Below are 57671 nucleotides of genomic sequence, written 5' to 3'. Positions count from 1 at the left end.
TCGGACCTTCCGTTTGGGGCCAGAATGTCAGCAGTGCGAATAGCTATTTCGGTACTGGTCCGGCAGGAAATCTCAACCTTTCCAACCTGACAGCCTCCGGCGATGCGACCACTCAGGCCGTTGATCCATGGAACCAGAAAACCTCCGGAATCAATGCTGCTCTGGAGTGGACGAAAGGCAGCAACACTCTGACATTCGGCTATTGGTACTCCTACACGCAGCACGAAGAACTGGCGACGTTTTCACCCGTCGATACCAGCGGCAATCCGGTTGCAGCCTATGGCCATGATCCTATTCGTGTGGCGGACGGAAGCATTCTCACGCCCTATGACCTGAACTTCAAACAGCAGTCCAACACCCTGTACCTGGTCGATACCCTGAAACTGCTTCATGACCGCCTGAGCCTGACCGCCGGCTTCAAGACGACCATGCTGTCACGGCAGGGGACCAATCTTGTTCCTGGTGCGGATCCGTACAAAAACGCCAAGAACTATTTCGCGCCCATGCCACAGTTCTACGCGTCTTATAAGCTGAGCGACCACGATCAGGTTTACATCAACGGCACAACCGCTTTCCGCGCGCCGGGATCAGTGCAGGTCTATTCGCAGATCTTCGACCCTTCTTCGCCTGTCGCCGTACAGCAGCCTGGAAACCTGAAGCCTGAATATTCGATTGGTGAAGAAATCGGATATCGCCACCACGGTTTCTACAATTTTGCCGTCTCAGCCTTCAATTATAACCTGACCAACCATCAGGTCACATCATACGGCTACGTTGCGGGCACAAATAACCTCATCGCTCAGCCCATGAATGTCGGCGGACAGACAATCCGTGGTGTTCAGGCAGAGCTTGGTCTCGGAAACTGGCATCATTTCAGCCCTTATTTTTCCGGTCAGTACCTGCACGCTACGACGGATAACAATTTCAACGCGGGCTCCGACTATCTTCCGACCAAAGGGAAGAAGGCCGTTCAAACGCCTAAATTCAGTGGCTCCATCGGGCTACGTTATGACGATGGCCACATCTTTGGTAACTTCAGCATGGTTTATGTAGACAGCCAGTACACGACCTTCATGAACGACGAAGCGATGCATTCCTACATCACGTCCAACATGACGCTTGGCTACCGCATGGAGAAAATTGGCGCGCTGAAGCACCCGACCCTTCAGTTGAACCTGATCAATCTGGCAGACAACAACTACCTGTCCTCCCCTTCCAGTGCCACCGGCAATGCGAAGGCGACCAAGGGTATTTATGGAAACACTGTCGCAGGCAGCAGCCCTATCTATATCGTGGGCGGGGGGTTTGCAGCCATGGTCTCCGTTTCTACAGGTTTCTGAACTTTTTCCTGCTCTCTGGCGTCATATCCGTCAGAGAGCAGAACTTTCTGATACACAGGAAAACAGCAGGTCTCATGCAGGTTATTGTCACTCCGGATCCGGGTTCGGCCTTTCAGCAGGCCGCGTCCATCATTGCCGGAGAAATTCGTAGCAGCCCCTTCCCGGTTCTAGGGCTTGCCACAGGCCGGACCATGGAAGGGATCTACAGCCTTCTCGTTCAGGACCATTGTCAGAACGGGCTGGACTTTTCCGCTGTGACCTCTTTCAACCTTGACGAATATGTCGGATTGCCAGCCTCAAGTCCCCAGTCTTACCGGCACTACATGGACGAGCATCTTTTCGCCCACGTGAACATGCGCGCAGACCACGTTCATGTCCCTGATGGAGTGGCTGAAGATCTAGCTGCCGAGTGCCAAGCCTACGAACAGGCCATCCACGACGCAGGCGGAATTGGGCTCCAGCTCCTCGGAATTGGCGAGACAGGACATATCGGGTTCAACGAGCCGCCGTCCTCTTTCGACAGCAGAACTCGACAGGTCACCCTTCATTCCGTCACACGCCGCCAGAATGCAGGGATGTTCGGTGGCAACCCTGACAAAGTGCCCGAAAAAGCATTGACGATGGGGGTCGGTACCATTCTTGATGCGCGCCACCTGCTGCTGGTCGCCTGTGGAAGAGGCAAGGCAGATATTATTGCCCGCGCTTTGCTGGACCCGGTTACGCCTGATGTCAGCGCCTCCGCCATCAGGCTGCACCCACATTGCACCGTCATTCTGGATACCGCTGCGGCCAGAGTATGGCAGGAAAAATCAGCGCTGGTTTCATAATGGAGGCGTTTCCGGTCAAATATCTGCCGGAAGTGCCAACCGATAAACGCCGGCCTGCCAGGGCTTCAGATCTGGCAGGACATTTTCCACCGATGCAGACATATTATCCAGCAGCACTTCTGCAATTTTCAGCCCATGAGGCAGGATATAGTGCTCCGTTTCCCCGCACATATTGATCAGAACCAGAAACTGCTCATCCCCTAAAGTCCGTGTAAAGGCGATAACGGCAGGATGGTCTGGGTCAACGTCCTCAAACTCTCCGTAAATCAACGCCTTCTGGCTCGCGCGAAGCTGGATGAGTGTCCGATAATAATTCAGAATCGAATTAGGATCGGCGTCCTGCCGCTCGACATTAATATCCACATGATTGGGATTAACGCGGAACCACGGCAGGCCGGTCGTAAACCCCGCATTGTTTGAGCCATCCCACTGCATGGGGGTGCGGGCGTTATCCCGACTGATTCTCCGCAGGCTATGCAAGACCTCCTCAGCTGACATTTTCCCGATGCCAACCGTGTTGTTCCAGATGCCTTTTGCGTTGATGTCCTGAAAGTCCTCTATTCCGTCAAAATAAATATTGGTCATCCCGATTTCTTCACCCTGATAGATATAGGGCGTTCCCCGACGCATAATCAGCAGAGTTGCCAACGCCTTGGCAGACGGAGCATGCCCCTTAGGAGACGGGTCTCCAAACCAGGAGACGGAACGGGGGTTGTCATGATTTTCCAGAAAGGACGTCAGCCAGCCGTCTGGCCCTGACGATGTGTCTTCTCCCCGCAGGACTGCTTTCAGATCCTTGACTGTCCAGTCCTGCACCTGCCAGTCATGCCGTCCGAGACGAACAATTTCGAAATGGAATACCATCGTAAGTTCATTGCGAGCTTCCGAGACGAAAGCGGGTGTATTCTCGAAAGACACCCCAAAAGCTTCTCCAACTGTCAGCAGATCACGACCCGCCAGAACTTCGTGATACATGTCCTGAAGATAATCATGGATTTTTGGACCCGTGACATAAACATGCTCGAGACTTTCCATCTCGGCCAATGTCAGATCCCGCAAATCCGGAAGCTTCGAAATGAAGCAGATGGAATCCATTCGGAACCCTGACACACCCTTGTCAAGCCAGAAGCGCATCATGTCATACACTTCCTGTCTCACTCTGGGGTTTTCCCAGTTCAGGTCAGGCTGCTCCTTGGCAAAGTAATGCAGGTAGTACTGCCCGCTGGCTTCGTCTTTTTCCCAGGCGCCCCCACCGAAGATCGACAGGTAATTATTGGGTGGTCCATCATCACGCCCATCGCGCCAGATGTAGAAGTCACGATAAGGATTATCCGGGCCTGACCGGCTCTGGCGAAACCATTCATGCTGATCACTGGTATGATTGATGACCAGATCCACGATCAGCTTCATTCCCCGCTCGTGCAATCCTGCAACCAGACGGTCGAAATCCGCCATTGTTCCCTGAAGAGGGTCAATCGCCCTGTAGTCCCGGATGTCATAGCCATTATCGACATTTGGCGTGTCATAGTGCGGTGCCAGCCAGATGACCTGCACACCCAGGGATTTCAGATAATCCAGGCGATCTATCAAACCAGGAAGATCGCCTATGCCATCACCGTTACTGTCACTGAAAGAGCGCGTGTACACCTGATAAACGACCGCTTCTTTCCACCATCGTGCCTTCTGGGGCGTGTCAGTTTCACTCACCTTCAGGGCTGTCAGGGAGCTGATCGAAGGATTTTCGGAAGGATGCAGCGACATTGAGACCATCTCCTGACGGATAGACCTGTTCAACGTACTGCACAGAACAACTGTTCCAATCTTTAGCGTGAAAGATAAAGGCTTCGTTTGTGAGGCTTTGCTTGACAGATGCGCCCTAAAACCCTCTGTCTCTCATCCTAAGGGGGCTCGAAAAGAGCTTACACACATTCTTTTGACCAGACCTGCGGAGTTTCCATTCCTGATGTCCACATTCCAGACATCCGACCTGCTGAACAGCCTTCCAGCCTCCGAGCGGGACTATCTGCAGGATTATCTCCGCCAGTCTGCCGAAACCATGCTCGCCTTCTCCCAGCATGAAGCCTGCGCTGACATGATGGCCGGAATTGCCCTGACCATCACTTCAGCACTGGAAAAAGACGGAAAACTTCTGGTGGCTGGTAACGGTGGCAGTGCCGCAGATGCCCAGCATATTGCCGGCGAATTTACTGCCCGCCTGATGTATGACCGTCGCCCGTTGGCCGCTATCGCGCTGACCACGGATACATCCGGATTGACGGCTATAGGCAATGATTATGGGTTCGACCATGTCTTTTCCCGGCAGGTGCTTGCACTGGGACGGAAAGGAGACATTTTTCTGGGCATCACGACCTCAGGCCGCTCCCCAAATATCGTACAGGCGCTCAAGGCCGCCCGTGCCCAGAACGTCACAACAGTCGTGTTCACCGGAGAAAACTGCGGTGAACTGCCAGATGCCGATTTCGTCCTGCGTGTTCCGTCTACATGGACGCCATTGATCCAGCAGATGCATATCGCAGCGGCGCATATTGTCTGTGCCCTCGTAGAACGCGCTTTGTGCCCTCAAACACCAGACGTATGATCACTGGCGTCCCGCATTGCGTTCTGCTTTTTCCTGACCCTGAAAATGTACTGCGCACTCATGCGGGGCACTCTTTTCTCTTTCGCGTTCTCAGGGACTATCAGCGCTTTGGCATAACCAATGTGACGCTTCTCATGGCGAAGGAAACGGCAGACTTTCTGGCGCCCCTCTGTGACAAGCTTCCCCTTCAAGGCACTCTGAAAACATACACTCTTTCGGCCCTCACGGCCGGAGCACTGCAACAGCTTGCTCCCCTGCTTTCAGAGACGTTTTTTCTGGCACGAGGAGACCGTCTGTGTGACGGCGCTGTCTTTCCGCTGCTCCCACTGATGAACGGACATCTGGAGGCGCCACGAAGTGTTGCAGGCACGCACGACACGCCCGCCTTGACGCTCCTAACCAGACAGATGCTGGAGTCTATTCCTGCCTCAGAATCCCTGACGGACCTGCTCAACAAACACTGCCAGACCACATCCATAGACTCCCCGGTTCTGACACCCGACACCCTTCCCCTCTCCACCTACCCATTGCACCGGCCTGCGGTCTTTCTGGATCGGGATGGAGTCCTGAATTACGATCATGGTTACATTGGTACGCAGAACCGGTTCGAATGGATTACCGGAACCTTCTCTGCTCTACGTCGCATTGCCCGCAGCGGACGACATATCTTCATCGTGACCAACCAGTCCGGCGTGGCGCGTGGATATTACAGTGAAGAAGACGTCAAAAACCTGATGGGCTGGGCCATTGCCACCATCCGGTCAGAAGGAGCGACGGTAGATGACTGGCGCTGCTGCCCCTTTCACCCCACAGCACCGCTTGAGCAATACCGGCAAAACAGTGAATGGCGAAAACCAGCTCCGGGCATGATCCAGGATCTGCTGATTAAATGGGACCTTCGCCCTGCCGACTGCTTCCTGATTGGCGACCAGAAAACCGATCTTCAGGCCGCCGAAGCAGCCGGCATGGCGGCCTATCAGGTCACACCTGAAAAGACCCTCTTCGACTGGACGATGGATCTCCTCCCCTGATTCCGTCAGGACCGGATACGCCAGCGCCAGTCATTCAGCACTTCCTCAAGCGTATTGTTCCACGAGATCTGAGGCGCCCATCCAAGGAGGTGTTGCGCTTCCCGCGGATCACCCTGCATGTTTTGCAGACCTGAAGGCGCAAGGTGCGCCGGATCAAGCCGGATTTCCGCCTTCATATCCGCCAGAGCCATCAGGTCATTCAGAATAGAACCGGTTGTCCGTGTCTGACCGCTACAGATATTCAGAACTGTGCCATCGGCCGGAGCCTGCGGAAGCTTCAGGGCATCAATATACGCGTCACAGGCATCCCGGACATTCAGAATGTCATAACCAGCATCCGGATGACCAAGGGTAATCTCATCCTGCTGGTGCGCTTCGACCCGTGCGACCTGAGCAGCCAGGAATGGGAGAATGGCATTCGCGTCCTGCCCACTCCCTGCCTGCGTAAAGGGACGCATCCGGACAGCATGCAGCCCTTCCTTTGCCAACATTCCTACCGCCATGTCGGCCGCAGCCTTGCTGGCAGCATAGGAATTCAGAGGAGCAACAGTTGCTGTCTCATCCAGAGGTTTGTCTTCCGAAAAAGATGCTCCGTAGATTTCAGCGGAGGACACAAAAACAAAGCGGATATGCCGCGCATGGCGCTGGAATGTTTCCGCAAGGTTCATCGTACCATCCAGATTAACCTGCCAGGCGCGTCGGGTGTCCTGACTGGCCTCCAGAACAGATGAAACGGCTGCCAGATGAATGCAGGCTTCTGGCCGAGTATCCTGAACGACGCGCTCTACTGCCTCGCGATCCAGAATATCCATTTGTCCTTCAATCAGCACATGATCCGGAAGGCGCTCTTTCAGCCGTGTTTTCAGGTGTGTTCCGACAAACCCATGCCCACCCGTGAGAAGAATACGCATGACTGCTCTCATCCCCGTCCGGAGAGGAAATCAAACACGCTACAGGGAAGCAAAGAGAGAGCTTTCGGAACGGACGGCATGGGTCATTCTCCTCTGCGGGCGACCAGGAGACAGCAAAAAAGGGGCACGGCCGTTCCGCCATACCCCTGTTTTCGACCACATTCCGCAAATGGGCAAGAGACGAGCTCCTGCCCAACGAGAGGTCTTAGTTCCCCAGTGTCCGATCAACCGAACGACCCGCCCGCTCGATCGGGCCTTTCGGCGGATCCACCGTATCACGCACCTTCTCACCAAATGTCCGGTGATGCTCACAGGCCGTCAGCGTGACACAGGACACGGAAAGGGCAAGAAGAAGCAGAATTGATTTACGCACGTAGACAGTCCTCCGAAGAGCGGATTGAAGCCCCAGAAACGGACCGAACGGCTCTCGGTTCCCTTCCCGTAACAGATTCAGAAGATCTCGATGTGGCTTTTGAAACCCATCATGACCGCATCGCGCAGATTCACCTGACCGTTAGGATTATGATAATACTGGATATCTGGCTCGAACGTCACAGCCCGGCCTAATGCGAAGGTATAGTTCAGTTCCGCGACTTCCTGATGCGTCTGCAAACCTGTTGCCCGATATGGAAGTTTCTTTCCGGCTGCCAGCAAAATCCTCTCGGTCCTCTGAACACCCTTCGCGATGTGAACGTAAGACACGGCCAGCCCGATCGTATCCGCCGGGCGGCCTGCCCAGAATCCTTTCCAGGTCGCACCCAGATAAATCTGACGGTCCCTTAACGCGGTCCGGGGTTCATTGAGAACGACGCCTCCCATCAGCGTCACGCCGCCCTGCGGGTTGATCCTTGAGTCTTTGATGCGTTGATCCATCATCAACCATGTGGACCACGACCCGCTATGGCGCGCTGCGGAATACCCACTATCCGCATATGGATTTCCGAGCGTATCGAGAAAGTTCTCGGATCGCGCCATTGTCTCGACGGCCACACCTAATTTGTAGTGTCCCGGGTAAGCCAGTTCTCCCGAAGGACGTCGGAATGTAGGCTGCCAGCCAATTTCTACCGGAAAGATCTGGCCGACTATATTCGCGCCATTCAGCCGAAACCCCGTTCTATGCTGCGCAGTTGCATAGATGCCCTCTTCGGCAAAATAGACGCCTGTTTCTACATACACATCCCGGCGCCATGGTCTCCCACGCACCCGCAATGCCCAAACGGAAGCCGGATAGGAGCTGTAATAAGCGCTATCGGAAGCTCCTTTCGGACGACCACAGAAACTGTTGTTCACAAAGGTGCAGAAGACGGAACCTGATGCGAAATCCGAGAGCTGGGACATGCGTCCTGCAGCGATGGCCAGTCGGTTCTGAAACAGATGCTGCTCGCCATACGCCATGACGAGATGGACGACCACGTTTCCACCGCCGCCGTAGGTCTCCTGACTATGGGCCAACCAGTCTCCGAACATCCGATTGGCGGTCGTGCCATAACGTCCGATGAAAATGACGTGGGTCGCAAAGCCTTGCAGATGTGCCAGGCGATTCCAGTCCGTTACGACATTGAGGGCATACTGACCCGCATTGGATGCGCCCTGTTTGTAACCATAACCTGGGGTAGGCGATGTTACAGCACCCATCATCTCGTTCATGTTGTCGAACTGCATGAGGGTGCCATGCCGTCTCAGCCAACCATGAGAATCGTTCAGGAAAGGGAAAAGAGAGGGAGGAGCAGACAGATTTCCTGCCAGATCTTCGTAGGCCGAAGCTTTGGGTAAAAGTTCGGCCGCCCCAGCAGAAAGCGGGGCCGGATCAGTTTCCCCGGTTGTTTGATCCGAGGCCGTCCGGCCTTCGGGGCCAGGAGGATCCGAAGGCGTTTCAGCGAAAGCAGAGTGAGCCAGCAATGAGAGAGCAGCGGCAGAAAATAAGCCCCGCATTAACCCACCAGCCATGAGCAGGCCGATTTTTTCAACATGGTTCTTTACGCGCCCACATACCAATATCTCACCGCTCAAAAACAGATGTCCTCCAATTAGAACCTTCTGCAGTCCTGTTTTATGCATGCCAGAAAGCCCCTTGCCATCCCGGAAAGGGTATCCTTTTTCTCAGAGATGGTCCGTAAGGCACCAAATACGGATATTTTCATTTCTGTAAACTGGAGAAACCCGCGCCTAACAGGCTGAAACCTTCCCGAAGTTAACCCGTTTTTTACGAAGCATGTGTTTGGGTCTTCCTACCAAGAACAGACGGAATCACCCCATACATGTTGCTTTCATTTCGTCATGCTGTGCGCTGTCTGGGACTTCTGGGGCTCATGCCAGCCCTCTCCGCCTGTAACTCTCTGGCTCAGCTTTCAGAAGCGGGCCGCCCGCCCCGCATGACATCCATCAGTGACCCTACTCTGGCCGCAAGCTATCGTCCTGTAACGATGCCCATGCCTCCATTGCGTGCCCCCCCACCAGAAGCCTCCAGCCTCTGGCGGAGCGGGAGCCGGGCTTTCTTCAAGGACCAGAGAGCCTCTCAGGTCGGGGATCTGGTGACAATTATTGTAGACATCACGGACAATGCTGCTTTCAACAATGGCACCACGGCCAACAGAGCAGCTGACGAAAAATTCGGAATTCCCAATCTGTTCGGTATCAAAGGGAAGATCATAAGTGCTGTGACGGGAGCAGACAGCCTGAGCACAGCCAGCAGCAGCGATAGCAGTGCCACGGGAAAGATCATCCGGAATGAGACTGTTACCTTGCGCCTTGCAGGGACCATCACACAGGTTCTGCCAAATGGAAACTTCGTGGTGATGGGCAAGCAGGAAGTACGGGTGAATAGTGAACTGCGTGAGCTTGGCGTCAGTGGCATTGTAAGGCCACAGGACATTACTGCCGATAATACCGTGACCCATGACCGCATGGCGGAAGCGCGGATCTCCTATGGAGGACGTGGCACCATTACCCAGATCCAGACACCCCGCTATGGGCAACAGGTTATGGATTCAATTCTGCCCTTCTGAACAAAAAAAGCGCCGGGATTACTCCCAGCGCTTTTCTTGAAACGGCAATACCGATTCCTGTCAGTGTGCAGCAGGGCGAGACAGGAGAAGCGCCCAGAGTTCAGCAACATCCTTGGCCGGACCATTGCCGGAAACAGCCTCAAACGTTTTGATAGCTTCGGCCTTCTGTCCAGCATCCATCTGCGCCATGCCGTACTCAACCTGTGCAAGATCCGGATAACGCGGGTTCTTGCCTAGGCCGGTCTTCATCAGGGCAAGACCCTGATCCGCCTGACCGTTGAGAACGAGATTGTAACCGGTCGTCAGCGCCGGCCCAGCGGTCGAGGCCGTCGGTGCAGCAGCAGCAGCCTGTGCAAGCTGTGCACGATCAGCCGCAGCACGCTGCGCAACGAAAGCATGGAACTTGGCGTCGGCAGCAGCCGTCGGACCATTTCCAAGAGACTTGTTGGCGTAGCCCTGATTCAGGAGGTTCAGCGCCAGCTGGGACAGGCCCATCTGCACAGCGCGTTCACCCATATCCTGATAATCAGACGGATCTTTCAGGACGCCCGTCGCAAGACGAAGACGCTCAACATAGAACACCAGCGGAGGCGAAAGATTCGGATTGGCAACCAGGTCGTGGATCAGAACCGCCCAGTAGTCCGGCTTGGAATAATACTTCGCCAGAAGAACATACGCATGCGTCTTGGCATCCGCATCCTTCAGGTTCGTATAGGCTGTGGCGAGCATCTGGAGCTGGTTCTCGGCCGGTACCTTACCTGCCTTGATGGTGGCATCCACCTGCTCCTGAGCAGCCTTGGCTGTCCCCTTCCAGTCACCCTGAAGATAGTAGCACTGGATCAGCATGGTCTGCATGCGAGGATCAGGACCATGCTCACGCAGGTAGCGCTCGGTTGGCGGGATGGCATCAGCGTATTTCTTGGCGCTGTATGCCATCGTCGCCTGTGCCATCAGCATCTGGCCTTTGGCAGCCTTCGGCGTACGTGAGCTATTGATGAGAACATCATATGCTTTTGTTGCCGCGTCCACATTACCGGACTGGGCGGCAACCGCTGCACGCATCTGGGCAATCGTATAGGACTCGTAATCCGTCTTGCCCTTGACCGCATCTGCAGCGTCCACCGCAGCCATGGCCTTATCGTAGCTCTTCGAAGCAAGAGCACTCTGCGCCTGCTGAAGATCCTTGCCGACAGCTTGACCCAGCACATCATCTGCGTGGGCAGCAGGCCCGGCAATGAGAGCGGTACCAATAGCGCCAGCCAGCAGAAGGGAGCGGGCGCTCAGACGGCGGTTAAGGGACAAAAACACGAATTACTGTCCTTCCATGAACTGATCCAGACCAACGATACCCAGCTTGGTCACACCGAGACGCTGCGCGTCAGCCATGACATGGGCAACCGTTTTGTAATCTGAAAGACGGTCAGGATGAATGTGGACTTCAGGCTGGTCCCCTTCTGCAGCTGCGGCTTCAAAATGGGCCTGCAGAGCTGCTTCCGATGTAACCGGCTCGCTGTTCCAGGAAATGCTGTTGTCATAGCCAATACTGACTGTAACCAGCTTAGGCTGCTCGGTCGATGGCGGAGGATTGCCCTGAGGCAAATCGATTGCCACCGAATGAGTCTGCAGCGGAATGGTGATGATCAGCATGATCAGCAGCACCAGCATCACGTCGATCAACGGCGTGGTGTTGATATCGACGATACCTTCGTCTTCGTGCGTGCTGTCAGATCCGACGCTCATGCCCATGACGGCGGTTCTCCAAAAGGGTGACGTGAAAGAGAGTGCCGGTCCGTTTCCAACAAACGGACCGGCTGCCCCTCAGTTCGAGTGGGGCTGCTCTGTGATGAAGTCCACATGAGCAATGCCAGCTTCCTGAGCCGTAGCGACCACCTGGCCGACTGCCAGATACTTGGCCGCTCCGTCACCGCGGATCTGAACCTGCGGCTGGGGCTTCTGCTTCGCCACCTCAACGAGGCGGTTCAGCAGTTCGTCATGTGTCTTGACCGGCGTCGTGTTCCAGAAAACCTGGCCATTTGCGGTCACAGCCAGAACAACGTTTCCTGGCTTGGTCTGTGTCGGTTGATTGGCATCAACCGGCAGCTTGACCTTAACGGTATGTGTGGCAACCGGGATGGTGATCAAAAAGATGATCAGCAGCACCAGCATGACGTCGACGAGGGGAGTGGTGTTGATTGCCGACACCACTTCGTCGTCACCGCCGCCTCCTCCGACGTTCATTCCCATAGTATCAGACCCGCTGGCTGGTTGTGATGGTGGTCGGCGTGTGATCTTCCGGAGCAACACCGTGACGGAAGCCACCGATCAGGACGGACTGGACGTCAGCAGCAAAGTTGCGGACACGGTCCATGGCACCCTTGTTGCGGCGAACGAGCAGGTTGTAGCCCAGCACGGCCGGAACAGCGGTTGCAAGACCGATAGCCGTCATGATGAGGGACTCACCAACCGGGCCGGCAACCTTGTCGATGGAAGCCTGACCGGCAATGCCGATGGCTGTCAGAGCGTGGTAAATACCCCAGACCGTACCGAACAGACCAACGAACGGGGACGTGGAGCCAACCGTACCAAGGAAGGCCAGGCCACCCTGAAGGCGCGTGTTAATGGTGTCGACAGAGCGCCCGATGGACATTTCGGTCCAGGAGTGCAGGTCAATCGCATCGCGCATGGAGCCTTCATGGTGCTCGGCAGCAACGATACCGGTCTCGGCAATATAGCGGAACGGAGAAGACGCCTTCAGGGACGCAGCGCCCTGCTGAACGGACGGCTTGGTCCAGAATTCCTTGGCAGCTTCCTTGGAGGCGGCAAAGACGCGGCCCTGTTCCAGGAACTTCATGACCATGATGATCCAGGTACCAGCGGACATGATCACCATGATGATGAGAACGCCACGTGCGATCACGTCACCATTGGCCCAGAGGGCGCCAAGGCCATAAGGGTTGCCCTGCGGAGCAGGAGCTTCCGGAGCAGCAGAGGCGCTTTCACCCGGCGTAGCTGCAGCAGCAGGCGTCTGGTCAGCAGGAGCAGCAGGTGCCGGAGCAGCCTGATCGCCTGGAGCAGCAGCCGGAGCGCCAGCATCGTTCGGTGCGGAAGCAGCCGGAGCAGCAGACGGGTCGGAGGACGGAGCCGGCGGCGTAGCCGACGGGTCAGCCGGGGCGCTCTGATCAGCCGGTGCAGGCTGAGCGAAAGCAATAGCCGGAGCGATCGCACCCGAGGCCAGGGCCAGCGTCAGGGCCATGGCGCTGGCCCGGACGGCGCGCGCCTTCGTCGGAACGGCAAGAGCAGGAAGGCGGAACAGTCTGGTCATGAACTCCATATCCTCGTTAGAGATGCCCGTTTTCGGAGCTGTCTGGGGTGCCGGCCATATGGGGACCGGCCCTTTCCTGAGCCTGTCCGGACCATCTGGTCTGGACAGGCAATCTTATTGGACTACTGGCTGACGGATCACTCGTCGCCCATCGTAAAGTCAACGTGCAGAATGTGGTGATGCTCGGTTACCGGAGCGCCGTTAACGACGGCGGGCTGGTACCGGGCCCGACGAAGGAAGTCGAGCGCACTTTCCACAAACTCGTGACCACCCGTTGAACTGACGATCGAACAGTTTGCCGTGTGACCGTTTGGAAGAATATCGCAGGACGCCGTAACTCTACCTTCACGGTTTTCTTCCTGTGCTTCTTCCGGATACTCCGGCTTTGCACCGTTGATCGGCGACGCACCGGCCGTGTGATCTGGAACTGCCGGAGCTGGCGGACCCTGCGGAGGAGCCGGTACTGGCTCAGGTGCAGGCGTCGGGCTCGGCGGAACCGGATGCGGCGGCTTCGTATGTGTCACGCGTTGCACTGCCTTTGGTGGCGGCGGAACGCTGATCTTCGGCGGCGGAATATACGGCGGCGGCGGCTGCTCCATCTGCGGCGGTGGCGGCGGCGGAGGTGGCGGAGGCGGCTTGGGCTGCTCCTTGATCACTTCCGTCTTGATGGGCGGCTTTTCGTGGACGAGTTTGCCCACAGCACCGCTCATGAGCGCATAGATTACCGCGCCCATAGCCAGCACGGCCACGACGATCGCGACAATATAGTCCGTCGGCTTGCGCTGCTGTGCGGCGTAGCTCTTCATGTCGTAACCTTCTTACCCCTCACTGACACCGACAATCGATCCACACCTTGAGGGTGCGAAATCCCGATCTTGTGTTTTGCATCGAGTTCCCTCACCTCACGGACGTGTGATTCGTCGCATGTCGTGAGAACATACCCGATATGCTGATTATCGGCAGCCTTCGGGCCATGGTGTCAAGCTGATTATTGCCTGTCCCGAAACGAAAAATTCTCATCTTTCGATCGTTTGGCGTCAATAAATACGCGGGAGGGTGCAGAAAAGTACACTTTTCCGCTTCTTTTCTGCCCTGAAAAAATCAAATTCCCCAGGGGATGTAACAGAATTATAACAAAAAGGCTGGAGCAGCGTATTAATTACGCCACGCCAGCCTTTCGGTTTCGTTTTAATGCGTCTGAGCGCCCTTACTGGGCTGACGCACTTGCTTCGGAGCGTGTCGCACCCACTCTCTGAGCCAGAGAAGCCGACATGAAGTCGTCCAGGGCACCATCGAGAACGGCGTCCGGATTGCCCTTCTCCACCCCTGTCCGCAGATCCTTGACCAGCTGATACGGTGCAAGGACGTAGGAGCGAATCTGATGCCCCCAGCCGATGTCCGTCTTGGCGGCTTCGGTCTGGGCAGCAGCCGCTTCCCGCTTCTGAAGCTCGGCCTCGTACATCCGGGCTTTCAGCATCTCCATCGCCTTGGCACGGTTACGGTGCTGGGAACGATCAGTCTGACAGGCCACCACAATCCCGGTGGGAATATGGGTAATACGGATAGCCGAGTCGGTCTTGTTCACGTGCTGACCACCCGCGCCAGAGGCACGGAAGGTATCGACACGCAGATCCGAATCGTTGATCTCTACCTCGATGGAGTCATCCACTACCGGGTAAACCCAGACAGACGCGAATGACGTCTGACGACGGGCTGCAGCATCGAACGGTGAGATCCGCACGAGGCGATGCACGCCGGCTTCCGTCTTCATCCAGCCATAAGCGTTATGGCCGCTGATCTGGATGGTTGCGGACTTGATGCCTGCCTGTTCGCCTTCACTGCTTTCAATGAAAGTGACCTTGTAGCCGTGCTGTTCAGCCCAGCGGGTGTACATGCGCAGGATCATTTCTGCCCAGTCCTGGGCTTCCGTTCCACCTGCGCCAGCGTTTACTTCGACGTAGCAGTCATTGGAATCTGCTTCGCCGGAGAGCAGGCTTTCAATTTCGCGCTTCTGCACTTCTGCCGCCAACCCGCGAAGGGTTGTGAGGGCTTCCTGCACCAGATCCGTGTCGTTCTCCATTTCGGCGAGTTCGACAAGTTCCAGAGTGCCTTCGACATCCTGTTCAATCTGCTGGACACCCTCGATCTGATTGGCAAGCGTTGTCCGCTCGCGCATCAGCTTCTGGGCAGCATCAGCATCATTCCACAGGTCTGGGTCTTCCGCGCGGTGGTTCAGTTCCGCGAGGCGTGTTGTGGCGACATCCCAGTTAAAGATGCCTCCTCAGCAGTGCCACCGACTGCTTGATCTGTTCGGAGAGCGCTTCGGTCTCGGCCGACATAATAATTCCTCCATTCTATCGAGGTGATTTGGCTGCACTCAGTACAGCCCACCTACACCAATGTCACCATCAGATGGCGCAGGTTTCTGAGCCTGCGCCTTGGGATTAGACGTTGGGCCAGTGGTCTGCGGACCAGCATCGCCCATATCGCTTTCAGAATCGGAAATCGCAGCATCGGCGCCTGTATCGGCAGCCGTAAGGGCTTCCGTACCGGCACCGAAGCCATGAAGAGCCACCGAAGCGCCCGGAACCTGATCTGCCTTGAACCCGTCCGTCGCATTGATACGGCCAGTGTTATAGGACGCCAGAGTAATGTCCGCCGGCACCCGGAAGTCGAGCCTGGGTCGATTGGCCAGGGCGACTTTCATGATCTTGTTCCAGATCGGGCCAGCAATACGGCCACCATCCGCGTTTTTGCCGAGCGTCTGCGGCGTATCGAAGCCAATCCAGACGACAGTCACGATATCCGGCGAGAAACCAGCAAACCACGCATCATGGAAGTCCTGGCTGGTGCCGGTCTTGCCGGCAATCGGCCGATCTATGCCTACGCCCGCCATACGGCCTGTACCGTGGGCAATCACGTCCTGAAGCATGGCCGTGATCTGATAGGCGCTGGCTTCGCTCGCCAGCACAGGACGCGTATCGGTCAGCGCGGGAACAGTGATGCTTCCCGGAACGGGCTGTGCAGGCTGAGTGGGAGCAGGCTGGGCTGGCGCAGGCTGTGCATTCGTCGCAGCTGGCACAATCGTAGGAGTTGCAGGATCAACCGGCGGAGCGGGAGGTGCCTGCAGGGTTGTTGCCAATGTCAGGCCCGGAGCGCGCCAGACAACATTTCCGAGACGGTCCTGAATATCGTCAACCAGCGTGGGGGTAACGACATGACCACCATCGGCGATGCTGGCATAGGCGGCCGCTTCCTTGAGCACCGTCGTTTCGACCGCGCCCAGAGCAGCGGGGAGCACATGCGGCATCTGATCCACGAGACCAGCTTTGATGGCCGTATCCGCAACAGCCTTCATACCCAGATGGGCGGCGACGCGGATTGTCACGAGGTTGCGGCTCTCACGTAGCGCGTCATGAAGGGTCGTGGGGCCCCAGTTATCGTGCTCGTAGTTCTTTGGATGCCAGTCTCCATAGGAAACCGGGGAGTCATCGAACTTTTCGGATGGGGAAATTCCCTGCTCCATGGCCGTCAGATAGACGAATGGCTTGAAAGACGACCCCGGCTGACGCAGCGCCTGCGTTGCACGGTTGAACTGGCTTTCATGGAAGGACCAGCCTCCTACCAGCGCCAGAACGCGCCCTGTCCGGACGTCCATCGTCACGACGGCGCCTTCAACCTGCGGAATCTGGCACAAGGCAGCGGAGCCGCTTTCCTGCGGTTCGATCATGATGACATCACCCGCACGCAACGGATGCATCCGTCTGGCCCATGACAGGTCCGTGGCCAGAAGCGGGCCGGTCTTTGAAACACCCTCCTCAATCCAGCCGACTTTGGACCCACCCGGCAAGACAACGCCCAGACGCCACTCACGAAGCATTCCGGCCGGCGGGGAAAGCCTGTTCAGGCTGTCTTCCCACCCTTCCGCGTCAATTCCATCCAGATGACGCACCGGGCCGCGCCAGCCGCCGCGGCTCCTGTCGTAATTCATCAGCCCTTCATGCAGCAGCTTCGTTGCCGACACCTGAAGCGGCTGGTCCAGACTTGTATGAACTTCAAGGCCGCCCTGAAGGGCCTTGTCCTCACCATACTGACCGATCAGCTGGCGGCGGACTTCCGCCCCAAACCATTCGGAGTCCTGGAGCGGACCGAAACGCTGCTTCTGCTGCGGAACCAGGGGCTCTTTCTTGTCCTGCTCCGCCTGTTCGCGGCTGATGACGCCATTGTCGGCCATCAGGTCCAGAACGATGTTCCGACGCATCAGAGCCGTCTGCGGGTGCAGGAACGGATTGTAATTCGTCGGGGACTTTGGAAGAGCCGCCAGAGACGCGGCTTCCGCATCATCAAGCTGGTCGAGCGGTTTGTTGAAATAGGTCTGGGCGGCTGCGGCAACACCGAAGGCGCCGTTCCCCAGATAAATGCCGTTCAGGTAGATTTCGAGAATCTTATCCTTGGACAGGACCTGCTCTATCTTCATCGCCAGCAGGGCTTCCTTGATCTTGCGATCAATGGTCAGGACGTTGCTGTTGAGCAGCATGACCTTGGCGACCTGCTGTGTAATGGTGGAGGCACCAAGCGGGCGACGTCCGTGACGGGCGAACACGTCCGTCATGCCGGCGCGGGCAATCGCCATCACGTCCACGCCACCATGGGTGTAGAAGTTATGGTCTTCCGTGGACAGGAAAGCGCGCTTTACCTTGTCAGGAATGGCGTCAATCGGGACAAAAATCCGTCGCTCGTTGGCAAGCTGGGCCATGAGCCGTTCGTCGGACGCATAGATCCGGCTGACGGTTGGGGGCTGGTAGGCCCGCAGGCTGTCCACGCTCGGCAGATCAGCCACGAGTTTGGCGTATGTGGTCCAGCCGAGCACACCCACACCCGCAATGCCAACCAGGCTAACGCCGGCAACAATCGCAAGAGACTGGCGGAAACGACGGAAACGTGGCCCACGGGGCATACTGGCCCTGGGGTCCTGCGGATTACGGGAACGAATGGAACGGCGCGTCATGAAAACTGCATAGCACTGAAACGAGCCGTTCGTCGCCCCCGCTGAAAAGGGTCATTTTGTGACAGTTTTCAGCGGCTCTTGATCGTTATGGTCAGGCTGCGGATTTCTGCCAGACGTCCTGCCCTTGCCGATCAAGCACGGCAAACTCTTCGTCATTGAGTTTCAGTGAAGCCGCACGAACGTTCGAGGCCAGATGCGCCCTGCTTCCTGTGCCCGGGATAGGCAGAATGACGGGCGAACGCTTCAGAAGCCATGCAAGGGCGATCTGTCCGGCGTCTGCACGATGTCGATGGGCGATCTTGTCCATATCCGTACCGGGTTTGGCGAGTTCCCCGGCGGCCAGAGGTGCCCACGGGATGAACCCGATGTTTTCCTTGGTGCAGAAATCCAGCACGTCTTCGGACTTGCGATCCACAAGATTGAAACGATTCTGGACGGTGGAGACCGGGAAGTATTTCTGCGCGAGCTTGATGTCCTTCACGCTCACTTCCGACAGGCCTACATGTCGGATCAGACCCTCTTCGCGAAATTTGGCAATCGCCTCGAACTGCTTTTCTGCCGGACAATCCGGGCCGATACGATGAAGCTGCCAGAGATCTATGCGCTCCACGCCCAGTCGTCGCATGGACATGAGAATGCACTGCCGCAGATAGTCCGGGTTGCCGACAGGTTTCCATATATCCGGGCCATGTCGGGTCAGACCACCTTTCGTGGCAATGACCATCTTCTTGTAGGGATACAGCACTTCGCGAATCAGATTTTCCGAAACGGACGGACCATAGGAATCTGCCGTGTCGATGAAATCGACACCGAATTTTGGAAGACTTTCGAGGGTCTGAATCACTTCCTCGTGGTCTGGTGGTTCGTCCCAGATGCCCTTGCCGGTGATGCGCATGGCACCAAATCCGAGGCGATGCACCTTGAGGTCACCACCAATGAGGAACGTACCGGACTTCTTTGCGTCAATCGTAGCCATGGACTCTTTCCTTTCCGACGGACGCGGGATTCAACAGCGAAAATGCGGAAGGGTTGCAGTCACTATCCCAGCAGGCGTCCGACCATCCGGGCCGTGTAATCCACGACAGGCACGATCCGTCCGTAATTGAGGCGTGTCGGCCCGATGACGCCGATGGCACCTACGATCTTCTGGGCTTCGTTCCGCGCGGGAGCCACGATCATGGAAACGCCGGACATGCCGAACATCCCGCTCTCGCTGCCGATATAGATCCGCACACCTTCCGAGGCGTCTGCGAGTTGCAGGAGCTGAAGCATGGTTTCCTGCGTTTCCAGATGATCGAACAACATCCGGATGGTTGTCAGGCGCTCGATTTCGGTAATGTCTGCCAGAAGCTTGCCCTGTCCGCGCACGAACAGAGTGCCACCATCCGCATCCCATGTAGCAAGGCCGCTCTCAATCACGCTGGCGGTCAGAGCATCCAGTTCGTGGCGGTTGGCCTCCATTTCCCTGCTGACCCTCTCTTTAAGCGTTCCGAGTGTCAGGTCTCCGAGATGGGCGTTCAGATAGTTTCCCGCTTCAACGAGGGCGGAATGAGGAAGGCCGGGCGGTGTTTCGATGATCCGGTTTTCCACCTGACCGTCAGAACTCACGAGCACGACCAGAACGCGACCCGGACCGAGAGCAACGAACTCGATATGCTTGAGTGTGGCATCAGACTTGGGTGCCAATACCAGACCAGCGGCTGAAGACAGGCCAGACAGCATGGAGGACGCTTCCGCCAGCGTCTCCTGATAGGAGCGCCCGTGGATTTCCAGTCGGCTATCGATGCTGGCGCGGTCTTCTTCGGTCAGGGCACCGAACTGAAGAAGACCCTCCACGAAGAGTTTGACGCCCTTCTCCGTCGGCAGACGGCCCGCGGATACGTGGGGACTGAAGAGCAGTCCAGCCCGGGCAAGATCTGCCATGACGTTACGGATCGTCGCGGGAGACAGAGCCAGATTGAGGCGCTGTGCCAGCGTTCGGCTGCCGATCGGTTCGCCTGTTTCGACATATTCCTCGACGATTTCCCGCAGGATCGCAGCTTCCCTGTCTCCAAGCCCGGAAGGAAAGGAGTTCGACATGCGGAAGAAGGAAGGGTCAGATCTCATCATGGTAAAACTGTATGTCGGGGCTGGAAGCGTTCTCGTCAAACGCGGTAGAGGCAGGACTCGCTTCTAAGAGAGGATTTTTTCGCATGACAAAGCGTCCGTCTGGCCGCGCCAGCGACGAAGGTCGCCCCGTATCCATCGAGCCAGGCTTCGCCCGCCATGCGGAAGGGTCTGCGCTGATCCGGGTTGGTGGAACGGAAGTGCTTTGCACGGCGTCGATCGAGAACAAGGTGCCGCCTTTCCTGCGCAACAAGGGACAGGGCTGGATCAATGCCGAATATGGCATGCTGCCCCGCGCTACGCATCAGCGCGGACACCGGGAAGCGTCCAAGGGCAAGCAGTCAGGCCGCACGCAGGAAATCCAGCGGCTGATCGCCCGTTCCCTGCGCCCCTGCGTCAATCTGAAGAAACTGGGCGAACGGACTATCACGCTGGATTGCGATGTCCTGAATGCTGATGGCGGCACGCGATGTGCATCCATTACCGGCGCGTGGGTGGCGCTTTCCCTGGCGCTGCGAAAAGCCAAGCTGTCTTCGGTTGTGACAGCGCAGGTCGCTGCTGTGTCCTGTGGTCTGACGACAGCGGGAGCCGTGCTGGATCTGGATTACATTGAAGACAGCGCCGCACAAGCCGACACGAATTTTGTTCTGACGGCAGAGGGTGGCATCGTGGAAATTCAGGGAACGGCAGAGACCTCTCCCTTTCAGGACCATGATTTCCTTGAACTGCTCCGCCTGGCCCGACTTGGCACAGCCAAGCTGTTCGAAGCTCAGAATGCTGCACTGGAGACCCTGTGATGCGTCGTCTGTCCCGTGGATCAAAAATCGTTCTTGCCAGCCACAATGCCGGGAAGCTGCGTGAATTCTCTACCCTGCTGGCAGAAAGCGGCATCACGGTCGTTTCTGCAGGGGAACTGAACCTTCCTGAACCGGAAGAAACAGCCGATACATTCGTCGGCAACTCCGAGATCAAGGCTCTGGCTGCAGCCCGCGCATCCGGACTACCGGCCCTGGCCGATGATTCCGGCTTCTGCGTTTCAGCGTTGGGTGGCCAGCCCGGCGTCTACTCAGCACGCTGGGGCGGCCCGACGAAAGACATGACCATCGCCATGGAGCGCGTACATCGGGAGAGGGGTGATACGACCGACCATGCGGCATCCTTTGTCGCTGCACTGTGTCTCGCCTGGCCTGATGGAGAAACACATTCCATCGTGGGCGAATGCCATGGTCAAACGGTCTGGCCGCCTCGCGGGGAACATGGCCATGGTTATGATCCCATGTTCGTACCGGAAGGCGAGACACGGACTTTTGCCGAGATGGGTGAGAGCGAGAAGAACGCGCTCAGCCATCGCGGCCGTGCTTTCGCACTCTTCCTGAAGGACTGTGTGGAAAGCTGAAACGTCTCCTACACCGCAGGAGGTTGTTGTGGCTCTTCATGGGGCCACAGACGATATGGGCCCGTTGAACATACTTCCATGGACAGTATGCCCGCCGTACTGTTGGGGGAACAGTCGAACTCCAGCAGGGCGCGCCCACTGGTCCATCGCGACAGAGACCCTTCCCGAGGGCCCCACCCTTTTCCGGGGACCGATGTCAGATGAGAGGTGAGACGGTGGGCACCAAATTGATCATAAAAGGTGATGTCCCCTATCAGCACCCCACGCTCTCCAAACGGGCTGAAGTGGCTGTTTTGTCGGGACACGATCCAGAGGTGGTGTGGAATCTCGGGAAGCATGAACAGGGCGTGATGCCCCTGCCAGCGTGCGGCACGGATCAGAGCTCCATCTTCCAGAAGAAGGTGAAGATCAGGGTCAGATATGAGGTAGTCGAGAGAAGGCATGCGCTTTTTTCCAGCCAGATGAGACATGGCTTTTTCCTGCGGTCGAGTGCGCAATTCTCAGACCGGTGACAGTTCTGTTGCAGGCGAGAGGCAAGACTTTCCAAAGAAAAGGCCATAAATTTCAGCCAGTTTTCGCCTCTTGCCTATTCCGCCAGAAATACGCTGCTCCCACAGCGGAAGCAGCCGCAACAGATATAGGCAGAACAGCGCTATCGGGAAAGACGACTTTATAACGATACTTATCGAAAATTCATGATTTTTTCTGCCTGATCGTGATTTCTGATAATACGCAGAACATCCGATGCTTCGCAGATTAATGACATCATGGAACGACCCGATTAGTTATCAGAGTGCAGCACGGGTCCGTGACTTACCAAAACACCACGTTGCCAGACCTGATCCACCTGATCAATGTCAGCGATGGTCTGATCCGGCGCTCCCCGGACGACCAGCATATCCGCACGACGACCAGGCTGTATGACGCCGCGATCATCCAGTTCCAGAAGGTCTGCTGCATTCCCCGTGGCCAGATGAATGGCCTCAAGAGGGGTCAGACCGGCTTCGACGGTCAGGGCCAGTTCACGGTGCTCGGCAAACCCGGGAAGGCGCGTGGGAGCAGCCCCGGAATCCGTACCGAAACCGATTTTCACGCCAGCCCGGTAAAGAGCAAGCAGGTTCTTCTGGTTCATGGCAACAGCCTTGTGGGACGCTGCCGTCAAAGGGTTGGCCACCGTTTTCTGACGCCACTCGACATTGGAGAGTTGAGCCCTGAGAACCGGATCAATCGCAGCGGCAACAAAGGGGACATTGAGCAGATCGGGGTGCTCGGCGAAAAGATAGTTCGCTTCATCCAGATCCAGTGTCGCGATGTACCAGACACCCCGCGCTTTCATGGCCGTTATAAGCGCCTGATCGACCGACTGGTCCCGTACGCCATGCGCCAGGATATTAGCCCCAGCATCAACAACGGCTTTGGCGATATCGAGATCATGGATATGCACAGCCACACGGGTGTTGTGCTCATGGGCCTCATCAATGACCGCGCGATAGATATCTGGCGACATTTTGGGAAGGGTCTTGCCATTCGGGACGCCGTTCCGGAAATCATCCACCCACAGCTTCACCAGATCCGTATGTTCCGCGATCATACGGTCCACGTCCTGACGGGCCTCCTGCGGGGTCGAAGGGCGATAGACCTGATCGGGCCCGAGACCTTTGACCATGGCGGCGGGAGGCGCGCCATCCGGAACGCCAATTCCCTGATCCACGCCGAACAGGTCAGCGCCAGGATTTTTTCCTGCGTGCTGCTCCTTCCGTAGATCGTCAAAGAGAGGGGAACGGTTCAGGCCCAGGGACGTCACGGTCAGGACACCATAATCGCTGTACTGTTTCAGGGCTGCGAGAATGTTATCACGGGTATAGTTATCACTACCCCCGGATGTTCCTTTGATGATTCCGACATGACTGTGATCGCTGATGAGGGCGGGCAGAAGCGTTTTGCCACTCAGATCGACATGCTCTGCTTCAGCCGGAGCCGGAATGCCGACGGACACGATCCGCCCGTCATTAATGACGACCGTGACGTTCTCCCGGACTGGATCGCCCGTTCCGTCAATCAGACGGGCATGATCGAAGGCCACGGGTTCGGCCTGTGCCGGGAGCGCCAGAAATGTGGCGGGCGTGGCCAGAAGCAGTCCGGCAAAGACGGAACGAAGTGTCATGACGTATTTCCCTCAGCAGCAGTCAGGCTGAGGGGAAACGTTCTGTCATGCAAGAAAGACGCTGACACTCTCGGAGATGTGAGGGCGTAGACGGGAGCGGAACTTCAGCCTTCGAGCGACTGAAGCTCGAACAGGCGGCGATAAATGCCCCCGTCTTTTGCCACGAGTTCGGCATGGGTGCCGTCTTCCTTCAGTTCGCCACGGCTGAACACCAGGATCCGGTCCAGTTCCATGACGGTTGAAAGACGATGCGCCACGACGATGACGGTCCGGTTCTTCATGAGGCGGCGCATGGCCTCCTGCACGAGAGATTCCGATTCCGAATCAAGGCTGGAGGTCGCTTCATCGAAAATCAGGATCGGCGCATCAGCGAGGAACGCACGGGCGATGGCGACGCGCTGACGTTCACCGCCAGATAGCTTCACGCCGCGCTCACCGACCATCGTATTGTAGCCTTCCGGCAAACGTTCAATGAAAGCCGCCGCATTGGCCTGACGGGCTGCTTCCTTGATCTCCTCCAGAGACGCGCCGGGCCGGGCATAGGCAATATTTTCTGCGAGCGTTCGGTGAAACAGGACCGGCTCCTGCGGCACGATGGCGATGTGAGACCGCAGGGAAGACTGCGTGACCTGTGCAATATCCTGCCCATCCACCGTGATGCGCCCGCTGTTCACGTCATACAGGCGCTGAAGGAGTTTGGTCAGAGTGGTCTTGCCTGATCCGCTGGGCCCGACAAGGGCCACGCGTGAGCCAGGTGCAATATCAATGTTGAGATCCTGATAAAGCGGCTTTTCCTGCCCCGGATACTGGAAGGTGACGTGTTCGAAGTGGATCTCACCCTGTGTGAACCGGGCCTTTTCCGCATCGGGCGCGTCCTGAATGGCGGAATCACGCCGGAAAATGGCAATCAGTTCTTCCATCTCGTTGACGGAACGCTGCACCTGACTGACCTGCTGCCCCAGATCACGCAGATAGCCCTGCACGAGGAACATCATGGTCAGCACATAGGCCACATCACCCGGACCGGCCTTGCCCTGCCACCAGAGCATGACGGCCAGACCGATCATGAGCATCCGCATCACGAGAGACGCCAGCGCCTGAATGTTCGCGCTGTTGGTTCCTCTCAGCCATGTGCGGAGCGTGCGCTCCCGCCAGCCCTGAACGATGGTATCCAGCCGCTTCTCTTCGCGCAGTTCCGCACCGAAGGCTTTGACGACCGGATTACAGGTTACGGAATCCGCAATGGAAGCCCCCATCTTGGTGTCCCATTCGTTCGAAGCCCGGGCACTGGGCGCAACGTAACGGAGCGTCAGGGTAATAGAGAGCCATGCGAACAGAACGACGGACACCGCCAGAACGGAGCCCATGAGAGGCGAGCGGAACATGAGAACGGCCGTTGTACCGCCGAGAACCATGACTTCCGGGCCGATCATCAGCAGAAGCGTGTCGTCCAGCGTATCAATCGCCCACATGCCACGGGTCAGCCGACGCACTGTTGAACCGGCAAAGGTGTTGGCGTGCCAGTCTGTGGAGAACCGCTGCACCCGCTCGAAGGCCTGATTGAGCACCTTGTGCATGATCGCAAGCGTGAGGTGCGAAATACCGACGAAAGAGGAGCGACGCCCATATAGGCCGATCAGGCCCAAAGCGATTAAGCCACCCACCATCAGGAAGGCATCGTTGCGCAGGCTCAGAAGCTCATCGGTTTTGGGAATGGTCGGCCCGGCAGCGTGTTTGGAAATATCCGAGACGAGGCGACCCGCCAGAATCGGTGTGACAACATCGGCCAGTGTAGCGAGCGCCACACCGGACAGTGTCCAGGCCAGCAAGGCCGGATGCGCCAGCCAGCGGCGGCAGACAAAGGACAGGACTTCTGTAAAGGAAACGTCAATTTTCCGGCCTTCCTGTTTCTGGCCGGTAAGGTGCGTAGAAGTATCGGACACGAAGAGCTCCGCCGTCTCGTCCCTCAAGGACAACGGCCTGATGGCATGAAATTTTCAGATGTTTGGCGTATCTTGCCGGACAGTCCGGATCAGACGCAACAGCCCGCGCGGAGTTTCAGCCATGACAGACGCCCCCAGACCCATGAGCAAGGCCGCGGCCAAGGCTTTCATCACCGCTCTGGCCGAAGCCAACCCGGGTGCGGAAAGTGAGCTGATCTTCCGCAATACGTTCGAGCTTCTGGTGAGCGTGGTGCTGTCTGCTCAGGCAACGGACAAGTCCGTCAATAAGGCAACCAAGGGGCTGTTTGAACATGCGCCCGATCCGAAAAGCATGGCGGAGCTCGGGGAAGCCGGGATCGCGCAATACATCAAGACGATCGGCTTATGGCGCGCGAAGGCGCATAATGTGGCCCTGCTGTGCGAGCAGCTTCTGGAGCGACATGACGGGGAAGTTCCTGCCGATCGCAAGTCTCTTGAGGCATTGGCGGGTGTGGGGCGAAAGACGGCCAATGTAGTGATGAATGTTGCGTTCGGGGCCGATACCATGGCCGTTGATACGCATATTTTTCGCATCGGGAACCGGACCGGGCTGGCTCCGGGAAAAACGACCCGGCAGGTGGAGGATGGTCTGGTCGCGCGTATTCCCAAGGATATGCTGCGACCGGCTCATCACTGGCTGATTCTGCATGGGCGTTATGTCTGCAAGGCCCGTGCGCCTGAATGCTGGCGCTGTCCGGCAACGCAATGGTGCCTGTATCCAGACAAACGCCTCACACCACCACGGACCAAAGAAGCCGCCTGATCCGAACTTATTCCGCCTGAGCCAGTGGCAGGTTGGGCATTCCATGCGAGCCAATGGCCGGAACCCAGGGACGATCTCCCCGCCAGCTTCGATCCGAGAGCAGGACAGGCGCGCCATGGCGGAGATACACGGCATACGCGCCATTCCTCCAGACCGAGAAACGGTCAACAAACGGTACGCCCGGGCAGGCATTTCGGGCGGGCGATGCACTGATGAACAGACTCACACCCTGACAGTCCTGCGCCGAAGGTGGAATGGTTCCGTCGGACGTATCCTTGGCCCGCAGAAGAACCGTCTGTCCTTTGACGGTCACACGGCACAGGCCCTTCAGACAGTCTGGCGGCAAAATCCCGACAGGAAGCGCCAATGCCTGCTGCCAGTCCTGAAGGGTCAGACGCTCCAGACTACTGTAGGGACCGACTTGCAGGACGCCTTCTGCCCGAACAGCGATCAGGCCAGCATCAGGTGACACCAGAATATCAGGGCGTGGAACCAACCAGATCGAAAGTAGCCCCACCAAGATTGGCATAAGCCCGGCAAGGCGCGCGCGTCCTTTCCACAGGCAGAGCAGGCACAGCCCCAAAAGAACGATGATTAGCCCCCATCCTGGCATGTGCGGTACAGGCTCATGAGCCAACGGAAACGCAGCGACAGTTCTGGCGATGATCTGAACGATCCGGATGCCCCACCCCATGATCATCAGTGGGACAGCAGACGCATGAATCGGCATGAGCAGCAGGGACATCAGCCCGGCAGGCATGATCCAGACGGCCGCCAGCGGGACGGCGAGCAGGTTGGCCAGAACAAACCACGGCTGGAATGCCCCAAAATGGGCCATGCTGACTGGTAAGGTTGCCAGCCCTGCGAGCAGACTTGTCAGGGACAGAGCAGTCAGGTGCGACAGGATGACACGCCCCGTTCCCCCCTCGCCCCTTAGTTTCGTGAGGGGTTCACGCAGGGCTTCATATCCCGCGATCAGACCCATCACGGCAGCGAAGGACATCTGAAACGACACATCCAGAACGGCAACCGGCGAAACAAGCAGGATAGCCAATGCAATGATGGCCAGAGACCGCATGGAGAGAACGCGCCGTCCCGTCAGCAGAGCCAGTGTCACCAGAACCGCCATACCCAGCGCCCGAACGCTGGGAAGATGTGCTCCTGTCAGCAGGACGTAACCACTTCCCACTGACAGCCCCACCAAGGCTGCAATCTCACGACAGGGCCAGTAAAGAGCGAAACGCTCGGATGCCGTCAGAAGGGCACGGACGGAGACTGCAACGGCCGCCATGACCAGTCCCAGATGCAACCCCGCCACAGCAAGAAGATGAGCCAGCCCCGAGGCGGAGAAATCCTGCCGGGTCGTAGCATCAATGCGGCCGGTTTCTCCGGCGAGCAGGGTGGCGGCAATGGCTCCCGTCTGGCCGGGAAGTGTGGCTTCAATGCGGGCTGCAATGTTTTCCCGCAGAGCCTCCAGGCGGGACGAAGACTGGCTGTTCAGGGGGGTCAGCATCCCGACCGCGTAACCACTTCCTGCGGCCCCGGAAAACCATGCTTCCCGCTGAAGGTCTCGTCCTCCGGGAAAGGAGGGTGGCGACGGAGCACGAAGCATGGCCCTGATCTGAACGAGACTGCCCGGTTTAGGAGACGCAGGATCATCGTCGCGCAGTTTCAGCCGAAGTGTTCGCCTCAACGGCGCCATTCCAGCATCGACTGGTGTTTCAAATGTCGCCTGCGCCAGTACGATCCGGCGTCCGCTTTCGTCTTCACCAAAACGAGGCGGAAGTGTTTCAACAGCAAGAACGCGTCCGGTCACGACTGTGGCACGCGTTGGAAGAGCGGGCATCGGGGGCTGTCGGGCTGTTTGCCAGGCGGCATCCAGATAGCCGCCGGCGAGCGCGATCATGAGGAACGCCTGAAAGCGTAAAGGAGGTCGGTTTCGGAAAATCCATGCGGCCGCTCCCGCCCCTGGCAGGCAGATCAATGCAGGCCCAATCGGCAGATTGAAGCGTGGCGTAAGAAACACAAGTGCGCCCAGCGCCATAACGACCGGCAGCCAGCCAAACAGCCGACGTCCCTGTTCCGCCATGATCCGCTCTAGCCTGGATACAGACGGATGACTCCCCTCCGGCACGGGAAAAAACGTGTCTTCCTCAGGCAACAAGGGATCGTCAGGGTGAACAGGACTGGGCACGGCGCGACCGTAACGGATTTTCGTCCATCAGGCGCGCGTGTTTTAGCGTCTTTTAATGATGAAGGTGCAGAGCGCTCCGCAGGCCTGCGGCATCGCGTTCCAGTTCAAAGCCTGTGCTGCCCGGCTGGAACAGCTTCGCTGTGGCCAGACCGCCCGTTACAACAGGATCAAGCCCGGCAGCATAAACAAGGTCTTTGACCTCCAACACCGCCGCCGTGTCATCCCCTGCGAGGGGGACGGCCAGTTTCGGGTCCGGCCGGTGTGCTTCGGCACGCAGCGAGACCATGTCGATGGAGTTGAAAGCACGAACAATATGCGCTGACGGAAAGTAGCGTTGCGTTGTAACGCCTGCCCCGTCCCGCAAAGCCACATCCGCAATCCATCCATCACGCGCGATGTAAGGATTGGCCACGTCGATCACGACCTTGTCCGTCAGTGTTCTGTTCAGATCGCGCCCCAGAGCAGGAATAACTCCATACGGGACGGCCAGAACGACGATTGAGCCGAAAGCCGCCGCCTGCGCGGGTGTTCCTGCGGAGGCCAATGGCCCGAGTGATGCGGCGAGTGTCGTGGCATCCGCCAGCGTCCGGGCAGAAACCATGACCTGATAGCCCGCCTGCACCCAGAGCGTTGCCAGTGTACGACCGACCTGACCGGCGCCAATAATCCCGATTTTCGGTAATGGACGAGGCGAATCGGCCATCGCCGTTCCGCTAACGGCAGCCAGCCCTGCAACGGCGGCAAGGAAGGGTCGTCTTCGGAGAGGAAAGCTTCTCATGAAGGGTGCCACTCACGTGAGAGTGCGCCATCTTTACCCTGTACGGGATCTGTCATCGGGAATGGCAGGGACTGGATACGTGCAAGCTGTTCCGGCGTGGGTGCAGCACGCAGAATGTCGAAATCCTGTTCAGGAGGATACGCACCGATCACGGTGAAATCGGCATCGGAACCAAGATTGCAATGACCTGTCCCGGCCGGAAGAAGCGCGATGTCCCCTCCCCGCACGTCCACAGTCCTGCCTGAGGGGCCGCCCAGCATGAGTCGGGCTGACCCATTGGAAAAACCGAGAACTTCATGACCACGGCTGTGATAATGATGGAAGGCGTAGACGCCGTTGCGCCAACGGGATGGCCAGCCATTCTGGTTGAACAGATCCTCGTACACGCTCTCACGCCCCGCTCCGGCTTCCAGGGCGTTACGATACACGATAACGGGCAGACGGGGATTATTGGGCACCCAGTCATTGCTGTGAAGCGTGAAGGCTTCAACACGCGCTGTGCTGGCGGAGGCTTTGCGGATGCGGCCATGTCCCATCGTCAGGCCCATACCGGCCAGCATCACATTGAAATCACGCCTGTCCATGCTCGTTCCCCGTGGCAAATCCTGCTCTTAGGATAGGGACCCCACAAGCGGTGCAGGAAATCACACCCGCTTGAAAAACAGGCTCGCCCTGTATGTAACAGCCTTGTGACACTCACTTGCACGCCCCAGAAAAAGAACGACACAAATCATGCCTGGATGATGCGGATAGCCCCTCCCGCACGAGCATGATATGAGAGCCGCATGACGATCCGTACGCGCTTTGCACCCTCGCCCACGGGCCTGCTGCATGTCGGCAACGCCCGCGCTGCCCTGTTCAATTTCCTCTTTGCCCGCCACCATGGCGGCGAGTTCCTCCTGCGGATCGAGGACACCGACAAGGAGCGCTCCACGCAACGCGCAGTGGACGTAATCTTTGATGGTCTCGCCTGGATGGGGATCACGGCGGATGAGGAGCCTGTCTTCCAGTCCGCCCGACAGGATCGCCATACGGAAGTGGCGCTGGAACTGCTGGCCAAGGGTCAGGCGTACAAGTGCTACTGCACGCCGGAAGAGCTGACCGCCATGCGCGAGAAGGCCATGGCCGAGAAGCGCCCGCCCCGTTACGACGGCACCTGGCGTGATCGCGATCCGTCCGAAGCGCCGGAAGGTGCGCCTTACGTTGTGCGCCTGAAAGCGCCACGTGAGGGCGAGACGGTCATCAAGGATCTGGTGCAGGGCGAAGTTCGTGTCGCCAACGTGGAAATGGATGATCTGATCATCCTGCGGTCCGATGGTACGCCGACCTATCTGCACGCTGTGGTCTGTGACGACCATGACATGAACATCACCCACGTCATGCGCGGTGACGACCATCTGACGAACACGTTCCGTCAGGCCATGATCTATCGCGCGATGGGCTGGGATCTGCCGCAGTTTGCTCATCTGCCGCTGATTCACGGCCCGGATGGCGCCAAGCTGTCCAAGCGTCATGGCGCACAGTCCGTTGTGGATTTCCGCGAGGAAGGGTATCTGCCGGAAGCCCTGTGCAACTACCTGCTGCGTCTGGGCTGGGGTCATGGAGACGCCGAGGTTCTGTCCCGTGAAGAGCAGATCAAGCTGTTCGATCTGGATGGCGTCGGTCGCTCCCCGTCCCGTATGGATTATGTGAAGCTGGCGCATCTCAATGGTGTCTGGATGCGTCAGGCGGACGATGATCGCCTGACCAATGACGTCATGGAACGTCTGCAGGGTCGTGAAGGCGTTGTTGCCGACGACCGCACGCGTGCCCGTGTTTTGGCCATGATGTCCGGCCTCAAGGAACGCGCCAAGACGTTGGTCGAGCTAACGGATAATGCCGCTTTCGCAGGCTTTACCCTGCCCCTGACCTTCACGCCCAAAGCCGAGAAGCTGCTGGACGAGAACGGCCGCAAGGTTCTTGAAGGTGTTGGGCATGACTTGGCCGCACTGCCAGACTTCACGGCGGAAGCCATCGACGGTGCTCTTCGCGCCTATGCCGAGAAGAACGAGCTGAAACTTGGTTCCGTGGCCCAGCCGCTACGTGCCGCCATGACGGGTTCCACGACCTCTCCAGGCATTGACCTGACGCTGGCCGCTCTTGGCCGTGACGAGGTTCTGGCCCGTATTGCGAGTGTGCTCAGTGCCTGAGCGGCCGTCCGTCCCCCGGCATCTGCTGGGAATCGAGGGGCTGACGGCGGGGCAGATCACCCCGTTCCTCGATCTGGCGGAGAGCTATGCGCTCCTGAGCCGTTCCCGTTCCGCACCGCGTGAAGCGCTGCGGGGCCGAACGGTCATCAATCTGTTCTTTGAGGACAGCACCCGAACCCGCACCAGTTTCGAGCTGGCAGGCAAACGCCTTGGGGCGGACGTCATCAACATGACGGTCGCCACCAGTTCGGTGAACAAGGGCGAGACGCTGCTGGACACGGCCTCCACGCTGAATGCCATGCGCTGCGATCTTCTGGTCGTGCGTCATGCGCAGTCGGGCGCGCCGGCCCTGTTGTCCCAGAAAGTCGAAGCCAGCGTCGTGAACGCCGGAGACGGCACACATGAACATCCTACGCAGGCCCTGCTGGACGCTTTGACCATCCGGCGCCATTTCGGGCGTCTGGAGGGTCTGACCATCGCAATCTGCGGGGACGTTGGTCACAGCCGCGTGGCACGTTCCAACATCCACCTTCTGACCGCACTGGGAAACTCGGTGCGTCTGGTTGGCCCACCGACGCTGCTGCCATCTGCTATGGCAGAGCTTGGCAATGTCACGCTGTATTCAGGCATGGATGAAGCCCTGAAAGGCGCGGATGTCGTGATGTCCCTGCGCCTTCAGAAAGAGCGCATGGGAGCCGGTCTGGTGCCGAGTTCCCGAGAGTATTTCCGGTTCTTCGGTCTGGACCGCCGTCGTCTGGCGCTGGCAAACCCCGGTGCGCTGGTCATGCATCCCGGCCCCATGAACCGGGGCGTCGAGATTGCGTCTGATGTTGCCGATTCGGATCAGAGCGTAATCGCCGAACAGGTGGAAATGGGCGTGGCTGTGCGTATGGCCGTTCTGGATCGCCTGTCCCGGGCACGGATGCCACTATGACAATAACTGTTTTTGAGAATGTCCGCCTGATTGACCCCGCCTCTGGTCGGGATGGCGTAGGACGCCTGACGGTTGAAGATGGTCGTATTGCCGCTATCGACAGCCCTGAGACGCCCGAAGGGGCGTGCGTGATTGATGGTCAGGGTGCAGTTCTATGCCCTGGACTTGTGGATATGCGTGTGGCTCTGGGCGAGCCGGGCTTCGAATACCGTGAGAGTGTCAAGTCAGGCGCACGGGCTGCCGTGGCGGGTGGAATTACCACCATAGCTGTCCTGCCCAACACCTCCCCAGCGATCGACAATCCGGCTCTGGTGCATCTTCTGAAAGTGCGCGGCGAAGAGACGGGCATGGTCTCCATTCACCCCTATGGCGCGCTGACACGTGGCTGCGAGGGCGGAGACATGGCGGAGCTGGGTCTGTTGCAGGACGCCGGTGCCGTAGCATTCACGGACGGCACGCGCGCCATCGCGGATGCCAAGCAGATGCGTAATCTGCTGTCCTATTCCCGCTTTCTCGACGCGCTTGTTGTGCAGCATCCGGAAGAGCCTTCGCTCGCCAAGGGAGCCTGCGCGACTGCAAGTGCGCTGGCAGTTCGTCTGGGGCTGCCACAGGTTCCTGCCGCCGCTGAAGCGATCATGATTGGCCGTGATCTGCGTCTGGCGGAAATGACGGGGGCCCGTCTGCATTTCGCCCATGTCTCCACGGCTGAGGGGCTGGACCTGATCCGGGCCGCCAAGGCACGAGGCATCAAGGTGACGTGCGATACGGCACCGCCCTATTTCGCCATGACGGAAGAGGACATTGGGGATTTTCGTACCTATGCGAAGTTTTCTCCGCCTCTTCGCTCCGAATCGGATCGGGCTGCCGTCTGTGCGGCGCTGGCTGATGGAACGATTGATGCCGTGGCATCCGATCATGCCCCCGCCGATGCGGACGACAAGCGCCTCCCCTTTGCACAGGCTCGCGCAGGCGGAACAGGGCTGGTCACGCTTCTTGGCGTCACCCTTGGTGCCGGCCTGCCTTTGATGGAGGCTCTGCGGCTTGTGACCTGTGCTCCGGCCTCCCTGCTGCGGATTTCAGCGGGCACGCTGGCCGTTGGTCAGGATGCGGATCTCTGTCTGTTTGATCCGGAAGCAGTTTGGGAAGTTCGTGCTGGCGAACTACCGGGACGTGCCCAGAATACGCCTTTTGATGGCCAAAAGCTGAAGGGCCGCGTGCTACGCACGTTCCGTCGCGGCACGGAGGTTTTCACGGCTGAGGGGCTGGCATGACGCTGTCTCATCCAAGCCTGTTCCTGATTGCTGCGATGGCCTATGGCCTAGGCAGTATTCCCTTCGGGCTGATCCTCACGGCGGCTACGGGTGGCGGAGACATTCGCCAGATTGGGTCCGGCAATATCGGCGCGACGAACGTTCTGCGCACCGGGCGCAAGGGGTTGGCTGCTGCAACGCTGCTGCTGGATGCTCTCAAAGGTGCACTAGCCGTGTTCCTGGCTCTGCGACTCGGTGGTGACCAACCCTCGCTGGCGATGGCCGTGGCAGCAGTCGCTGTTGTGGTTGGGCACTGCTTCCCGGTCTGGCTTGGGTTCCGGGGCGGCAAAGGCGTGGCGACTGGTCTTGGAACGATCTGGGTCTTGAGTTGGCCTGTCGGGATCGCCTGCTGCGTGGTCTGGCTGGTTGTGGCACGTCTGAGCCGGATTTCCTCAGCCGGAGCCCTGTCCGCCTTCCTTGTGGCACCCATCCTGATGGTGGTCATGAAGGGTCAGGGCGTGAATGCTCCTATTCCGACTGCAACAGCTTTCATCGCTTTACTGATCTGGATTCGGCATTACAGCAATATCGTTCGTCTGCTGACAGGCAATGAACCACGCGTAAACGCAAAAACGAAATCTTCCTGACCTTAAGCGGTCGTTAAGATTTTTTGGATAGGAGCGAAAACATGACGACGTTTTCCGCTCCTCCATTCCGGCTGTCTGATCAAGACCGACTCGACGCAATGCGGCTTGCCCGGACGCCGGGTGTCGGTCCGATCAATTTTTCCCGGCTGCTTTGTCAGTATGGCGGCCCGACGGCAGCCGTGGAGGCTCTTCCGGACCGGATGCGTCAGGCGGGACGTCTTGATCTTCCATCCATTCCGTCCGCCGCTCAGATGGCTTCTGAAATCGAAGCCCTGCACAGAATGGGCGGAGACGTTCTGATTCGGGGCGATGCGGCGTACCCCTTGATGCTGTCCTTCATCAAGGATGCCCCGCCCGTTCTGTTCGTTCAGGGTGACCCCACGAAGCTATCCCTTCGTTCGGTTGGAATCGTGGGCGCAAGAAATGCCTCTGCGGCGGGGATTCGTATGGCGGAAAGCCTGTCTGCTGAACTGGCGGACTCGGGCATCTGCGTTATCTCCGGTCTGGCACGCGGCATCGATTCGGCGGCACATGAGGCGGCCCTTTATCCCAGCCTGACGACGGCGGCCGTCGCCGGAGGGTTGGATCACGTCTATCCGCCAGAAAATGCAAAACTACAGGCCAGCATTGCGGAACGCGGGTGTGTCGTGACGGAAGCGCCACTGGGAACGATTCCTCAGGCCAGACATTTTCCGCGCCGAAACCGGCTGATTGCGGGGATCTCGCTGGGATGTGTGGTCGTAGAAGCGGCTATGCACTCTGGCACGCTGATTACGGCCAGTCTGGCCCTATCCTATGATCGGGAGGTGTATGCCGTACCCGGCTCTCCGCTGGATCCGCGGTCCCGGGGCGGAAATGACCTTTTGCGACACGGAGCGACGCTCACGGAAAATGTGCAGGATATTCTTTCCTGTCTGCCCTCGGAGCTTCCGGACCCCCTCTTGCCACCATGGATGAAGAACCAGCAGAATACGGCTCTTTTCCAAGGCTTTTCAGAACCTTGCATGCCATGGGGTATGGAGGCGTCCGAGCCATGGGAAGACCCTGATCTGGTTCTCGAAAAAGTCCTCCCGCTGCTTTCCGTGATACCGGTAACGGTTGACGAGGTGATGCGCCGCTGCCAGTTCTCCGTTTCGGCAGTACTGTCGGTGCTTACCGAGCTTGAGCTTGGAGGCGTCGTTGAGTTCGTGCCCGGCGGACGCGTGGCGTTACAGCCGAACAGGAAGTGACGCGGAAAACCGGAGTGGCAATGACAGACGTTGTGGTAGTCGAGAGCCCGGCAAAGGCCAAGACGATCAACAAGTATCTGGGAAGCGGGTTTACCGTTCTTGCTTCCTTCGGTCACGTGCGGGATCTGCCGCCCAAGGATGGCAGTGTCCGCCCGGACGAGAACTTTGCCATGAGCTGGCAGACGGACGACCGTGGCTCCAAACAGATCGCGGCGATCGCCAAGGCCCTCAAGGGGGCCAAGAACCTCTATCTGGCCACTGACCCGGATCGCGAAGGTGAAGCCATTTCCTGGCATGTCCGCAGCGTTCTGGAAGAAAAGAAGCTTCTGAAGGGAATCGACGTTCATCGCGTCACCTTCAACGAAATCACGAAAGCTGCCGTTACGGCCGCCATGGCTGGCCCGCGTGAACTGGACCAGCCGCTGATTGACGCTTATTTGGCCCGGCGTGCGCTGGACTATCTGGTGGGCTTCACGCTGTCGCCGGTTCTTTGGCGCAAGCTGCCGGGCAGCAAGAGCGCTGGCCGGGTGCAGTCCGTGGCACTGCGCCTGATCTGTGAGCGTGAAGCGGAGATCGAGGTCTTCCGTCCCAAGGAATACTGGACCGTCACAGGCGGCTTCAACACACCCGCCAAGGCTGCATTTCAGGCGCGCCTGACGCATCTCAAGGGTAACAAGCTCGACCAGTTCGACCTCAATAACGAGACATTGGCGTTTGAAGCCCGTGACATCGTACAAGCCGGTCAGTTCACGGTCCGGTCCGTTGAGCGCAAGCGGACGAAGCGGAACCCGCCCCCGCCATTCACGACGTCCACATTGCAGCAGGAAGCCTCCCGCAAGTTGGGCATGAGCGCCCAGACGACGATGCGTACGGCCCAGCAACTCTATGAAGGTGTAGATCTGGGTGGTGAGACGATCGGTCTTATCACCTATATGCGAACCGATGGTGTCACGATGGCCAAGGAAGCTATCGGGGCAATCCGTGGGCATATCGGCAAGGCTTTCGGGGACGAATACGTTCCTGACTATCCCCGCGCCTACTCCACCAAAGCCAAGAACGCTCAGGAAGCGCATGAAGCCGTACGTCCGACAGATGTCTTCCGGACGCCCGCCCAGGTTGCTCATGCCCTGTCCCCTGAGCAGAAACGGCTTTATGAACTGGTCTGGAAGCGTGCTGTGGCCTCCCAGATGCAGTCTGCGGAGCTGGATCAGGTCGCAGTGACGCTGGCAGACGCGAGTGGCCAGACGCTGTTGCGTGCTACCGGCTCGACAATCGCCTTTGATGGCTTTCTGAAGCTCTACATCGAAGGCCGGGACGATACGAAGTCCGAAGATGAGGACGGCAAGCTTCTTCCTGCGATGAAGGAAGGTGATCGCGTTTCCACCACAGGTGTGGATGCCGAACAGCACTTCACGCAGCCACCGCCACGTTATTCCGAAGCGTCCCTCGTCAAGAAGATGGAAGAGATCGGGATTGGTCGTCCGTCTACCTATGCGTCCGTGCTCAGTGTTCTGCGGGATCGCAATTATGTCCGGATGGAAGCCAAGCGCTTCATGCCGGAAGATCGCGGGCGGCTGGTTACGGCATTCCTGACGTCCTTCTTTGAGCGCTATGTCGATACGGGCTTCACGGCCTCTCTTGAAGAGCAGCTGGATGACATTTCCGGCGGTCGGGCAGACTGGCACGATGTCATGGCAGCGTTCTGGCATGACTTCTCCGCGGCAGTTGCCCAGACCAAGGATCTGAAGATTTCAGACGTCATTGACGCTCTGGATGAAGATCTGGGCGCCCATTTCTTCCCACCAAAGGAAGACGGGTCCGATCCCCGCGTCTGCACGTCCTGCGGGACGGGCCGTCTGGGGCTGCGTCTTGGCAAGTTTGGTGCCTTCATCGGCTGCTCCAACTACCCGACCTGCCAGTTCACACGCCGTCTGGTCGCTGACGAAGGTGCGGATGAAGGCCTGAAGGATGGGATCAAGGTTCTGGGACAAGACCCAGAGACAGATGAAGACATCACCATCCGGCGCGGCCCATACGGGCTCTATATCCAGAAGGGCGAGCCCAATCCGGAAGACAAGAAGGCCAAGCCCAAACGTACGACCATTCCCAAGGGTCTGGACGGCAACACCATGACGATGGAACAGGCGCTGGGCCTCCTGTCCCTGCCGCGTCTGGTGGGTCTGCATCCGGAGACCGGCGAGAAGATCGAAGCAGGTCTTGGTCGCTTCGGCCCCTATGTGAAGATGGGCGCGATCTACGGCACTCTGGACAAGGACGATGACGTCCTGACCGTTGGGCTGAACCGCGCTGTCGACAGTCTGGCAAAGAAGCTGGCATCCATTCGCAACCTGGGTGCACATCCAAAGGATGGTGAGCCTGTCATGATCCGGAAGGGACGGTTTGGCCCCTATGCCCAGCACGGGCAGCTGATTGCCAACCTGCCCAAGGATCAGGGTATGGACGATATCAGCCTGGATGACGCTGTGGCTCTGCTCGCGGAGAAGGGGAAACCGCTGAAGGGTGGTGCCAAGAAAAGCACTGCAAAGAAAGCTGCGACCAAAACGGTCAAAAGCAAAAAAACTGCATCCACGGATGCAACTTCTAGCGAGGACGCTCCCAAGAAGACAACCAAGCGCGCCACAACAAAAACTTCCAAGGCGAGCAAATCACCCGCTTCTGCAACGAAGAAGCGGAAAACGGCAGCAGACCCTTCCTCAAAGGCCTGAGGGAGGGTCAAAAGGGGGTGTGACCCGGTTGCACTCCTCTCAACAATGTCTTCTGTGTGTCTTTACCGGGGCTGAAGTTTGTGGCGTGGTCACAATATGGAAGGGCTGAAAAGCGCTTTTGCTGACCCGCCTTCGAGGACCCCGTTCTTGCGCCACGCCGCACGCCCTATGTCTCTGTTTCTGTCGCAGTTCTGCACAACGGCGTGCCGTCCAGTCTTTGTTCTAGGTCTGGCAGTACTGGCGGTGGGAGTGCCACTTCACCATGTCTGGGCGCAGGACAATGCGGCCCAGCCACAGACCGTCGTGCCTGCTGCTCCAGCGTTTTCCGCAGGCATGACACGGGATGTTCTTTTTGCCGCCCTGGGCTTTCTCGGGCCCCGGACTCTTGAAGCCCATTCTCCACGTGAATTCTGTATCTGGGGTCTGGATGGTTTGACGGCTATCGATCCGACCATCGCCGTGACGGACAATCCGGCGGAAGATCATGACAAGCAGCACATTCCCGAAACACTGAGCATGACCCAAGGCCAGACGCTGCTTTTCAAGCGCGTTTTTCCCGCTGACGGAAACCGCGCGGCCTGGGCGGATCTTGTGACCGCTGCCATGCAGGCGGCGTGGGAGCATTCATCGACAATTCGTGAGGCAGGCGCCGATGCGCTTCTTCAGGGGTTTTTCGATGAGTTGTTCAACCACATGGATCCGTACTCGCGGTATCTTGGCCCAACCCCGTCCATTGCCGACCGCACCAAACGGACGGGCCAGAGCGGAACCGTGGGCCTGACGCTAGGCGCAAAGGGCCATGCGATCATCGTAACGGCTGTCAACGCGAACGGACCGGCATGGGAAGCAGGCGTGGACACGGGACAGCGACTGATCGCTGTCAACGGACGTTCTACCCGAGGTCAGTCTCCGGAGATTGTCCAAAGCTGGCTCGATGGCGAAGACCATACTTCGATTTCTCTGGCACTGGCCTCTCGTGGGCAGCGCCCGTCTACGCTGAAACTACGCCGCGCACAGGTTCCGCCTGAGACAGTTTTTGCGTCGGCAGATGGTCCCTATACCCTTTTGAGGATCATCTCCTTTTCGGTCCAGACCGCTGAGGAAATCAGCCAGTATCTCGATCAGGTCGTTGAGGATGAAACCCCCGATGGACAGCCTTCTGCCGGGGCGAAAGCTTCACCAAAGCGGCCAGCAGGAATCATCATTGACCTCCGTGGAGACCGGGGCGGCGTGCTTCAGCAGGCCGTGACGGCTGCTGCCCTGTTCCTTGATCACGGCGTTGCTGTGACCACGCATGGGCGCGACCCTCAGGCCAACCATATCTGGGCCGTTCAGGGCGGCGATATGACAAACGGGGCCCCGATTGTCATTCTGGTCGATGGACGAACGGCCAGTGCAGCTGAAATCCTTGCAGCAGCGCTTTCGGATCACCGAAGGGCAGTCGTGGTCGGAAGTGAAACCCTGGGTAAGGGATTGGTACAGGTCATTGGCCAGATGCCGAATGGTGGAGAGCTGTTCGTGACCTGGAGCCGCAATCAGGCCCCTCTTGGATGGCCCATTCAGGGGCTGGGCATCATGCCTCAGGTGTGTACCTCACGGGGGGCAGAGGACCTGCAGGTGCAACTCAATGCACTCAAAGTCGGAACCGTACCCCAGGCCAATGCGGTTCAAATGGCGAGAGCGGCCCGCTATCCGGTTCCGGTTTCCCGAATCCTTGACATAAGACGTCATTGTCCAGCCGCGATCGGGACGGATGCAGACATGGACACGGCGAGATTCCTGCTGTCTTCTGTCACTGCATACAAAGCAGCCCTCGAGGCTGTTCCTGACGAGAACACCGCACCTCTGCACTAAATTTTCAGGAATGGACGAGATATTTTCATGGGTGCACGTTTGAAAACAGGGCTCTGGGTCCGCGCCGTCATCCGTCGTATTTCTTCGGATGGGACGTCTGCCATGGTCCTGAAAAAAGGCGACGAAGACGCCGGAGCCGTTCTGATTGTTTTGCGGGACCGGGAAGACAACATTGCTATCCTGCGAGAAAATGGCTCCGACTGGGTTCGTGCAGACGTGCAGAAGGCAGGATTGGATGAATATCTGGAACGCCAGCGCCGGTATGATCCGGATCTCTGGCTGATCGAACTTGAAGTCCGGAACGTAGAGACTCCGCTGGAGCGCACTCTGGGATCACGCCGTGCAGATCTGGACGTCATGCACTGAACTGTGGGACGGAAGACACAGTGAGCAATCAACCTGCCCACTGTGAAACTTCCGTGTCAGCCATTAAGGAATGGTGCGCGTTGCCATTGCCGGCACTTTCAGCAAGAAGACTTTCAATTGGGTTGGTTGGAGAGAAATGACATGATGCAGCGATCCGTTGTCAGAACCTGGCTTGCCCGGGCCGGGCTCACTGCTGGCGTATCGATGCTGGTCATGGGGGCCGCACAGGCCCAGCCAGTCAAAGGTCTGTACGTTTCAGGCGAAGGTGGCGCAAGCTTCAACCAGGATCAGACCGTGCGTCTTTCTCCTGTCTTTCCGAGCGGCCGTGATCACTATCAGGCTGGCGTCACGGGAATCGGCAGCGTTGGCTGGGGGCTTGGAAATGGCTTCCGTGTCGAAGTTGAAGGCAACTACCGCAACAATCGCCTCCAGCAGTTCAGAAGCAGCCTGTTTCCGTCTTCCGTTGGGGGACGTCAGCAGCAATACGGCGTGATGGCCAATGCGCTGTTCGATATGGATATCGGGCAATCCTGGGTCTTCCCGTATTTCGGCGCTGGCGTTGGTTATGGCTGGCAGGCCATGAACACCTATGTTCGGGCACCGAACGGCGCTTTCGATCAGCACACGGGCGGCACGGCGGGCAACTTTGCCTATCAGGGCATTTTTGGTCTGTCCTTCCCGGTTCCCTGGGTTGTTGGCCTGTCCGCCACGACGGAATACCGTTTCTATTCCCTGCTGGGACCGAACGGACACCATGCCACGGCAACCGGCGTCTATGGTGGCTGGGATCAGAAGCAGGCCTATGGTTATTCTGAAGGCAACCGGAATACCCGGACGGACTTCAACCACTCCCTGATGCTGGGGCTACGTTACGAGTTCAATCCGGCTCCGCCGCCAGCGCCTCCGGCACCTGCCCCTATTGCCGCTCCTGCACCGGCGCCAACACGCACCTATCTTGTGTTCTTTGACTGGGACTCGGCCGTTTTGAGTGATCGTGCGAAATCTGTTGTGGCAGAGGCGGCAAAGAATTCCACGGCCACGCAGATCACGCATATCGAGGTCAATGGCTATACGGACAGCTCTGCTGCCCAGCCGGGCGCACGCGGACAGGCTTACAATCTTGGCCTGTCCAAGCATCGCGCCGAGAGCGTAAAGGCGGAACTGATCCGCGATGGTGTGGCTGCTGGACTGATCGTAACGCAGGGATATGGCGAAGCGCATCCTCTGGTCGCGACTGGCCCCAATGCTCGTGAGCCGCAGAACCGGCGCGTGGAAATCGACTTCAAGTAAGTTTTCCGACCCGTTGCAGCCATAAAAAAACCGGCCCTTCCTTGCGAAGGAGCCGGTTTTTTCATGGCGTGACCCAGAGTACGGCACAAAAAAGCGGAGGCAGAGCCTCCGCTTCTGTTTTAGGGCGCCAGTCTTCTTACTTCTTGCGGTGCGTCGTGGTGTGACGGGCTACGGTCTTTTTCTTCGTTGTCGTCGTAGCAGCCTTCGGCGTCGGCGCTGCAACCGCAGGCTTGGCAACAACCACACCCGTTGCATCGACTGTTGCATGCACCACAAGATGCTCGCGCTTCTTACCACCACCCGGGATCAGTTCGGCTGTAAACGTATCCGTACCAGCGTAAGCCGTGGCCGGGGTGTAGTTCACATAGGTGTGGCCATCATAGTTGTAGAGGAAGGCCTTGCCGTGTTCCGGTGCAGGGCTCACGCCGAAGGAGGCATAGCTGCCGGTACCGGGCTTCTGCACGGAAATAGCGCACAGGCCGTCGTCGCTACGGACGGTCATGTTCACGTTCAGCGTACCGTCTGCGGCGGTGGTCACTGGCGAGACGTGGCAGACTGCGGAGACTTTCTGGTACCCGAAAGGATTCGGAGCCACAGAGCGCTGGACGATCGGCTGCTGGGCGCAACCGGAAAGAAGCATGGAAATGGCAAAAGCCGATCCCAGGGTAACGACGGAACCTCGCAGGCGCACAGTCAACTCCAACGCTCGTGACAGAATATGCCGCGCTTCCCGCGGCAAGAAGATAGACGTTCGGATGTAGAACAGGACGAAGCGGGGTGAAAGCCTGTCAATGATCAGGAAAAGCACTTTGGAGAGTTTTTCTGCCCCTGGAGCAATAAATTACAGTTGAGTACGATCACGCCCATTTTCCGCCACGAAATTATGTTGCAGGTAAATGGTTTGCTGCATGTTTCTCACATTGAGATTCATCTTCCGCGGGCCGCAAGCCCGGATTATGCTGTCTGTCTGTTTCCGGCCAATTGTCCCGGCCTTGTGGAGTCTGTCGATGCCTTCGTTCTTCCGTCGTTCCTTCGTCCGTCTGGCTGGTGCCGGTCTGGCCTGCACCACACTTCTTGCTGCTCATCCGTCTTCAGCCCTTGCTGCGGAATGCGGCAATTCACCGGCTCATGAAGCTTTTGATGTCGCCGGTCTGAAATCCGAACTGATGGTCACGGCCCTCTCCTGCAAGGCACAGGACCGTTACAATGCGTTCGTCGCCAAGTTCCGCCCTGCCCTGATGGATGCCGAAACGCGTCTCGACGGTTATTTCCGTACGACCTATGGCCGTCGCGCCCAGGCTGAACATGATGACTACATCACGCAGCTGGCCGACGTTCAGTCCCTTGGTGGCCTGAAGTCCGGCACCGTTTTCTGCGAGCAGCGTGAAGCCATGTTCGATGAAATCGATGCGCTTGAGACGGGCTCTGATCTCGCACATTATGCTGAAGCCAAGGACGTGGCACAGCCTGCTTCCTACGAAAGCTGTGCTGCTCCTGCCACGGTCGATCGTCGTTCCCGCCACGGTACGACGAAGAGCACCACGACGCGTCGTACGCATCGCGCCTGATCTGCGAAAAGTCCATCGTTCTGTCCCATCCGGAAGCGTTCGCTTGACGTTCCGGACCGGGACGGCGACAACGCAGACATGAGCGATCTGTTCGAGTCAGGCAAAGCAGGAAACACCAAGGCGTCCAGAAGCCGTAAGGACGTCGGTGGCACAGAGTATGGCGCACAGGACATTGAGGTCCTGGAAGGGCTTGAGCCCGTACGCCGTCGCCCCGGAATGTATATCGGCGGCACGGATGATAACGCCTATCATCATCTGGCCTCCGAAATTCTCGATAACGCCATGGATGAGGCGGTCGCCGGTCACGCCAGCAGCATTGAAATGCGGCTGGAGGGGCCACGCACTCTCATGGTGCGCGATAATGGCCGAGGCATCCCAACGGATCCTCACCCGAAATTTCCCAAAAAGTCTGCCCTTGAAGTCATTTTCACCACGCTTCACGCGGGCGGCAAGTTCTCTGGCAAGGCCTACGACACGTCTGGCGGCCTGCACGGCGTCGGCAGTTCAGTCGTTAACGCGCTATCCGAAAAGCTTGAAGTTGAAGTGGCACGGGATCGTCTGCTCTACAGGCAGGATTTTTCCCGCGGTGTGCCTCTTGGTCCACTGGCTGAGGTCGGCAATGCCCCGAACCGCCGCGGCACCACGGTCCGTTTCACGCCTGATCCGGAAATTTTCGGGAATATCCACTTTTCTGCCGCACGCCTGTATCGGCTCTGCTGCTCCAAGGCCGCGCTGTTCCGGGGCGTGGCCATTCAATGGAAATGTGAGCCAGATCTGATCAAGGCCGGGGATGAAACCCCGACGGAAGCCCTGATCCAGTTTCCCAACGGTCTGGAAGATGCGCTGACATCAGAACTTGGTTCTGATCCTGCGCTCCTGACGCCGCTCTGGGCTGGTGAGGCAGAACTACCACTCGCTGCTGATGGCCGGACGGGTGGCAAGGTGGAGTGGGCGGTCGCCTTTCTGGAGAGCGGAAACGCTTCGCTCGTATCCTATTGTAATACCATTCCCACCCCTCAGGGTGGCACGCATGAAGCGGGCTTCCGTGCGGCGCTCGTGAAGGGTTTCCGGGCCTGGGGCGACCAGCGCAAGGTCAAGCGGGCGGCCGCCATTACCGCTGAGGACGTTCTCGGAACCGTCGCGGCCAAGCTGTCCGTATTCATTCGCGATCCGCAGTTCCAGGGACAGACCAAGGACAAGCTGACCAATCAGGAAGCGTCGCGCCTTGTGGAAGGTGCACTGCGGGATCGAATCGACCATTGGCTGGGCGGGAACCCACAGCAGGCTGATAATCTTCTGGCGTTCATGGTGGAACGGGCGGAAGAGCGTCTGCGTCGCCGTGAGGTCAAGGAAACAGCCCGTAAAAGTGCGACTCGCAAGCTCCGTCTTCCGGGCAAGCTCACGGATTGCACGCGAGAGAATGCCTCCGAGACGGAGCTATTTCTTGTTGAGGGCGAATCCGCCGGTGGTTCGGCACGACAGGCGCGTGACCGTGAGACACAGGCGGTTCTTCCCCTCCGTGGCAAGATTCTCAACGTGGCGTCCGCTACCGCTGACAAGCTGCGGGCGAATCAGGAACTACGCGATCTGACGGAAGCTCTGGGCTGTGGCCTAGGATCGTCGTTCGATATCAGCCGTCTGCGCTATGGACGCGTCATCATCATGACTGATGCTGACGTGGACGGCGCGCACATTGCCTCCCTGCTTATGACGTTCTTCTATCGCGAAATGCCGGAACTGATCCGTCATGGGCACCTGCATCTGGCACAGCCACCGCTCTATCGCCTCACGCATGGCGCGAAGACGATCTACGCCATGAACGATCTGGACCGGGACCGCCGGATCAAGGCTGATTTCAAGGCGAACGCCAAGGTTGAAGTCTCCCGATTCAAAGGTCTGGGTGAGATGCCTGTGAAGGATCTCAAGCAGACGACCATGGATCCTGCACGCCGTACACTTCTGCGCGTTGTGGCTCCGCCGGAAGACCGGGCGCTGACGAGCGAGCGTGTGGAGAGTCTCATGGGTCGCAAGCCGGAGCTTCGCTTCCGCTTCATTCAGGAGCATGCCCGTTCTGTTGAAGACCTTGACGTCTGAACGTGAACACTGGTGCGCAATCTGTTGAAAAATACGGACAACTGAAGGCCGTAGGGCTGCTGATCGGCGGGATTTCATCCTTCCAGATCGGCGCCACGCTGGCCAAGGGACTTTTCCCGCTTTTCGGCCCGACGGGCATGGTCGGCCTGCGTGTCTGTATGGCGGCGCTGATCCTTCTGGCGATCTGGCGACCCACCCGCATGACACTGACGCCTGCGGCCTGGAAGCTGTTGCTGCCCTACGGCGCTTCCGTCGCGGTCATGAATTTCTGCTTTTACGTCGCGCTGGTTCGACTTCCTTTGGGAATCGTGGTTGCGCTGGAATTCACGGGTCCGCTGACCTTGGCCCTGACGGGTTCACGGCGCTGGCTGGATCTCTGCTGGGCACTCTTCGTGATTGCTGGTCTATACCTGCTGTTAAGGCCAGAAACAGCGGCTGTGGCGGGCACGCTGCATCATCTGGACCTGTTTGGCATCTGTGCGGCGTTGCTGAGTGGATGTGGGTGGATCGTTTACATTCTGACGGGCACCCGGATGGGTAAGATTCTGGATGCGGGGCAGGCCACGACGCTTGGCATGACAACAGCCGGAATCCTGTTGCTTCCCTGCCTCATCCCGACGATTCCGACCGTTATCACACATCCATGGCAGGGAGGCGCTGCGCTGAGCGTGGCTGTGCTGTCTTCGGCTGTTCCCTATATTCTGGATATGATGGCGATGCGCCGTCTGAAACCCAGAGACCTCGGTATTCTCCTGAGTATGGAGCCTATGCTCGGAGCCATCTCAGGATGGATTTTCCTTGGGGAAGGTCTATCCGTGGCACGCTGGATGGGCGTTCTGTGTATTGTCGTGGCATCCTTGGGGAATGTTCTGACAGCCAAAAAAGTCACTGCCCACTAACGTCCGGGGGCAGTGACACTGGTCCGTTCAGGCGTCGAAGTTATGTGGCAGAACCACCAGATCCCGCACCATCACGCCCTTTGAACGTGTCAGGATGAAGATCAGGGCTTCGGCAACTTCCTTGGCTTCCATCAGGGCACCCGCTTTGATGTTGGCTTCAAGGCGCGCCTGATCCCAGTCTTTCAGCAAAGGCGTAACCACCGGGCCTGGCTGGATGGCTCCCACACGAATTCCGTACTTCGCGACCTGACGGCGCACTGTATGCACAAAGGCCTGCACGGCATGTTTCGAGGCCGTGTAGATCGGCTCGGCCATGATGGGGATCATGCCAGCAATCGAACTGGTCATGACGATATCGCCACTTTCCTGTTTCATCATCTGCGGTAGCACGGCACGGACCGAGCGGAAAGCTGCATTGATGTTCAGGTGCAGCATTGCATCCCAGCTATCGGGATCCCCTTCCCAGACATTGCCGCCCACATACGCGCCGGCGTTGGCGTGGAAAACATCGATCCGGCCCTGCTCCTCAACGATCTGGGCGATAGCAGCATCTACGGTTTTGTAGTTGAAGAGGTCGACGATGATCGCGTGCGCCTGACTGCCGAGTTCTGCCGTTTTGTCTTCGAGCGTTTGGGCGTCACGGTCCAGAAGATAGACCACCGCGCCAGCTTCGATGAGATAGCGGGCGCATTCGAGGCCGATACCCGAAGCCGCACCCGTAATGGCGGCGATCTTACCCTGAAGAGAATGTGTCATATGCACTATCCTGTGATGCTGTCTCAGTGTGCGGACGCTGTGCCGCGCTGACGACTGATGAAAATTGCGAGGAGGATGATCGCGCCCTTGATGACGTTCTGAACATAAGGGGAGACCTCAAGCAGGTTCAGCCCGTTGTTCAGGACACCCAGCAGCATGGCGCCGATCAGGGTGCCGATGATGGAGCCACGGCCGCCGGAAATTGAGGTGCCACCCAGAACCACGGCTGCGATGGCATCGAGTTCGAAGCCGACACCTGCGTTGGGCTGGCCGCTCATGAGGCGGGATGACAGAACAACGCCTGCCAGTGCGGCGGTGAATCCGCCGATCAGGTAGACGATGATCTTGTATTTACGGGAATCGATGCCAGAGAGACGGACGGCCTCTTCATTGCCACCGATAGCGTAAATGTAACGGCCAATCGGCATGCGCTGGAGCAGCAGATAGGCCAGCGCATAGACCACGAGCATGATGAGAATTGGTGTCTGGATTCCCAGAACCTTTCCGCGGCCGATAAATGCGAACCAGTCCGGAAGGCCCGAGATGGGATAGCCGTTCGTGTAGATCAGCCCCAGCCCACGGGCGATGCTCATGGACGCCAGCGTGACAATGATCGGCGGCATTCCGAGACGCGCGATGCACAGCCCGTTTCCGGCCCCGAAGAGCGCCCCGACACCCAGCCCGGCGAGAATGGCCAGCCCGGCGTTCAAGCCAGAAACCAGCAGACCCGCTGTAATGGTTCCGGCCAGAGCCATGACAGCCCCTACGGAGAGATCAATGCCACCTGTGAGGATGGCAAAGGTCATGCCTACGGAGATGATGGCGTTGATCGAGACCTGTCTGGCGACGTTTTCAAGGTTGCCGAAGGACAGGAAGCGACTGTTGAGCGCGATCATGCAGGCTACGACCACGAACAGTCCGACCGCCGGGAGAAACGCCGTTGACCGCGCGAATTTGGAAGATCTGTAGCGCTCAAGCAGAGAGTGCATCGATTGCGGACTTTTTAACGCTTGCTGTTGCATGACGCATTACCTCTTCCGAACTGATGGCATCCCCTTCCAGCACCGCCGTGATGACGCCATGGCTGAATACAGCCACGCGGTCACACATTCCGACGACCTCCGGAAGTTCGGATGAGATCATGATGATGGCGTATCCCTCTGCCGTGAGGTTCCGCATGAGTGTGTAGATTTCCGCCTTTGCCCCGACGTCAATGCCGCGGGTGGGTTCATCGAAGATCAGGATCCTGCTTCGGCGGTTCAGCCAGCGTGCAATCACGACCTTCTGCTGGTTTCCACCACTGAGACTCACCACGGCTGTCTCGCCCGAAGGGGCTTTGATGCGAATGGCGGACATCAGCTCCTGGGTCTTCCGCTTCTCTCTCGCGGTGTCGATCGTACCAATCGGGCGGGTATATTGCGGCAGGTTGTTGATGGAAATGTTGTCCCGGATACTGAAGCCAAGGATCAATCCTTCGGTTTTTCGGCTTTCCGGCAAAATTCCGATACCGTGACGCAAAGCCTGTGCCGGATTCCCCATAGACACTTCCCTGCCCTCAATCCGCACCGTTTTTCCGGGACATGGCAGTGCACCGATCAACGCCAGAGCCGTTTCCGTTCGGCCAGAACCGACGAGTCCGGCAAAACCGAGGATTTCACCTTTCCGCAGGTAGAAACTGTTGGGGTGCCCGTTGCTGGCAAAGCGAATGTTTTCGGCTTCCAGAATGCGCTCGGCAGTCTGGAGAGCGGGTTTAGGCGGAAACGTATTTTCAATTTTCCGGCCGACCATCCGCTCAACCAGATGATCCATCGTGCACTCAGCCGTTCTCAGGACGCCTACATGAGCACCATCGCGAAGCACCGTAATCCGGTCGCAAATTTCGAAAATCTCTTCGAGATGATGGGACACAAAGAAAATTCCGATGCCCTGGTCCCGGAGCTGTCGCATGACGTTGAAAAGCAGTTTGGCTTCGGTCGGGGTCAGGGTCGCGGTTGGTTCGTCAAGGATCAGAACCTGCACATCCAGTGACAGAGCCTTGGCGATTTCCACAAACTGTTGTTCCGCGACACTGAGACGCACGACAGGAACGTCAAACCGCGTTTTCACTCCCAAACGCTCGAAAATTCCCTGCGCAATCCGCGTCATTTCGCTTTTGCGGGAAAAGCCAAGAGCGTTCCGCATCTCACGACCGAGGAAAATATTATCCACGGCATCGAGTTCAGGAATCAGGCTGAATTCCTGAAAAACAATCCCGATACCTGCGCTGATGGCATCCTTGTAGCTGGAGAAGTGGCGCTCCTTTCCGTTGAGAAAGATCTGCCCTTCATCCTGAGACTGGATACCGCCCATGATCTTGATGATCGTGGATTTTCCAGCGCCGTTTTCCCCCAGCAGAGCATGGATTTCTCCACGCTCCAGGCTGAGGCTGACATTCCGCAACGCCCGGACTCCCGGAAAACTCTTGGAGATTCCCTCAAGCGCCAGAAGAAGTTCTGGAGATGTCTGACTGGATTCTGTCATAATGTTCCCTCCGGAATTCGGGGCCGCCTTCGGAATTTACCAGCTGAACGTCTTGGCTTTCGTCGCGTCGATCAGCTCGACATCAACAGGCAGGACCTTCGGCACGCCTGCGCCCCATTTCCTGGCAAGGGCGAGCGCCAGTGCCAGACGGATTTCCTGCCGGGGGAACTGCGCAGCCGTAGCGATGAAATGAGAGCCTGGCTTGCTGATGGCCTTCACGGCTTCCGGGTTGCCATCAACGCTGACCAGCTTCACGTCTGAACCACTGGATTCGATAGCGGACAGCACACCGAGCGATCCGTTGTCATTGACGCTGAAGATACCTTTCAGATCCGGGTTGGCCTGGAGCATGTTCTCAGCCACCGTCAGAGCCTGATCGCGCTCCTGCTTGCCGTTCTGAACGCTGACAATCTTGATATCTGAATGCTTGGCGATAGCGTCTTTGCAGCCTTTGACACGCTCAAGAATGGGAACGACCGGGATACCGTCGATGATTCCGATATTGCCGCTCTTGATCGTCGTGGCGAGATACTCGCAGGCCTTGAAGCCGGCATCATAGTTCTTGGACCCCACAAACGCATCGAGCGGACCGCCAGCCTGAGCATCCACCGAGACGATCGGGATGTTCTTGTCATGAACGCTCTTTACGACGGACGTGACGCCTACTGTATCGGTCGGGTTGATGATGATGATCTGCGCGCCCTGCTGGATCATGTCCTCAATGTCACTCACCTGCTTGGAAACATCATGATGCGCATCACTGATGATGACATTCGCACCGATCGTGCCAGCGGCTTCCTGCAATGCGTCCTTCATGGTGACGAAGTACGGATTGTTCATTTCCTGAAAGGAAACGCCAATTTTCAGCGGGGTTCCAGCTGCGGCAGCCGGGTCTGACAGGGCCGTCCCGCCAAGAGCGAGAGACAGAAGGGCCAGCGGAAGCGTCTTGGTCTTCATGTTACACCTGTTGATCTGCATGAAATGCGCAGGCCATTCCCTGCACATGGCCTTGTTAAAACCGTAAAATCACATGTCTTTATTTGAAGATGTGGCGGCCTAAAGGGCTGTGTATCCGCCATCGACAAATATTTCCTGCCCGTTGACCATGCTCGACGCGTCGGAGGCGAGATACAGAACTGTATCCGCGACATCTTCCGGTGTTGCGACACGGCCAGCGGGGATCTTTTCCAGTAGCTTTTCCAGCTTGTTCCCAACGCTCCAGACGCGTTCACCCATGGGCGTCCAGACGACTGTGGGGCAGATGGCATTGGCCTGGATGTTATGAGCCGCCCATTCCGCCGTCATGACCTTGGTGAGACCGTTCAGACCAGCTTTGGAGGCAACGTAAGCACCATGGTCAATCAGCGCGACAGAGCTGGCCTGGGAACTGATGTTGATGATTTTCCCACGCTTGCGTTCAATCATGCCCGGCGCAAAGGCACGGGCGAGAAGCCATGGCGCACGCAGGTTAATGGCCTGCACAGTGTCCCACTCTTCGACGGTCTGTTCCACCAGAGGGCGAGGGAAACTGACGCCAGCATTGTTGACGACAATATCCACCCCACCCCACGCTGCGTTCACTGTCTGCGCGACAGCGTCCGGAGCCATCGGATCACTGAGATCGGCAACAACCGTGAGGCATTGACGACCATGGCCTTCCACGATCCGGCATGTTTCGGCCATGTCGGTTTCAGAACGCGCAACAGCGACAATATCGGCCCCCGCAGCACTCAGAACGTCGCAGATCGTAACACCAAGCCCGCGGGATGCACCCGTGACAAGAGCTTTGCGACCATCGAGGGAAAAACGTTGTGGAAGTGTTGGCATGATCTGTTTTCCCTTGTCGGTCAGTTCAGGAAATCTGCGGCATCTGCCTGCGGAAGGGCCGTCATTTCACGGGCATGGCGGCGGTATTCCCGTGGCGTGCAACCACGCAGGCGCAGGAAGATGCGGTTAAAATTGGACAGGTTGTTGAAGCCGGAAGCAGCCCCGATTTCCGTGATTGAGAGTGTGGAACTGGCCAGCAGATGGCACGCGTGACACACCCGCAGCCGATGCAGGAAAGACATGAAGGTGTCGCCCGTCGCAGACCGGAACTGGCGAGAGAAGGTTGAGGCGCAAAGGCCCAGATCCTGCGCCAGATGGTCGTGCCGGATTTCGGATGGGTCCATGGCCATCAGGGATGTGATGACACCGCTCATCCGCTGCATTTCCGGGCTGTTGAGAGCCTTGGTCTCCCCTTTGAGGGACAGCGTCCTGAACGGAGCAGATGTCAGTGTGGCAAGAAGATCCAGACAGGCGGCCAGCTTCCTGGCTCCCTGAAAAGTCCCGATTGCTTCGAGTTTCTCCCCGAGGGCAAGTGCTTCAGGGCCGGTGAATTCAACACCAAGAGTAGACCCCTGAAGCAGGTTTCTCAGTCCGCCCAACTCAGGACAGAGCGCCATCAGGCCTTCAATCCATTTAGCGCTAAACTGAAGAACAACATCTCGTCCTGTGAGCACTTCACCCGGCTTGAGCGGGCTGAACCAGCCATGTGGTAGGTCAGGTCCAACCAGAACAAGCTGGCGTGGCCCGAAACTCCCGATATAGTCCCCGATGATCGCACGACCTTCGCTCTGTGTGATCAGGTGCAGTTCGTATTCCGGATGATGGTTCCAGCGTGCCAGAGGGTCGGGATAGTCATGCTGATGCCAGCGGAAACTGGTGTTCGGCTCCGCATGGATCGTCTCGTAAACAGGACGCGTGTTTCCTTCACTGACAGGCGCTTTTGCTTTCAGGGAACTGACCATTCCAAGAGCTGAAGCCCGACTGGCAATCGGGGAGAACGGACCCTGCTTGGGCGATTTCTGCGTTACGGACATGATGGCACCGCCTCTCAGAGAACGATCTGGAGTTTGACGTCGCTCGGCTGAGCCTCGGCAGCCCGTTCAAAAGCGGCAATACCCTGATCAAAAGGGAATGTTTCCGACACAAGCGGCTTGAGATCGATTTTCCCTGCACTGATACAGCCGTGGATTGGCGGGGTCGCCCAGAAGCGAACAGCAGGATCAACGGTGTACCGAACCATCAGCGTTGCACGGGATTGTGGGTCTGGGATACCCGGCTCCCTGCACACCCAGTCCCCGACCTTCAGAGACCGGACATGGCTTCCGACTTCAGTGATTGTTCCAGAGGCTTCGTGTCCCAGCACCATGGGCTCACAAACAACGAAGGGCCCAATGGCACCATGCGTGTAGTAATGCACGTCGCTGCCGCAGATACCCACCATATGGATGGCGATACGGACATCATCCGGTCCAAGCTCCGACGGAAGGGCGATCTCCCGTAGAGAGAGTTCACCTCTCCTTTCAAACACCAGTGCCTGAGCCATACCCAACCGTCTCCTGTCGCACGTTTTATCATCAGATGTGATCAGAAGTACGGATTATATGTTATATATAACATTGAATAGTTTATTTTTTCCTCGTGATTGATACTATTTTCTGTTCTATAATTCCGGATTGGAAATTATTCCCATCAAGAATATCAATTAAATATCTGTTTTATATCATGTAATTTTATAAAATCCGTCTATGACATGGGGAATTTTGCCCGTCTCAGATCGAAATTTTTCATGTTAAAAATCACATAAATATGAGGAAGCGGGGCATGAGCAGTGCATGCCTCGACGGACACGCCGTCTTTAGACTCGTGCAATTACAGGTCCAGACAATATTCAGGAAAATGAGAGGGCTGATCTGTCTGATCCCCTATCAGCCCATTTCAGGATCAGCGCTGCGGGCCTGACGCAAAGACCCGCAGCGGAACACGATCCATCACACGCTTTCGGCAACCCAGTTCCGCTTTTTGGTCGCTTTGCCAATCCCCGGATTGAAGCAGTTGCACGGGTCAAGGCTGCGATAATGCTCAAGCATGTTCTCGGGTGCATCGTAGAGATGACCAACGTTGTGCTCAGCCGGATACCGGGCGCCACGCGCTTCCAACCCTGGCAGCATGGAGTGCTCCACGGCCATGGCGTTGCAGCCCTTTTTCACCACGTAATCCTGATGCATCACATGGCAGAAAAAGTGACCGTAATAGAGTTTGACGATCAGCTTATCTTCAATGTCTTTGGGAAGGGTTTCGAACCACTCGCGGTCATTCCGACGAAGGGCAACGTCAAGCGCCACAATGTCTTCTGCCGTTTTGGAATGCACGGCCCGGTAGCGGATGGCTGCCCCCGCTGCGGCAAAACGGTGCAGGAAGGCAAGCTTCCCCTCTTCCGGAGTACAGGCGAAGAAATCCCCTGCCGTCTTTGAACGCCAGTCTTCCAGATAGGCTTTCACCGGGCCGGCCAGTTCTGCAGAGACCTTGAGCATGAGATGGTGCTCGAAACGGTCCCTGAAATCGCACATGCGCGCGGGGAGCTGCTTGGGAATGATCTTGCTGAACGCCTGAAGGAGCAGATCGCTCAGATGGCTGGAAATTCCGGGAATGCGCTGCATGGCAATGTCGAACCGGGATTTCAGACCAAAGAACGTCGGCAGGAACCGCGTGCCCATATAGCGGATAATGGCCGTCGTATCCTTGCCGTACACCTCGGCGATATTGAACGCATCACGATGGATATATTCCCCGGCGATCGGCAATTCGTCGAAGCTGGTCAGGATATAGCGCCGCAGGTCTTCCAGATCATGCGTGCTGCTGGTCCCGATGTAGAACACAGCCGGGTTCTTGTTCGCCTTGAACGTGTCGAGACGCACCGCAAACACAACCAGCTTGCCCGCACAGCCTGCTGCTTCGTGCCAGCGGTTCGGGTCCGCATTGAAGCGCGCGGGAGTTTCGGCATCTACGTCCCGGACGTGTTGGGCATAACCCGCGTCATGGCCACGGCCTGCGTTCCAGTCGATGGCATTTTCCTGAAACTGCCCATTCTGCACGGCGGACAGGATCTGCTCCGGATCACCTTCTAACCGGATACCAAGATGATTGACGAGATGCAGCGTTCCATCCGTGCCCATCTGGCCGAACAGAGCCATTTCCGTGAAGGCTGGTCCGCGCTGAACGAGCGCACCGCCGGAATTGTTGCTGACGCCCCCCAGAACAGAGGCGCCAATGCAGGACGAACCAATAACGGAATGCGGCTCGCGACCAATTTTAGCGAGTTTTTCTTCCAGATCATGCAGGGTAGAACCAGGCAGACAGACGACCTGCTTGCCCTCACCGATCAGATGAATGCCATCCAGCCGGTTTGTGCTAATGATGACGATCTCACGGTCATAATCATTACCATCTGGCGTTGAGCCGCCCGTCAGGCCTGTATTGGCAGCCTGCATGATGATGATCTTGCCGCTTTCCGCACAGAGCTTCGTGGCTTTCCAGAGTTCGACAAGACTTCCGGGTTGCAGAACGGCCAGAACATCTCCGAGACCGAACCGGTATCCCTTGCGAAATCGATAGGTCGCGTTGGGCTTGGTCAGAACATGTCGTCGGCCGACGATGGAGCGAAGCGTATCGAGGAAAGCCGCGTTACCGCTGGTGGTGGCCGACATGTCTGTAGTCTTCCTTTCCCGCATACGGGTCCGCAGGAATGGCCACGGGTCCGTCAGGGTGTGTTGAGTTCAGAAATAAACGTCTGTCAAAAGACAGGGTTACGAAAAAAGACCCTGAAACGCGCATCGTCCATGCCTCAGGTCAAAGACGGATGTCACGATTGGGAGAGGATGTGGCAGCTATTTAATCCGTCCAAAGAGCCGCTCGATTTCACTTCGGGTCAGTTTCAGCCAGGTCGGGCGACCATGCGAGCAGGTATTGGCGCGCGGTGTGCGCTCCATATCTCTCAAGAGGGCATCCATTTCTTCGGGTTTCAGGCGACGCCCTGCACGGATACTGCCATGGCAGGCCATCCGAGCCAGAATGGCATCCAGTCTGTGCGAAAAACTGTCCGTATTGCCAGCGTCCAGGTCCGGATCATTCGCCAGTTCATCGGCCACATCCCGCAGTAGGCCCTGAACGTCCTTTGTCCCCAGAAGGGCTGGCACCGAGCGAAGCAGAACGCTCCCCGACCCGAAAGACTCAATATCCATCCCCAGCCGGGATAGATCTTCAGAGCGGGCCAGCAAAGCCTCGGCCTCACGACGGGGAAGGTCAATGACTTCGGGCAAAAGAAGAGCCTGAGACCGAAGCGCACCGCTGGCGTATTGCTCCCGCAGGCGCTCATGGGTCAGGCGTTCATGCGCGGCATGCTGGTCTACGAGAACAAGATCCCCATCAGGGGCGACTGCGATGATGTAGGTATCGAAGACCTGCGCGACGGATGCCCCCAGAGGAAACGAGGGGTCCATCTGTTCCGGGACAGGCTGGGGAGGACGCGCAGCAGGCGTGAAGCCAACGTCCTGCTCCGCGAAGCCCGAGTGTTCGATGGCCGTGAGCGGCTGAACCGCTACACGGGACGCAACAGGCGGAGCAGCGAAAGGCAATGTGGCCGGGGTACCGACATGCACAGGCGCGTCGACCGGCACATCCGGTCGTGGCGGGTAGGAAATGGAGGGGCGCGAAGGGCGAATGCCAAAGCTGGCATGGATGCCGCCTCCCCCGCTTGAGCCATGCCCGAGCGCACGCCCCAGTCCGCCAATGACCAGCGCCCGCACTTCGGCCTCATCCGCAAAACGCAGTTCCGTCTTGGCAGGATGGACGTTCACGTCCAGCCGTTCCAGCGGGACCTTGAGATGCAAGGCCATCACGGGGAAACGTCCGCGCTCGATAACCGGACGATAGGCGACACGAATGGCCGTCCGGAGCATCGGGTCCGTCACCGGACGGTGATTGACGAGAATGAACTGCCCGGAACCGGTCGCGCGGGTCTTTGCCGGGCCGCAGGCGAACCCGGACAGGCGGATGTGCCCGCGCTCTTCATCCAGCGGGATCAAAGTGTCAGGCGTTGTATCCAGAACCGTTGCGGCACGGGCAATCGGGCTTTGTTCTGGAAGGTCAAACAGGAGCTTATCATCCAGCGTGACCCGTATTGCACAATGGGGAGCGCTCAGGGCCAGGCGCCGCATGACTGATTCAGCGTGGCTGTTCTCAACACGCGGGCTTTTCAGGAATTTGCGACGCGCGGGGGTCGCAAAAAAGAGATCCGTCACGACAATGCGTGTGCCTACGGGGCCAGATGAGGGCTGTGGTGGCGTAATGACACCGCCGTCCACACGGATACACCAGGCCGTGTCCGAATCGGGGGTGCGAGACGTGATGGAGAGACGCGCACTGGCCCCGATGGAAGGAAGCGCCTCTCCGCGGAACCCGAGTGTGCGGATCTGGACGAGGCGTTCGTCCTGCAATTTGGAGGTACAGTGACGCTGAACAGCCATGTCCAGCTCTTCGGGCGTCATGCCGCAGCCATTATCCGTCACGTCGATGCGGTCTGTGCCACCTGCGCGCAACGCGACGACAAGACGTGTGGCCCCGGCATCAATCGCGTTTTCGACAAGCTCCTTAAGGGCTGCCGCAGGCCGTTCGATAACTTCACCGGCCGCTATCAGATCAACGACATGACCTGAGAGGCGGCGGATAACTGGACGAAAAGGAGGTGTCAGTTCAGACAGGACAGTGTCTCACGATCCTGAGGGAGTGGAACGTGCTGTTTTACAGCACGCCCAGAAAGTGAGTGGCCTTTTTCTTGACCGTCGGCGTCGCGCCTGTAGCCGGATTACGACCCAGAGCCGAGTTCTCACGGATACGGCGGTTTTCGGCATCTCCATCCACGACAGAGCCTGCCTGGCCGCCCTTCCAGAACATCAGATTGTCGACAAAGCCAGCATCGGCGGTTCCGAGCTCGGCGTTGTTGGGAGCATTCGCAGCCTTGTCTACCTCACCCACCAGTGTGGACTGGCCGCTGCTGTTCTCACCCGTGATCGGGTGCAGCGCCGTGTCTGGTGACAGGGT

The 57671-nt window shown here is 58.0% G+C and carries 49 protein-coding genes and 1 pseudogene (2 of these 50 cut by a window edge); 20 read left to right on the top strand and 30 right to left on the bottom strand.

The window, feature by feature from the left end; genetic code table 11:
* Positions 1-1340, top strand: partial view of a TonB-dependent receptor gene (locus B7444_RS05045; protein ID WP_007283170.1) — the 3' portion only. Its footprint begins 1072 nt before the window's first position; 1340 of the gene's 2412 nt are visible here — the last part of the coding sequence; the start codon falls outside the window, past its left edge; it ends in the stop codon at positions 1338-1340.
* Between the two features lie 74 nt (positions 1341-1414).
* Entirely contained in the window at positions 1415-2167 is a 753-nt protein-coding gene (gene nagB, locus B7444_RS05040; protein ID WP_007283169.1) for a glucosamine-6-phosphate deaminase, read from the top strand.
* Positions 2168-2182: 15 nt separating this feature from the next.
* Here nagB and B7444_RS05035 read toward each other — a convergent pair whose 3' ends face one another.
* Positions 2183-3928: a glycoside hydrolase family 13 protein gene (locus B7444_RS05035; protein WP_007283168.1), complete on the bottom strand. Its 1746-nt coding sequence runs from the start codon at positions 3926-3928 to the stop codon at positions 2183-2185.
* A gap of 202 nt (positions 3929-4130) precedes the next feature.
* On the opposite strand from B7444_RS05035, the gene B7444_RS05030 reads away from it, so the two are divergent.
* Together B7444_RS05030 and B7444_RS05025 are read left to right on the top strand one after the other, a co-directional pair.
* Positions 4131-4766 (top strand): D-sedoheptulose 7-phosphate isomerase, encoded by a 636-nt coding sequence (locus tag B7444_RS05030; protein ID WP_007283167.1) that lies wholly within the window; start codon positions 4131-4133, stop codon positions 4764-4766.
* 134 nt (positions 4767-4900) lie between these two features.
* Positions 4901-5797 carry a D-glycero-alpha-D-manno-heptose-1,7-bisphosphate 7-phosphatase gene (locus B7444_RS05025; protein ID WP_231502857.1) on the top strand — a complete coding sequence of 299 codons (897 nt, stop codon included), beginning with the start codon at positions 4901-4903 and terminating at the stop codon, positions 5795-5797.
* Between the two features lie 5 nt (positions 5798-5802).
* On the opposite strand, the gene B7444_RS05020 is transcribed toward B7444_RS05025, so the two are convergent.
* The 3 genes from B7444_RS05020 to B7444_RS05015 form a co-directional block, all read right to left on the bottom strand.
* Entirely contained in the window at positions 5803-6708 is a 906-nt protein-coding gene (locus B7444_RS05020; RefSeq protein ID WP_035729722.1) for an NAD-dependent epimerase/dehydratase family protein, read from the bottom strand.
* A gap of 205 nt (positions 6709-6913) precedes the next feature.
* Positions 6914-7081, bottom strand: a complete 168-nt coding sequence (locus B7444_RS16735) for a hypothetical protein (protein ID WP_007283164.1) — start codon at positions 7079-7081, stop codon at positions 6914-6916.
* Positions 7082-7158: 77 nt separating this feature from the next.
* Positions 7159-8718 (bottom strand): carbohydrate porin, encoded by a 1560-nt coding sequence (locus B7444_RS05015; RefSeq protein ID WP_231502856.1) that lies wholly within the window; start codon positions 8716-8718, stop codon positions 7159-7161.
* Between the two features lie 248 nt (positions 8719-8966).
* Here B7444_RS05015 and flgH point away from each other — a divergent pair, with 248 nt between their 5' ends.
* On the top strand, positions 8967-9713 hold the full coding sequence (gene flgH, locus B7444_RS05010) for a flagellar basal body L-ring protein FlgH (RefSeq protein ID WP_007283161.1): 747 nt from the start codon (positions 8967-8969) through the stop codon (positions 9711-9713).
* 60 nt (positions 9714-9773) lie between these two features.
* On the opposite strand, the gene B7444_RS05005 is transcribed toward flgH, so the two are convergent.
* From B7444_RS05005 to hrcA, 9 genes are all read right to left on the bottom strand, one after another.
* On the bottom strand, positions 9774-11021 hold the full coding sequence (locus B7444_RS05005; protein WP_007283160.1) for a hypothetical protein: 1248 nt from the start codon (positions 11019-11021) through the stop codon (positions 9774-9776).
* Between the two features lie 3 nt (positions 11022-11024).
* Complete coding sequence (locus B7444_RS05000) at positions 11025-11459, bottom strand: ExbD/TolR family protein (RefSeq protein WP_007283159.1); 435 nt, start codon at positions 11457-11459, stop codon at positions 11025-11027.
* Between the two features lie 72 nt (positions 11460-11531).
* A complete protein-coding gene (locus B7444_RS04995) occupies positions 11532-11957 on the bottom strand; it encodes an ExbD/TolR family protein (RefSeq protein WP_007283157.1) in 426 nt (141 codons plus the stop codon).
* 4 nt (positions 11958-11961) lie between these two features.
* On the bottom strand, positions 11962-13035 hold the full coding sequence (locus B7444_RS04990) for a MotA/TolQ/ExbB proton channel family protein (protein ID WP_080600654.1): 1074 nt from the start codon (positions 13033-13035) through the stop codon (positions 11962-11964).
* Between the two features lie 137 nt (positions 13036-13172).
* On the bottom strand, positions 13173-13841 hold the full coding sequence (locus B7444_RS04985; protein WP_007283155.1) for an energy transducer TonB: 669 nt from the start codon (positions 13839-13841) through the stop codon (positions 13173-13175).
* A 401-nt stretch (positions 13842-14242) separates the two neighbouring features.
* Positions 14243-15374, bottom strand: a protein-coding gene (gene prfB / locus B7444_RS04980; RefSeq protein WP_146911274.1) for a peptide chain release factor 2 whose coding sequence is annotated in 2 segments (ribosomal slippage) — positions 14243-15304 and positions 15306-15374 — 1131 coding nt in all. Because the reading frame shifts where the segments join, the coding sequence is not laid out codon by codon here.
* Between the two features lie 38 nt (positions 15375-15412).
* Positions 15413-18043: a penicillin-binding protein 1A gene (locus tag B7444_RS04975; RefSeq protein ID WP_007283153.1), complete on the bottom strand. Its 2631-nt coding sequence runs from the start codon at positions 18041-18043 to the stop codon at positions 15413-15415.
* Between the two features lie 91 nt (positions 18044-18134).
* Positions 18135-19019, bottom strand: coding sequence for an aldo/keto reductase (locus B7444_RS04970; protein ID WP_007283152.1), 885 nt, complete (start codon positions 19017-19019; stop codon positions 18135-18137).
* Between the two features lie 62 nt (positions 19020-19081).
* On the bottom strand, positions 19082-20152 hold the full coding sequence (gene hrcA, locus B7444_RS04965) for a heat-inducible transcriptional repressor HrcA (protein ID WP_007283151.1): 1071 nt from the start codon (positions 20150-20152) through the stop codon (positions 19082-19084).
* An 83-nt stretch (positions 20153-20235) separates the two neighbouring features.
* Between hrcA and rph the strand changes: the two genes are divergently transcribed.
* Positions 20236-20946 (top strand): ribonuclease PH, encoded by a 711-nt coding sequence (rph, locus tag B7444_RS04960; protein ID WP_007283150.1) that lies wholly within the window; start codon positions 20236-20238, stop codon positions 20944-20946.
* Positions 20946-21545 carry an RdgB/HAM1 family non-canonical purine NTP pyrophosphatase gene (rdgB, locus tag B7444_RS04955; protein ID WP_007283149.1) on the top strand — a complete coding sequence of 200 codons (600 nt, stop codon included), beginning with the start codon at positions 20946-20948 and terminating at the stop codon, positions 21543-21545. The genes rph and rdgB overlap by 1 nt, the downstream gene beginning before the upstream one ends.
* Positions 21546-21553: 8 nt before the next feature.
* On the opposite strand, the gene B7444_RS04950 is transcribed toward rdgB, so the two are convergent.
* The 3 genes from B7444_RS04950 to B7444_RS04940 form a co-directional block, all read right to left on the bottom strand.
* Positions 21554-22015, bottom strand: coding sequence for a hypothetical protein (locus B7444_RS04950; RefSeq protein ID WP_035729720.1), 462 nt, complete (start codon positions 22013-22015; stop codon positions 21554-21556).
* Between the two features lie 311 nt (positions 22016-22326).
* Positions 22327-23709 (bottom strand): amidohydrolase family protein, encoded by a 1383-nt coding sequence (locus B7444_RS04945; RefSeq protein ID WP_007283146.1) that lies wholly within the window; start codon positions 23707-23709, stop codon positions 22327-22329.
* Positions 23710-23813: 104 nt separating this feature from the next.
* Positions 23814-25652 (bottom strand): ABC transporter ATP-binding protein, encoded by a 1839-nt coding sequence (locus B7444_RS04940; RefSeq protein WP_007283145.1) that lies wholly within the window; start codon positions 25650-25652, stop codon positions 23814-23816.
* 121 nt (positions 25653-25773) lie between these two features.
* Between B7444_RS04940 and nth the strand changes: the two genes are divergently transcribed.
* On the top strand, positions 25774-26454 hold the full coding sequence (gene nth / locus B7444_RS04935) for an endonuclease III (RefSeq protein ID WP_186004364.1): 681 nt from the start codon (positions 25774-25776) through the stop codon (positions 26452-26454).
* 7 nt (positions 26455-26461) lie between these two features.
* Here the strand turns inward: nth and B7444_RS04930 are convergent, their stop codons facing one another.
* From B7444_RS04930 to B7444_RS04920, 3 genes are all read right to left on the bottom strand, one after another.
* Complete coding sequence (locus B7444_RS04930) at positions 26462-28543, bottom strand: ComEC/Rec2 family competence protein (RefSeq protein ID WP_007283142.1); 2082 nt, start codon at positions 28541-28543, stop codon at positions 26462-26464.
* Positions 28544-28700: 157 nt separating this feature from the next.
* Complete coding sequence (locus tag B7444_RS04925; RefSeq protein WP_016738426.1) at positions 28701-29426, bottom strand: NADPH-dependent F420 reductase; 726 nt, start codon at positions 29424-29426, stop codon at positions 28701-28703.
* Positions 29423-30010: a hypothetical protein gene (locus tag B7444_RS04920; RefSeq protein WP_007283140.1), complete on the bottom strand. Its 588-nt coding sequence runs from the start codon at positions 30008-30010 to the stop codon at positions 29423-29425. Before B7444_RS04920 ends, B7444_RS04925 begins: the two co-directional genes overlap by 4 nt.
* A 201-nt stretch (positions 30011-30211) precedes the next feature.
* Between B7444_RS04920 and gltX the strand changes: the two genes are divergently transcribed.
* From gltX to B7444_RS04870, 9 genes are all read left to right on the top strand, one after another.
* Positions 30212-31615 carry a glutamate--tRNA ligase gene (gltX, locus tag B7444_RS04910; protein WP_007283138.1) on the top strand — a complete coding sequence of 468 codons (1404 nt, stop codon included), beginning with the start codon at positions 30212-30214 and terminating at the stop codon, positions 31613-31615.
* Positions 31608-32549 (top strand): aspartate carbamoyltransferase catalytic subunit, encoded by a 942-nt coding sequence (locus B7444_RS04905; RefSeq protein ID WP_007283137.1) that lies wholly within the window; start codon positions 31608-31610, stop codon positions 32547-32549. Before gltX ends, B7444_RS04905 begins: the two co-directional genes overlap by 8 nt.
* The gene (locus B7444_RS04900; RefSeq protein ID WP_007283136.1) at positions 32546-33820 is read left to right on the top strand and encodes a dihydroorotase; all 1275 of its coding nucleotides are present in this window, start codon (positions 32546-32548) and stop codon (positions 33818-33820) included. Before B7444_RS04905 ends, B7444_RS04900 begins: the two co-directional genes overlap by 4 nt.
* Complete coding sequence (gene plsY / locus B7444_RS04895; protein ID WP_007283135.1) at positions 33817-34446, top strand: glycerol-3-phosphate 1-O-acyltransferase PlsY; 630 nt, start codon at positions 33817-33819, stop codon at positions 34444-34446. The genes B7444_RS04900 and plsY overlap by 4 nt, the downstream gene beginning before the upstream one ends.
* A 41-nt stretch (positions 34447-34487) precedes the next feature.
* Positions 34488-35675, top strand: a complete 1188-nt coding sequence (gene dprA / locus B7444_RS04890; RefSeq protein ID WP_048855123.1) for a DNA-processing protein DprA — start codon at positions 34488-34490, stop codon at positions 35673-35675.
* A 20-nt stretch (positions 35676-35695) separates the two neighbouring features.
* On the top strand, positions 35696-38401 hold the full coding sequence (gene topA, locus B7444_RS04885; protein WP_007283133.1) for a type I DNA topoisomerase: 2706 nt from the start codon (positions 35696-35698) through the stop codon (positions 38399-38401).
* Positions 38402-38497: 96 nt separating this feature from the next.
* Positions 38498-40255 carry a S41 family peptidase gene (locus B7444_RS04880; RefSeq protein ID WP_035729715.1) on the top strand — a complete coding sequence of 586 codons (1758 nt, stop codon included), beginning with the start codon at positions 38498-38500 and terminating at the stop codon, positions 40253-40255.
* Between the two features lie 27 nt (positions 40256-40282).
* A complete protein-coding gene (locus B7444_RS04875) occupies positions 40283-40621 on the top strand; it encodes a DUF1491 family protein (protein ID WP_007283131.1) in 339 nt (112 codons plus the stop codon).
* 141 nt (positions 40622-40762) lie between these two features.
* Entirely contained in the window at positions 40763-41911 is a 1149-nt protein-coding gene (locus tag B7444_RS04870) for an OmpA family protein (protein WP_007283130.1), read from the top strand.
* Between the two features lie 136 nt (positions 41912-42047).
* Here B7444_RS04870 and B7444_RS04865 read toward each other — a convergent pair whose 3' ends face one another.
* Entirely contained in the window at positions 42048-42719 is a 672-nt protein-coding gene (locus tag B7444_RS04865) for an Ig-like domain-containing protein (protein WP_007283129.1), read from the bottom strand.
* A 199-nt stretch (positions 42720-42918) separates the two neighbouring features.
* On the opposite strand from B7444_RS04865, the gene B7444_RS04860 reads away from it, so the two are divergent.
* From B7444_RS04860 to B7444_RS04850, 3 genes are all read left to right on the top strand, one after another.
* Positions 42919-43479: a hypothetical protein gene (locus tag B7444_RS04860; RefSeq protein WP_007283128.1), complete on the top strand. Its 561-nt coding sequence runs from the start codon at positions 42919-42921 to the stop codon at positions 43477-43479.
* Positions 43480-43557: 78 nt separating this feature from the next.
* Positions 43558-45573 carry a DNA topoisomerase IV subunit B gene (gene parE, locus B7444_RS04855; protein ID WP_007283127.1) on the top strand — a complete coding sequence of 672 codons (2016 nt, stop codon included), beginning with the start codon at positions 43558-43560 and terminating at the stop codon, positions 45571-45573.
* 2 nt (positions 45574-45575) lie between these two features.
* On the top strand, positions 45576-46472 hold the full coding sequence (locus B7444_RS04850; RefSeq protein ID WP_007283126.1) for an EamA family transporter: 897 nt from the start codon (positions 45576-45578) through the stop codon (positions 46470-46472).
* A gap of 27 nt (positions 46473-46499) precedes the next feature.
* Here the strand turns inward: B7444_RS04850 and B7444_RS04845 are convergent, their stop codons facing one another.
* The 10 genes and pseudogenes from B7444_RS04845 to B7444_RS04800 form a co-directional block, all read right to left on the bottom strand.
* A complete protein-coding gene (locus B7444_RS04845) occupies positions 46500-47228 on the bottom strand; it encodes an SDR family oxidoreductase (RefSeq protein WP_007283125.1) in 729 nt (242 codons plus the stop codon).
* Positions 47229-47251: 23 nt separating this feature from the next.
* A complete protein-coding gene (locus tag B7444_RS04840) occupies positions 47252-48217 on the bottom strand; it encodes an ABC transporter permease (protein ID WP_007283124.1) in 966 nt (321 codons plus the stop codon).
* Complete coding sequence (locus tag B7444_RS04835) at positions 48201-49748, bottom strand: sugar ABC transporter ATP-binding protein (protein WP_007283123.1); 1548 nt, start codon at positions 49746-49748, stop codon at positions 48201-48203. The genes B7444_RS04840 and B7444_RS04835 overlap by 17 nt, the downstream gene beginning before the upstream one ends.
* Before the next feature lie 36 nt (positions 49749-49784).
* On the bottom strand, positions 49785-50705 hold the full coding sequence (locus tag B7444_RS04830) for a substrate-binding domain-containing protein (RefSeq protein WP_007283122.1): 921 nt from the start codon (positions 50703-50705) through the stop codon (positions 49785-49787).
* A gap of 99 nt (positions 50706-50804) precedes the next feature.
* Complete coding sequence (locus B7444_RS04825; RefSeq protein ID WP_007283121.1) at positions 50805-51575, bottom strand: SDR family NAD(P)-dependent oxidoreductase; 771 nt, start codon at positions 51573-51575, stop codon at positions 50805-50807.
* A gap of 20 nt (positions 51576-51595) precedes the next feature.
* Positions 51596-52609, bottom strand: a complete 1014-nt coding sequence (locus B7444_RS04820; RefSeq protein WP_007283120.1) for an AraC family transcriptional regulator — start codon at positions 52607-52609, stop codon at positions 51596-51598.
* Positions 52610-52746: 137 nt separating this feature from the next.
* A pseudogene (locus B7444_RS04815) lies at positions 52747-53118 on the bottom strand (alcohol dehydrogenase catalytic domain-containing protein); the annotation flags it as partial.
* Positions 53119-53563: 445 nt separating this feature from the next.
* Positions 53564-55279 (bottom strand): D-lactate dehydrogenase, encoded by a 1716-nt coding sequence (dld, locus tag B7444_RS04810; RefSeq protein ID WP_007283118.1) that lies wholly within the window; start codon positions 55277-55279, stop codon positions 53564-53566.
* 180 nt (positions 55280-55459) lie between these two features.
* The gene (mutL, locus tag B7444_RS04805; protein ID WP_029495856.1) at positions 55460-57331 is read right to left on the bottom strand and encodes a DNA mismatch repair endonuclease MutL; all 1872 of its coding nucleotides are present in this window, start codon (positions 57329-57331) and stop codon (positions 55460-55462) included.
* Positions 57332-57371: 40 nt separating this feature from the next.
* Positions 57372-57671: the 3' portion of a DUF3035 domain-containing protein gene (locus tag B7444_RS04800; RefSeq protein ID WP_016738421.1), read on the bottom strand. The gene runs 276 nt beyond the window's last position; 300 of the gene's 576 nt are visible here — the last part of the coding sequence; the start codon falls outside the window, past its right edge; it ends in the stop codon at positions 57372-57374.

This window comes from Gluconobacter thailandicus F149-1 = NBRC 100600, from assembly GCF_000964465.1.
Classification (GTDB): Bacteria; Pseudomonadota; Alphaproteobacteria; order Acetobacterales; family Acetobacteraceae; genus Gluconobacter; species Gluconobacter thailandicus.
The sequence above is the reverse complement of the archived record's forward strand: the minus strand, read 5'-3'. Positions and strand labels throughout refer to the sequence as shown.

Bases quoted from the DNA above. Each gene is read 5' to 3' on its own strand.
- rph (WP_007283150.1), top strand. From the start codon at position 20,236: ATGACAAAGCGTCCGTCTGGCCGCGCCAGCGACGAAGGTCGCCCCGTA.
- B7444_RS04875 (WP_007283131.1), top strand. From the start codon at position 40,283: ATGGGTGCACGTTTGAAAACAGGGCTCTGGGTCCGCGCCGTCATCCGT.
- B7444_RS05000 (WP_007283159.1), bottom strand. From the start codon at position 11,459: ATGGGCATGAGCGTCGGATCTGACAGCACGCACGAAGACGAAGGTATC.
- B7444_RS04990 (WP_080600654.1), bottom strand. From the start codon at position 13,035: ATGACCAGACTGTTCCGCCTTCCTGCTCTTGCCGTTCCGACGAAGGCG.
- B7444_RS04985 (WP_007283155.1), bottom strand. From the start codon at position 13,841: ATGAAGAGCTACGCCGCACAGCAGCGCAAGCCGACGGACTATATTGTC.
- B7444_RS04950 (WP_035729720.1), bottom strand. From the start codon at position 22,015: ATGTCTCATCTGGCTGGAAAAAAGCGCATGCCTTCTCTCGACTACCTC.
- plsY (WP_007283135.1), top strand. From the start codon at position 33,817: ATGACGCTGTCTCATCCAAGCCTGTTCCTGATTGCTGCGATGGCCTAT.
- B7444_RS04860 (WP_007283128.1), top strand. From the start codon at position 42,919: ATGCCTTCGTTCTTCCGTCGTTCCTTCGTCCGTCTGGCTGGTGCCGGT.
- hrcA (WP_007283151.1), bottom strand. From the start codon at position 20,152: ATGATGAGATCTGACCCTTCCTTCTTCCGCATGTCGAACTCCTTTCCT.
- B7444_RS04880 (WP_035729715.1), top strand. From the start codon at position 38,498: ATGGAAGGGCTGAAAAGCGCTTTTGCTGACCCGCCTTCGAGGACCCCG.
- B7444_RS05030 (WP_007283167.1), top strand. From the start codon at position 4,131: ATGTCCACATTCCAGACATCCGACCTGCTGAACAGCCTTCCAGCCTCC.
- B7444_RS04845 (WP_007283125.1), bottom strand. From the start codon at position 47,228: ATGACACATTCTCTTCAGGGTAAGATCGCCGCCATTACGGGTGCGGCT.
- topA (WP_007283133.1), top strand. From the start codon at position 35,696: ATGACAGACGTTGTGGTAGTCGAGAGCCCGGCAAAGGCCAAGACGATC.
- B7444_RS04900 (WP_007283136.1), top strand. From the start codon at position 32,546: ATGACAATAACTGTTTTTGAGAATGTCCGCCTGATTGACCCCGCCTCT.
- parE (WP_007283127.1), top strand. From the start codon at position 43,558: ATGAGCGATCTGTTCGAGTCAGGCAAAGCAGGAAACACCAAGGCGTCC.
- B7444_RS04835 (WP_007283123.1), bottom strand. From the start codon at position 49,748: ATGACAGAATCCAGTCAGACATCTCCAGAACTTCTTCTGGCGCTTGAG.
- B7444_RS05025 (WP_231502857.1), top strand. From the start codon at position 4,901: ATGGCGAAGGAAACGGCAGACTTTCTGGCGCCCCTCTGTGACAAGCTT.
- flgH (WP_007283161.1), top strand. From the start codon at position 8,967: ATGTTGCTTTCATTTCGTCATGCTGTGCGCTGTCTGGGACTTCTGGGG.
- dprA (WP_048855123.1), top strand. From the start codon at position 34,488: ATGACGACGTTTTCCGCTCCTCCATTCCGGCTGTCTGATCAAGACCGA.
- dld (WP_007283118.1), bottom strand. From the start codon at position 55,279: ATGTCGGCCACCACCAGCGGTAACGCGGCTTTCCTCGATACGCTTCGC.
- nth (WP_186004364.1), top strand. From the start codon at position 25,774: ATGACAGACGCCCCCAGACCCATGAGCAAGGCCGCGGCCAAGGCTTTC.
- B7444_RS04975 (WP_007283153.1), bottom strand. From the start codon at position 18,043: ATGACGCGCCGTTCCATTCGTTCCCGTAATCCGCAGGACCCCAGGGCC.
- rdgB (WP_007283149.1), top strand. From the start codon at position 20,946: ATGCGTCGTCTGTCCCGTGGATCAAAAATCGTTCTTGCCAGCCACAAT.
- B7444_RS04820 (WP_007283120.1), bottom strand. From the start codon at position 52,609: ATGTCCGTAACGCAGAAATCGCCCAAGCAGGGTCCGTTCTCCCCGATT.
- B7444_RS04925 (WP_016738426.1), bottom strand. From the start codon at position 29,426: ATGAGAAGCTTTCCTCTCCGAAGACGACCCTTCCTTGCCGCCGTTGCA.
- nagB (WP_007283169.1), top strand. From the start codon at position 1,415: ATGCAGGTTATTGTCACTCCGGATCCGGGTTCGGCCTTTCAGCAGGCC.
- B7444_RS04830 (WP_007283122.1), bottom strand. From the start codon at position 50,705: ATGAAGACCAAGACGCTTCCGCTGGCCCTTCTGTCTCTCGCTCTTGGC.
- B7444_RS04870 (WP_007283130.1), top strand. From the start codon at position 40,763: ATGATGCAGCGATCCGTTGTCAGAACCTGGCTTGCCCGGGCCGGGCTC.
- B7444_RS04840 (WP_007283124.1), bottom strand. From the start codon at position 48,217: ATGCACTCTCTGCTTGAGCGCTACAGATCTTCCAAATTCGCGCGGTCA.
- B7444_RS04970 (WP_007283152.1), bottom strand. From the start codon at position 19,019: ATGGCTACGATTGACGCAAAGAAGTCCGGTACGTTCCTCATTGGTGGT.
- B7444_RS04825 (WP_007283121.1), bottom strand. From the start codon at position 51,575: ATGCCAACACTTCCACAACGTTTTTCCCTCGATGGTCGCAAAGCTCTT.
- B7444_RS04945 (WP_007283146.1), bottom strand. From the start codon at position 23,709: ATGACACTTCGTTCCGTCTTTGCCGGACTGCTTCTGGCCACGCCCGCC.
- B7444_RS05035 (WP_007283168.1), bottom strand. From the start codon at position 3,928: ATGTCGCTGCATCCTTCCGAAAATCCTTCGATCAGCTCCCTGACAGCC.
- B7444_RS05020 (WP_035729722.1), bottom strand. From the start codon at position 6,708: ATGCGTATTCTTCTCACGGGTGGGCATGGGTTTGTCGGAACACACCTG.
- B7444_RS04930 (WP_007283142.1), bottom strand. From the start codon at position 28,543: ATGGCGGAACAGGGACGTCGGCTGTTTGGCTGGCTGCCGGTCGTTATG.
- B7444_RS04995 (WP_007283157.1), bottom strand. From the start codon at position 11,957: ATGGGAATGAACGTCGGAGGAGGCGGCGGTGACGACGAAGTGGTGTCG.
- B7444_RS04920 (WP_007283140.1), bottom strand. From the start codon at position 30,010: ATGGACAGGCGTGATTTCAATGTGATGCTGGCCGGTATGGGCCTGACG.
- gltX (WP_007283138.1), top strand. From the start codon at position 30,212: ATGACGATCCGTACGCGCTTTGCACCCTCGCCCACGGGCCTGCTGCAT.